Here is a 57671-nt window from a genome sequence, read left to right as displayed (position 1 = left end):
TGACCAGGTAGTCGCCGTAGACGCCGGTTCGCCCGGTGGAGGGGTCGCGGGTGAAGCACACGCCGGTGCCTGAGGTCTCCCCCATGTTGCCGAAGACCATGGTGCACACGTTGACCGCGGTGCCCAGGTCGTGGGGGATCTTCTCGCGGCGGCGGTAGATGTGGGCGCGCTCGGTGTTCCAGGAGCGGAAGACGGCCTCGGTGGCCATGTCGAGCTGGGCGCGCGGGTCCTGAGGGAAGTCGATGCCGGCCTGCTCGCGCACGATAGCCTTGTACTGCTCGACGAGCTCGGTGAGCGCGGCCACATCCAGCTCGTAGTCGAGCGTGACACCGCGCCCGGCCTTCTTGGCCTCCAGGGCATCGGAGAAGTGCTCCCCGTCAATGTCCAGGACGGTCTTGCCGAACATCTGGATGAGGCGGCGGTAGGAGTCCCAGGCGAAGCGCTCGTCGGAGCTGGCGGCGGCCAGGCCCTCGACGGAGACATCGTTGAGGCCGATGTTGAGGACGGTCTCCATCATGCCGGGCATGGAGAACTTGGCCCCGGAGCGTACTGAGACGAGCAGCGGGTCCTCGGCGGCGCCGAGCTCGCGGCCCAGCTCCTCCTCGACGCCGCGCAGGGCGGTGGTGACCTGGACGGCGAGCTCATCGGGGACTTCGCCGTCGGCCAGGTAGGCGCGACAGGCGTCGGTGGTGATGGTGAATCCGGGGGGAACGGGTAGGCCGAGGCGGGTCATCTCCGCCAGGTTGGCCCCCTTGCCGCCCAGGAGGTCCTTCTGGTCCTTGTCACCCTCGCTGAAGCGGTACACGTACTTGGGCATCGTTGCCTCTTTCTGATTCGGGTCGTTCTCGGGTCTGCCTCAGATCGTCCTGATGCAGGCGTGACGCGGCGACGCGTCGTTCACGATATGACTCTAGTGTGACTTCAGTCCTAGACCAAACACGCCGACTCCAGCGCGCCTCCTCCCGGCGCGCCCGCCGACGCCGCGGGGCTCGGCGGCATGGGCGGCCGACGTCGAGGGGAGGAGATTCAGGGAACGCCGAGCGCCGCGTCCCGGAGCGGGTCGGGGCGCGGGGCCACCCGGGCAAACGCAGCGCCACCATGCGCCCAGCCCGGCCCCACGTATCACAGGAGTTACGACAACTGCTCAAAACGGGTTCTTCGTGTCGTGGGGATGGGGTTGTGCGGGGCTTTCCTCGTCGGGGTCTCGGGGTACGTGGTCGTACGCGATCCCACCCGGTCGTACGTAAAACCGCGTGGTCGTACCCCCAGCGCACGCGGTCGTACGTAAAACCGCGCGGTCGTACCTTAGAGCCCCTCTAAGGTACGACCGCGCGCCGCCGGGTACGACCACGCGACGCCGAGTACGACCGCGCAGGACCCCGAGACGCCGAACCACCGGCACCCGCTCACCCCGACCACGCCCTCACACACGAAGAACCTCAAAACATAGCGGCGGATGCCCGCCACACTTCCGCGTGGCGGGCATCCGCCGCCGGTCCGATCGCGCAGGATCCGACGCGTGCGTCCGACGTCTATCCGGCGACTAGGGAACGACGACGAGGACGTCGCACTTCGACTTGCGGAGCACCTGGACGGAGACGGCTCCGAAGATGCGGCCGAACAGCGAATCGACGCCTTTGGAACCGACGATGACGAGGTCCGCCTCGGTCTCCAAGGTGACGAGGGTGACGGCATCGACCGCCGTGCCCTCGACGACGACGCCCTGGGCGAGGGCGACGCCGCGCTCAACGGCGGTATCACGCGCCTTCTCGACGACGGCGTAGGCCTGGTCCTCGGTGAGCCGAGCCTCGACGACCCGCACATCGGCGACGGGGGCGGACTCGTTGATGCGAGCCTTGTCCCGCGCCGAGACGGGGTCGAAGCCGGCGACGAGGAGAAGAGCGGCGTCGCACAGGCGAGCCATCTCGCAGGCGCGATCGATGACGTGGGTGTTCGCCTCGACATCGCCGACTCCGGCGACAATGGTGGTATAGGTCACGGATGACATCCTTTCGTGGGGCACCCGGTCAGGCCACGGCAGTCTCAGTGGCGGACACGGCGGCGGCGCGCACCCGCGGGTCCGCGTCCTTGACGGTGTCGATCCACTCGATGAGCAGACCGGCGATGATGAGGAAGACTGCGACGAAGAGCAGGGCGTTGACCGGGTGATCGCCGAGCAGGTGCTTGTAAATGGGACCGAAGGTGAGGGTCTGGATGAACTGGGGGATGACGATCATCATATTGATAACGCCCATGTAGACGCCTCGGCGCTCCTTGCGGATCATCTCAATGGCCATGATGTAGGGTACGCCCGTAATAGAAGCCCAGGCCACACCAATGCCGATCATGGGCAGGTAGAGGACCGCGGTGTGGCCGGGGCTGCCGATGCGGGTGAGCAGGACCAGGCAGACGGCGGCGAGGCACAGCGCCGCGGTGTGGACGTGCTTGGGGCCGATGCGGTTGGCCAGTCGCGCCAGGAAGAGGGCGACGACCGTGCAGGAGACGTAGTAGACGACCATGAGCCCGGTGGCGAAGCCGGAGGCGTTGTTGAAGGCCTCGGTCTCGGCGTACCCCGGGTCGGACAGGTTCACGCCGAAGTAGGTGACGGCGCACATGAGGCCCAGGTACTGCCAGAAGACGTTCATGGCGTACCACTGGAAGAGGTAGACCAGGGCCATCTTCTTCAGGCCGCGGGGCATCTCGACGATGGCGACGCCGATGTCCTTGACGAAGCCGAAGGGGCCCTCCTCCCGCTTCTTGCGCTCGAGCTCGACCAAGCCCTCCGGCGTGGGCGGCAGCTCCTTGGTGGAGAGCACCGAGATGAGCACCGAGCCGATGGAGCACACCGAGCCCACCATGAAGGCGCCGAAGACCCAGTAGGGGATGCCGGCGGCGGTGGCGCCCGCCAGGGTCTTCTCCAGAACGACGAGGGTCCCGGCGGCCAGGGCCGAGCCGGCGCCGATGAACAGGGACTGGGCGAGGAAGCCCTTGGCGAGCTGCTTGGAGGGCAGGCGGTCGCCGATGAAGGCCCGGTAGGGCTCCATGGCCGTGTTGTTCGAGGCGTCCAGCAGCCACAGGCACAGCACCGCCATCCACACGGCGGTGACGAAGGGCATGAGGAACAGGAACACGGAGCAGCCGACGGCCCCGATCAGGAAGAAGGGCTTACGGCGTCCCCACTTCTCGCTCCAGGTCCGGTCCGAGAGCGCCCCGATGAGCGGTTGGATGAGCAGGCCGGTGACGGGTCCGGCCAGATTGAGGATGGGGATCTCGTCAGCGGAAGCCCCGAGGAACTGGTAGATGGGCGACATGGCGTTCTGCTGCATGCCGAAGGAGTACTGGATGCCGAAGAATCCGACGTTCATCAGCAGGATCTGAGCAGTGCTCATCATGGGCTTGTGCGCGATGTCCGCCGCGCTATTCTGGGAAGTCTGTGCCATAGGTCATCCTTGTCCTGGGCCCTGTGGAACTCTGTCGACGCCGCCCGAGACGGACGCCGCGCTTCCTGCCCGAGAGAACGCTGTACGGGACGGCGGGGATCTCAGGAAGTCAAGCAGGTCAATGATCCACCCAACATGACTAACGTTTGACAGGTCTTTAGTCCCATTATCGGATCTCGCACGAGCCGAACCGGGTCATGACTCAGGCACGCAGGGCAATCATCCCACGATGCGCGCTGAGGTGCACCTCCAGAGCCAGCGCCTCACCGTCCGGGTCCCCGGTGGGCCCCGGTGACCTGAGGCCCGCCGGGAGACGCACGGTGCCGCCTCCCTCCTCGCCGAGCGCGACGGCGGCCACTCCGCCCTCGAACTCGCGCACCCAGGCGCCCGAGGTCCTCCGGGGCCGTCCCAGCGGGCGCCCCAGGTCGGCGTCGAGGGCGGGGAACCAGGGAGTGCGCGAGTAGTCGTCGTGACCGGTGGCCGTGTAGGCGCCCTCCCCTCCCCCGAAGACCCAGAAGGCCGCCAGCCCGTAGAGGCCGGGGGACGTGCGGGCACCGGACATGGAGCCGCCGCCCCCGCCGTCGGGCGTGCGCACGATGGACAGGCCCGGCCCTCGCAGCTCGTGAATCTGGGCCAGGGCCGTGGCCTCATCGAAGAGGTGATGGTCCCCCCAGCCCAGCCAGCACTCGTCGAAGCCCCCGCCCCAGGCCGAGTGGCGCTCCCAGCGGCCAGGTTCCCGGCGGGCCTCGGCCACGTTGGGGATGAGGATCTTGCCGACGCCGTTGAGACCGGCCCCGACCTGGTCCACGAAGATGTTCAACTCGGCTCGCAGGGCGGCGGTATCAGCGATGTCCTCCAACGGGAGGTTCAGGCCGTAGTAGTCGTCGAAGACGTCGTTGTCCGCCATGATGCCGTCGAAGGCGGTGTCCGCGGTGGCCTGGCAGACCTCCTCCACCCAGCGGCGGCGGTAGCCGGGGTCCCACACGCGGGCCTGGAAGTGGCCGGGATAGGTGCTCCACTCCACCAGGTCGCCGTTGTCGCGCTTGGCGAGCCATCCTCGGCGGCGGGCTTCACGGTAGGACAGCCCGGAGGCGCGCATGGAGTCCGGCTCGAAGTCGCGCGTGGAGGACAGGCACCGGTAGGCCAGGACCGTCATGTCCGGGCGCGCCTCCTTGAGGCGGGCAGCGGCCTCGGTCTCCCAGGGCTGGAGGATCGCGGCCCGGTAGTGGGCTATCGCGAAGTCCAGCTCCCCGGGCTCGAGCGGGTTGCCGTAACGGATCCAGGCGCCGACGCCGCCGGTGCTGCTCCTCATGCTCCTCCTTGGTCGGTACAGGGGCGGGCCTGCGCGCCGGCGCCGCCCTGGCGGTAGATCTTGTTGTAGGAGGCGTTGACCTTGACCAGGTCGTAGGCGGCCTCCACGCGGCCGCGGGCGTTGAGGCTCAGGCGCTCGTAGAGCTCGACGTCGCCGATGACCTCCTGGACCTTGTCCGCCATGACGGTGGGGTCACCGGGCTCGATGATGATGCCGCAGGGGTCCCAGGTCTGCCCGTCCTCGGTGACGATCAGGTCCTCAACGACGGAGCGCACCGCGCCGACATCGGTGCTCACCGTGGGGATGCCTGCCCCCATGGTCTCCAGGGAGACGACGGGCAGGCCCTCGTTGTAGCTGGGCAGGACGAACAGGTCGAACTCGGGCAGAAGCTCGCGTACCTTGACGGTGCCGCGGATGGTGATGACGCTCTCCAGCCCCTGCTCGACGATGCGGGTCAGGCACTGCTCGAAGTAGGAGGGCATGTGCTCGGTGGGCCCGCACACGTCCAGGTGGATGTTCAGGCCCCGGTCCACCATGAGGCGCACCGAGTCGATCATGTCCAGCAGCCCCTTGATGGGCACAACACGGGCGATGTAGACGAGCTTCCACAGGTGCTTGTCCGCGCCCTCCTTCTTGATCTCCTCGATGGCGGCCAGGCGGGCGGCGTAGGAGGCGTCGAACTCGGAGGTGACGATGCCGTTGGGGATGACGATGGCCCGCCCGGCGTCACCGCCGAGCTCGTTGGCCTCGGTGATGGCCCGCGGGTAGAGGTAGGTGGAGGAGTAGGCGTAGGGGTAGCACAGGCGCCCCATCTCCAGCCACCAGGCCATCCACATGCGCTCGCGCCCGGTGACGTCGAAGGTGCGGTAGTCGGTGAGCTTGATGTTGAGGTCCAGCCTGCGCTCCAGGAGGGTGTTAACCGTGTCGCGCACGTAGAGGTTGTGCTCGGTGAGCAGCACCCGGGTGCCGTGCTCACGGGCGGCGTTGACGCTCAGCAGCATGGCGTAGCCGGTGGTGTGGGCGTGGTAGACCGCGGCGCGCGGGACCGGCTCGGCCAGGACCGCGTAGGCCAGGGAGAAGAAATCACGCAGGCACCAGAAGATGTCGGTCATCGACATGCCCAGGTCCGGCATCATGTCGTGGTAGGCCTCCATGAACTCGCGCGTCCCCAGGATCGCCCAGACCGGGTATCGCCGTGAGGCGCTCAGGCCCTCGCTGATGATCTCCCACAGCGGCTCGGTGCGGCCCTCCTGAGCCAGGGCGAGCATGGCGCCCAGGATGCGGCGGGACAGCTCACGGCGCTGGCGGCGGTTCATGCGCAGGTCGCGGGGGCGGGCGCGCAGGAAGTCCTCCTGGTGCTCCTCCATGGACAGGTAGAGGACCCTCACCCAGGCGACGTTGTCCGGCATCCCGTAGAGGTCCTTGAGCGGTGAGTGGGAGTCCCAGGTGATGTGGATGATCCCGAAGGTGAGGTCGGGGTTGCCGGTGATAATGTCGTGAACCACCGCGGAGACGCCGCCCTTGAGGTAGGGGTAGGTGGACTCCATGACGATGGCGACGTCGACGTCGACGTAGACGCCGTCCTCGGGGACGCCGTCGGGCAGGGCGTCGTCGTCGGGCTCCGGCTCAGGCTCCTCGGGGACCTGGAAGAGCTCTGCCGCGCCGGCGGACGCAGCCTCGGCCTCGGAGTCGTCCTGGGCGGCCTGCTCAGACAGGGGCCGCGCGGCGGCGTCGGAGGCGGCCGAGGCCACGGACTCCCAGGCGATGGCGGTGGGGATGAGGGGCTCCGTGCGCTCCGGGGGGTTCAGTTCCATCGGGCCCGTCCCGGCTGGAGTCGTCGGCACGGACTGCGCCGAGGCGGGAGCCTGCGTCTGCGCAGGTCGCACCGCCTCCTGGAGGGGCGCCGAGACGGCGGGCGAGGGCGGGACGATCCCGTAGGTCGTCTGCACAGAGGCCGACGGCGCGGGGCGCGTTGGGAAGGCGGCCTCCGTGGTGCCGACAGCGTCGGCAGTGCCGGCGGCCGCAATGGTGTCCACAGTGTCCGCAGCGCCCTCGGTACCGGCGATGTCAGCGGTGTCGGCCGTCGGCGCCGTATGAGGCGCGGACGCCCTGGACTCGACCGATGATGCCGCCGAGGCGGCCGAGGACCTCACGGCCCCGAAGATCGGAGAGTCCAGAACGTCGGCCGTCTTGGAGGAGGAGGTGGCCGGCTCCGGGCTGCGGGGACGCGGCTGGACCACGCCGTAGCCGGCCGGGGCCGGGGCCTGGACGACACCGAAGATCGGCGCCGCCGGGACCTCGGGAGTGGAGACCGACTCGCTCACGGTCGGGGCGCTGCGAGCGGCCTCGCGTCTCGGCGGCTCGGAGGCGACGATGCCGTAGCCGTCGAGGCCGACCCTGACGGCGTGGCCGGTCTCCATGCCCCGGTCGCCGATGCCGGCGGCGTCGTCGGGGCTGGGCATCGGGGCGTAGCCGCCGGCCGGCGCCGAGTAGCGCAGCGGAAGGCTCTCCAGCCGGGCGCGGAAGGACGACGAGGAGCTCACCAGGACATGGCCTTTCCCCAGAAGAAGGAGTACTCGGGCGCGGCCCACCGCCTGCGGTAGAGCAGCAGGCCCAGCGCGCACAGCGCCAGGTCGACGCCGGCCAGCGGCAGGTAGGCACCGACGCCGGCCACCCGCAGCAGCAGGGCCGCGGCGACAGCCACGTGGACACCGGACAGGAGCAGGGCGGTGGTCGAGTCACCGATGTGATCGATCTCGTAGCACAGGAGCGTCAGCACCGTGAACAGGGTCGAGGAGAGGCACACCTCGAGGACCAGGGGCACCTGCTGCGGCGCCATGAGTGCCATGGAGCAGATGACGACGATGACGCCGGCGACCCCCACGACGCAGGCGCGGATGAGGCTGGCGTCCAGCAGCCGGCGCAGGGTGCGCCCACGGTCTCGCAGGCTGGCCATGCCCTCCTGCTTGAGAACCGTCTGGAACATGGCGATCTCGGTGTTGACCCGGGGGGCGGTGACCGCGAAGTAGTAGCAGTAGGCGACGACGGCGGGCTGGAGGCACAGGTAGACCAGCGCCACGTCGAAGTCGCGACCGGCGCCCAGGAAGAGGAAGAACTTGTCTGACCACAGCACTCCCCCCAGGATCGCACCTCGGAGCATGTCCTGCACGAGGATGCCGGTGGACACCGCCCGGAGCCGCAGGATCCTGCCCAGGGACCGCCCCATGGACAGCACCTGGCTGAGGGTGCCCAGCAGCGGGGGCAGATACCACCAGGTGGGCTCGGCGATGAGGGCGACGGCGTAGAAGAGCCACCCCACCGACCACAGGCGGCGTCGGCCCGAGACGTCGGCGACGATGAGCGACTGGACGAAGACGACGTGCAGGAGGAGCAGCGCGGTGTGCACGCCCATGACGTGAAGGTTCCAACCGGTCACGGTGGCCACGACGAGGATCTCCAGCGCCGTGGGAACGAGCGCCCACAGGAACAGGGCCGGCCAGATGGAGCAGTAGCGCTCCAGGACCGCCCGGGGGCCACGCCCGATCGAGTCGCCCAGGAGGCGGTAGACGGGAGTGCCGATGACCTGACTGAGCCAGGGCACCGCCACCGACACGCTCAGGACGATGACCGGCAGCCCCGTGCCGTCGACCTGGCTGGCGGCCATCTTCTGGGAGACGACGGGGAAGCTCAGCCCCAGCAGGATCGCCGGTGACATTCCCAGGAGCATGGCCGCGCCCCAGCTCCAGCGGGCCCCGGGGGCGATGCCACCGCGCTTGAGCGCCCGGGTGGGGGGCGCCGTGATGAGTCCCAGACCGATGAGAACGGTGACGACCAGGACACCGATCGTTGCGACCGGCGGCCAGGAGATCCAGGGCAGCGCCACCGTCACGACGCCGACGGCGCCCAGGGCCGCAGCAGAGTTGGCGGTCCGCAAGCGCGGAAAACGGTGCTGATGAAAATGTCGCGGTTCGTATCTGAGTTGTGTCATGGGAGTAGTGGCACCAATGATGCGAGAGCACGCATGGACGATCCGAGCCGGGCATTCAGTACGTGGTGAGGAGCGCAACGGCAGCCTGAATGAGGGCGGGCAGGTTGGACGTGAGACGAGTACGGGCAGAGACGGTTGGACAGCCCCGCACGACGCGGAGCGACGACACCGACCGACCAGGTCCCAGGGACGACTTTCGCCGGAGCGTCACCCCACTGTATCCGGCAGAGGGCGCGCATGAGATGGTCAGACCCAACTTTCAGGCTATTCTCTCAACCCACTCAGGTTTCGTTAAATATTCAGCCTGTCGGGTATGCCATGGTTGCAGGGCCTCGCCCTGTGAATATTCACGACAGCCGGCGACCACCCGCAAGGTTCTGGCTCCTGGTGAGATAGCCACCACCTGGAAGAATACGACTCCAGGGCCGTTGCGCACGCTCCACTCCCCTGTGATTGACACAGGGCCGGGACGCAGGCGGAGGCCCCGGGCGAGACCGACGACGATGGGCCACAACCCGGCTGGGTTGCGGCCCATCGTATGAAACCGACAAAGAGGCTCGGACCTCTCAGTGACCGGGCTCGGCGGCCGGCGACGCGCCGCCGTCGCGACCGATCGGCGTCGAGGGAATGCGCAGCGGACTGGAGGCCCCTCCCCCGCCGCCGGCCGCGGCCTCCTCGGCCTCGCGCAGCGCGGCGACCTCGGCCTCGCCCTGCTCCCAGGGCTCACCGCGGAAGATGAACTCGCCCAGGATGGACTCGCCCTCGGCGTCGACGATGACCTTCTGGCCCCGCTCGATCTCCCCGAAGAGGATCTTCTCGCTCAGAGCGTCCTCGATGTCGCGCTGGATGGCGCGGCGCAGCGGACGGGCGCCGAGCACCGGGTCGAAGCCGCGCTCGGCCAGGAGGTCCTTGGCGGCGTCGGTCAGCTCGATAGTCATCTGCTGCTCGGCCAGGCGCTTGTCGAGGCGCGCGACCATGAGGTCGACGATCTGGCGCACCTCCTCCTTGGTCAGCTGCGGGAAGACGATGAGGTCGTCGACGCGGTTGAGGAACTCGGGCCGGAACTGCTGCTTGAGCTCGCGGTTGACGTGCGACTTCATCTCCTCGTAGTCCATGGCGCCGGACTCGGTGGACTGGAAGCCGGTGGCCACCGACTTGCCGATGTCCTTGGAGCCGAGGTTGGTCGTCATGATGATGACGGTGTTCTTGAAGTCCACCACGCGACCCTGAGCGTCGGAGAGGTGCCCGTCCTCCAGGATCTGCAGCAGGGAGTTGAAGATGTCCGGGTGGGCCTTCTCGACCTCGTCGAACAGCACCACGGAGAAGGGTCGACGGCGCACCTTCTCGGTGAGCTGGCCGCCCTCGTCGTAGCCGACGTAGCCGGGAGGGGCACCGAAGAGCCGCGAGACCGTGTGCTTCTCGGCGAACTCGGACATGTCGAGCTGGATGAGGGCGTCCTCGTCGTCGAACAGGAACTCCGCCAGGGCCTTGGCCAGCTCGGTCTTCCCCACGCCGGTGGGGCCGGCGAAGATGAAGGAGCCGCCGGGGCGCTTGGGATCCTTCAGGCCGGCGCGAGTGCGGCGGATCGACTTCGACAGCGCCTCGATGGCCTTGTTCTGGCCGATGATGCGCTTGTGGAGCTCGGTCTCCATGTTGAGGAGCTTGGCGGACTCGGCCTCGGTCAGCTTGACCACCGGGATACCGGTGGACATGGCCAGGACCTCGGCGATGAGCGCCTCGTCGACCTCGGCGACCTGGTCGAGGTCACCGGACTTCCAGGCCTTCTCCTTGGCGGCGCGCTCGTCGGCCAGGCGGCGCTCGTCGTCGCGCAGGGAGGCGGCGCGCTCGAAGTCCTGGTCGTCGATCGCGGACTCCTTCTCCCGCTTGACCTCGGCGATCTTCTCGTCGATCTCGCGCAGCTCGGGCGGGGCCGTCATGCGGCGGATGCGCAGGCGGGCGCCGGCCTCGTCGACCAGGTCGATGGCCTTGTCCGGCAGGAAGCGGTCGTTGATGTAGCGGTCGGCGAGCTTGGCGGCGGCCTCGATGGCCTCATCGGTGATGACGATGCGGTGGAAGGCCTCGTAGCGGTCGCGCAGACCGGTGAGGATGCCGATGGTCTCCTCGATGCTGGGCTGGTCGACGGTCACCGGCTGGAAGCGGCGCTCCAGGGCGGCGTCCTTCTCGATCTTGCGGTACTCCTCCAGGGTGGTGGCCCCGATGGTCTGGAGCTCGCCGCGGGCCAGCATGGGCTTGAGGATGGAGGCGGCGTCGACAGCCCCCTCGGCGGCGCCGGCACCGACGAGTGTGTGGATCTCGTCGATGAACAGGACGATGTCGCCGCGGGTGCGCACCTCCTTGAGGACCTTCTTGAGACGCTCCTCGAAGTCGCCGCGGTAGCGCGAGCCGGCCACGAGCGAGCCCATGTCCAGGGAGTAGAGCTGCTTGTCACGCAGGGTCTCGGGGACGTCACCGTGAACGATGGCCTGGCTCAGGCCTTCGACAACGGCGGTCTTGCCCACGCCCGGCTCCCCGATGAGGACGGGGTTGTTCTTGGTGCGCCGGGAGAGGACCTGCATGACCCTCTCCATCTCCTTCTTGCGGCCGATGACCGGGTCCAGCTTGCCCTCGCGGGCGGCTGCGGTGAGGTTGCGGCCGAACTGGTCCAGGATGGCGCTGCCCGACGGCGTGCCCTCCTTGGAGGGGCCGCCGGCGTTGACCGTCTCCTTGCCCTCGTAGCCCGAGAGCATCTGCATGACGGTCTGGCGCACGCTGGACAGGTCCCCACCGAGGTTGGTGAGGACCTGGGCGGCGACCCCCTCGCCCTCGCGCAGCAGGCCGAGCAGCAGGTGCTCGGTACCGATGTAGTTGTGGCCGAGCTGGAGGGCCTCGCGCATGGAGAGCTCGAAGACCTTCTTGCCGCGCGGAGTGAAGGGGATGTGGCCGGTGGGGGCGGACTGGCCCTCACCGATGATCTCGATGACCTGGCTGCGCACGGCGTCCAGGGAGATGTCCATGGACTCCAGCGCCTTGGCGGCAACTCCCTCGCCCTCGTGAATGAGGCCGAGAAGGAGGTGCTCGGTGCCGATGTAGTTGTGGTTGAGGGCCCGCGCCTCGTCCTGCGCGAGCACGACGACGCGGCGGGCGCGGTCGGTAAAGCGTTCAAACATCAGTAGTTCCTCCTCGGCACGTGCTCGGTGCGGTACCGCTCGTCCGGTGGTGGCGAGGGATGTCGCAGCGGCGTGGAGAGACGACGCTGGGGGCACGTGCTGACAAGGCTAACCAGGGCGATGCCTTGGCCATGTCCCTGTTCGCGGTAGGCGTGAGTCAGGCTTGAGCCGGGTCGGCTCAAGATGAGGGGGCCACGCGCTCGCGCTCTCCGGCATAGCCTGGTGGATATAGCGACAGTGCCAGCGAGGCCAAGGGAGGAGAGCACTCATGGCAACGATCACCCGGACCGTCACCGGCCAGCTCAGCGAGGTGGTGCCCTTCCTCGAGGCCGGAGTACTGGACCGGTCCCGCTCGGCCTCCGCGGAGGCCGCCGTGGACCTGGCGACCTCCGCCGGAGGCGTAGCGGTCAGAGGCTTTGAGCGCTACAGCATGACGGGAAGCAACCGCGTGGGAATGACCGTCACCGTCATCCAGGACGGGCCCGACGTCCACATCGTCGGGATCACGCTGGGTGGCAGTCAGGCGGTGTTCCTCAAGCTCAACACCATCGGCGAGGAGGAGTTCCTGGCCACCCTCGACTCCACGATCTCCCAGTGGGAGGCCGAGCGCCCCGGCGGGTGAGGCAGCGACCGACACGGTTCCCCGCCCCGCCTCGCACCCTGCGACAAGAGGCCACTCCACGACCCTGAGCTCCTACTGGCTGAGGGTTAACCGCACTGCACGACGCCCTCACCGTCGCGGAGTGCGGCTAAGGGGCAGCCTGAAGCGCTTGACGGTCGTGCAGTACTCGACGACGCGGCCGCCCAGAATGATGTCGACCTCATCGAGGCAGTGGGTGGTCAGCAGGACGATGCCACCGCCACGACGACACAGACCCTGGAGGATCTCGACGACGATGGTCTTGCCTGCGCCGTCGGGCCCCAGGAGGGACAGAACGGTGCCGGTAGGAACCGTGAGATCCATGGTTCTCCAGGACGCGTTTGTTCCGGTAGGACTTGGGCGGGCCGCTGATCTGGACGGCGGGGAGCTGCGACATGCCCTCAGTGTGTGAACCGGATCGCGAGGCCGGTAGCAACCAGTTGGACCACAGGGACGTTCACCGTTCGGGGGACAGCCGATCTACGACGCAAGATGCGTGCGGAACCGGCGAAGCATCGAACGGTCCGACCGCCCACGTACCGGGGCTTGGACCTCACCACGCTGCGCCGCTCCCGCCGCCCTGAACCTCGGGCCGGCGCAGGCTCGTGCGCTGAGCCGTCGTCCGACACGCCTCCATGAGCACGTCAATGGCCAGCGGTCGGGGCCTCTCGGCGCGGGTGACCACCTCGACCCGCCGGTGCTCCCGGGCCAGTGGACGCACCTCAACCCCCTCGTGCCGGTAGGCGCTCAGCGCCATCCCGGGCAGCAGAGCCGCCCCCACTCCGGCGGCCACGAGCGCCTGCACGGCCACATAGTCGTCGGAGGCGTAGGCGGTCTCAGGCGTGAAGCCGTTGGCCCGCCCCACCGCGATGAGCTCCTCGCGGCAGCGCGCGCACCCGGTCACCCACCGGCACCGGGAACCGTCAGCGATACGCGTGATGCCGCCGGGGTGAGAGACAAGGTAGAGGACGTCGTCGAGCAGGCGCACCGTCTCAAGGCCCTCACCGGCGTCGTCGTCGATGTAGGAGAAGGACAGGGCCGCGTCCACCCGCCCGCGCCGCAGCGCGTCGAGGGCCTCGGGCGGCTCGGCGTCGACCAGCTCGACCTCCAGGCCCGGGTGCTTCCGGCCGACGACGTCGAGCACTCCGGGCACGAGGGAGGCCACCGCGGAGGGGAAGGCGGCCAGGCGCACCCGCCCCGCTTCGGCGCGGGCCATGGAGACCGCCTCGCGCTCGGTGCGATCCAGCAGGTCGAGCACCTCCTGGCCACGGGCCGCCAGCGCCCGTCCCTCCGCGGTGAGCCGCACCCCGCGGCCGGCCCGCGTCAGCAGCACCGCGCCGGTCGCACGCGACAGGGCGGCGAGCTGGTGGGAGACAGTGGACTGGCTGAAGCCCAGTGACTCGGCTGCGGCTGAGACGGTGCCGAGCCGGGAGAGCTCCACGAGGGCGCGCAGCTGCTGCACATCGATCACCCATCAAGTATGTCCTATATCGATGGATATACGTCAAAACATTCATTGGACCGATAGTCCAGTCGTCATCATCATGGAGTCATGGCCTCCACCGACACCCTGCCCCAGGCGCCCGCAGCCACCCGGACCGTCCTCGACTTCGACGCCGTCCTGCGCACTCACGAGGCCGTCTCACGCATCCTGCCTGAGACCCCCGCCTGGTCCTACCCGCTGCTCAACGCCGAGGCCGGGGTCGATGTCGTGGTCAAGCACGAGAACGTCCAGCCCACCGGTGCCTTCAAGGTCCGCGGCGGCGTGGCGCTTATGGCTGCGCTCGGCCCCGAGGAGCGGCGCCGCGGGGTCGTGACCGCCTCCACCGGCAACCACGCCCAGTCCCTGGCCTGGGCGGGTGCCCGCAGCGAGGTCCCCGTCACCGTCGTCGTGCCGGAAGGTGCTCCCGCCCGCAAGGTGGCCGCGGTGCGAGCCCTGGGCGCCCGCGTCGTCGTCGAGGGTGAGACGATGTGCGACTCACTCGCCCACGCCGAGGACCTCTCCCTGGTCGAGGGGATGCGCATGGTCTCCCCCGGCGACGAGCCGGCGATCGTGCTCGGGCACGCCACCGTCTACCTCGAGCTCTTCCGCCGCCATCGCGACCTGCGGACCGTCTACGCCCCGGTCGGCTCGGGCTCCGGTGCCGCCGGCGCCTGCCTCGTGCGCGACGTCCTGGCCCCCGAGTGCTGGGTCATCGGCGTCCAGTCCAGCGCCGCCCCGGCCGCGCACCGCGCCTGGAAGTCCGGCCAGCCGGCCACCGTCCACAGCCGCACCCGGGTGGCGGGCCTGGCCGTCGGGGCGAGCTTCGCCCTCACCCAGTCGGTGCTGGGGCGCGGCCTCAACGACTTCATCCTGGTCGACGACGATGACATTCAGCGCGCCGTCGGCCTCATGTCCACCCACGCCCACACCCTGGCCGAGGGCGCCGGTGCCGCGAGCCTGGCCGGGCTCCTGGTCGACCCCGCCCGCCGCGGCCCCTGCGCGATCGTGTGCACCGGCGGCAACGCCGACGACGACGAGCTCGCCGGCATCGGCCGCTCCGCCATCACCGACGAGGTGGCCCTGACCTGCTGAACCGGATCACTACCCGTCGGAAGGTTTGGGGAATACTCCCCGTTGAGCCGGAGCGGAGAACCGCGCGACACTCGGTTGAGGGCCGGGAAAGCGCAGTCGGGGGCGCTTCCCGGCCCTCACATCTGCTCCGGCCGCGTCGACCATCATCACCGGGTCATGCTGCCGCCAGGAGTGACCACCGCGCGGACATGAACGCGGTCTCAGCCTGAGCCCCAATTGGAAATCCGCAGAATTCCGAGGTTCTCTCGCACGAATCTCTTCCTCAACGGTTTTCATGTCCGCTGTGTGGACATTCTCATGCGCTGCGAGACGCCATCCTCGCTCTTGCCGCGCCCGGATGAGCGGCGAGGACCCGCCTGACCTCGTCGACGATCCTGCCCGAACGCACGTTGTTCGCCGTGAACCGGATGGAGGTGTACCCCAGCCGCGCCAGCTCCCGGTCACGGGAACGGTCATGGTCGAAGGCCCACATGTCTGAGTGGTACTCGTAGCCGTCGAGCTCGACGACGAGCCATCCTGCAACCAGAAGATCCACCTCACCGACACCACCGATCTCCACTCCGTCAACCACGTCGAGACCGGCACCCCGCAGCTGGACACGCGCCAACGTCTCCAGCGGGCTGCGCGCTCGGCTGCTCGTCCGTTGCAGGCGCCGGCGCCCCAGCACCCGGCGCGATCCACGCAAGTAGGCACCGACCTGCTCGTACGTGACCCGGCCCTGATGGAGGGCGGCATCAACCGCTACCAAGGCAGTCCATTCCTGGGCGCAGCACAGAAGATCAGCGAGACAACGTGCCAGGGGAACAACGGGGAAGGAGCTCAAGGACAAGGACGGAAGATCCCGAGTCTCATGCTGATGCTCACCCCATAACGGCGCCGCCTTGTGCCCCCGCGGTGTGAGGACATGAAGAGTCTTCGGCGACGATGGCAGCGGCAGCCGGTAGTACGCAGCCGCGTGCTCACACGTGATCAGTCCCCGATGAACGCGGGCGATCAGCACTCTCTTGTCGACGTCGGGCAGGGCCACCACACCATGCGGATATCGCCTGAGGCGGCCGGAGTCCACAAGCGCTTGAAGACGACGACGTTCCGAACGCTCCAGTTGAAGATCCACCTGACGGGCCGCACCATGCGTATCGCTGATACGGGTGAGCAATGCGCTGGTGTCCATGACCAACATGTTGGGCCGGTACGGAGAAGGGCACCAGAAGAGCGGAGACACCTGTGGATAACAACCGTTAGCCGCCGGCATTCTCAGCGAGGTCGGTGTCCACAGCGCGGACATGAACCGGTTCGGGCTGGATACTTGATCCGGAGAACCGCAGAATCATGCGGTTTCACAACTCAACCCGACGATGTCGGTGGCTTAATGTCCGCTCCATGGACACTCGTGCGGGGAATCAGCGCCCAGCAGGGCCCGCGTGCACGGCGGAACCGGTCGACGTGGGCCGGCTCCAGCGCAGGTAGGCCACCGTCGTGGCCAGCACCAGGATCCCGCCCACCCAGAAGTGGGGCATCCACAGAACCAGCCGCCACCAGCCGTAGCGCGAGAGCGGTTCCCCCGCCAGGAGCCTTGGGACCGCCGACGCCGAACCGGCCAGCCCATAGGCCATGAGCAGGATCCCCGACACCCAGCCGAAGGCCAGGCGCATCCAGCGCGGCACCCGGATGACGTCCGGGCGCAGCAGGGCGAAGCCGAAGACGACGAACCCCAGCTTCACCAGCCCGGAGACGAGGACGACCACGACGAACCAGGTGGGCCGCTCCTGGGCGAGCCGCAACCCCTCACCCTGAAGAACCGTATCGACCAGCCACGGGGAGCCCAGAGCCCAGGACACGCTGACGCCGCCGAAGAACGCCCACCACAGCATCATGGCGACAACCACCACCCTCGAGCGCCCCGTCATCTCAGCGCGTCCTCACATCGCATCGGCCACGGCATCGCCTCATCGACCTCTTCGGCTGCTCAGGTCTACTCGGCCTCGACCAGGATCGTCACCGGACCGTCGGCCTCCATATCGATCTTCATGTCGGCGCCGAAGCGTCCGGTCGCCACCTCCAGGCCGCGCCCGCGCAGGTCCTCGGCCACGGCCTCCACCAGGGGCTCGGCCACCTCGCCGGGGGCCGCCTTGTTCCAGGTGGGGCGCCGACCCTTGCGCGTATCGGCGTAGAGGGTGAACTGGGAGACGATGAGTACGGGAGCACCTGCGTCGGATACCGAGAGCTCGCCCTCCAGGAGCCGCAGGTCCGCGATCTTGCGGGCCACCGTAGCCACCTGTGTCGGGCCGTCGTCGTGTGTGGCGCCCACGAGGACCATGAGGCCGGGGCGGGTGATCCCCCCGACCACCTCGTCGTCGACGCGAACGGCCGCCCGGTTGACCCGTTGGATGACCGCGCGCATCAGCGACCAGCGCTCCAGTCGCGCGGCCCGCGGCCACCGCGTCCCGGTCGGCGCTGCGAGGCCCGTCCCGGGATACGGATCGAGGAGCGCACTCGCACCGGCGCCAGCGCCTGCAGGGCGGGGCGCACGTCCACCAGGTAGACGGCACTGGCCACCACGGTCAGCAGACCGATGAACGACACCCCCGTCGACGCGCCTGCGACGTAGACAGCCAGAACGGCCTCATACGCCAGGAAGCTCCCGACCACGGCCGCCAGTGCATTGACGACGAGCCAGAAGTTCCTGCTGCGCTTGTCCGCCGCGGCGTAGTACTGAGCCGGCCTCAGTGCCGAGTCGATGAGTGCCCAGACCCCGAGGACAGCAGCGAAGACCTGCGCCGCGCACCAGAGCATGGCGACAGCGAGGGAGAGGTAGTAAGCAATGAGAAGAAGGACGCTCACGCGCCCCAGGCTACCGGTCGGTGACGCCTGATCCCAGTGATGCGGCCACGCCCAGCGAGAACAGTTGACGTCTCACGCACCCGACAGCCGTTCCATCAGCCTCGGGCCGGTGGCGAGACGCCCTACCACCACGGGTGACACGAGCGCCCCCTGCCCGGACCGTCTCCGGGCAAGGCACCACGCCCACCATGTCAGCAACCGCTGGCACGGCTCCGGAACATCCGGAACCAGTCACACGGTCACGGACAGGTCAGAGCCGCAGGCCCTTGCGCAGCCCGGCGCCGGGGCGCTCGGCGGGGCTGGCCTGGGCGCGCCCCTCAGGTGAGACCAGTGGTTCCTGGGCGGCGTCGACCCGGCCGACGGCGACCGTCTCACCGGTGGCCTCATCGACCTCAGTGATCTCCACGGTCAGCTGCTCGCCCGCGGGCACGGCGCGGCGCAGCAGGGCCAGGGCGATGGGGCCGAGCTCGTGGTGGCGGGCCACGGAGGTCACGGTGCCCACGGTCCGCTCCCCCATGCGCACAACCGCCCCCGGCTGGGGCAGGTCGCCGCCGAGGCCGTCGAGCTGGAGCACCGCCAGGCGGCGCGGCGGCCGCCCCAGGTTGAGGGTGCGCGCGATCGTCTCCTGGCCCGGGTAGCAGCCCTTCGTCAGGTGCACGGCCGTGCGCAGCCAGTCCAGCTCGTGCGGGATCGCGCGGGCGTCGGCCTCGTGGGCGCGGCGGGGGCGGCCCGCCTCGATGCGCAGCGCCTCCCAGGCCAGGGCACCGGCCAGGCGCCGGTCCGAGCCGACGGCGAGGAAGGTTCTCACCACGGCTCCCACGCATCGGGCGGGAACCAGGATGAAGCCGGCCCGGTAGCCCTCACCGAGGTGAGGGCGCTCCAGCCCGACGTCGTAGCTCGTGCCGCCCTCCACAACACCCGGCCACGGGTCGCGCCACAGGCCGATGAGCGAGCCCTGCGCCTCGGCGTCGGTCCGCTCGGCGGTGTCTGTGGTGCCGGCAGTCCCGGCGGCGTCGGACTGTGCATCGGAGGTATCGGATGAGTCCACCGAGGTATCGCGCGCCGCCTGAGCCAGGACGTCGAGCCCCTCCCTGAGGGCGCCGAGCGCCTGGACGTCGGGCCGCTCGGTCACCTCGACGCGCAGCATGAAGCGCATGGAGTCCAGGAAGGCCGCCAGGTCTGCGCCACCACCGGCCTCCGTGACGAGCCAGAGCGTGCGACCGTCGTCGAGGGCAGCGAGTGCGTGGGTGATGTGCCCCTGGGCATCGAGGAGAAGCGTCTCCGCGCCACCGTCGCCGGGTTCCAGGGCGGTGAGGACCTGGCTGGACAAGGTAGTCAGCCAGCTCAGGCGGTCCGGCCCGGTGACGGTGACGACGTCGCGCGCCAGGGCGCAGGCGGCCCGGCCGTCGGCCAGGGCGGCCTGCTCGCGGCCGGGGTCGCCGAGGTGGGAGGGGACGGCCTCGTCGGGGTCGCCCGGAGCGGTGGCGACGGCGCCGGGTCGGTTCAGCAGCGGGGAGATGATCATGAGGCGGTCGGCTCGGCGTCGTCGGAGGCGGGCTCGGAGGACTCAGGAGCCCCGTCGGCCGGGTCGAGGCCGGAGCCGGGCTGGGCCGCGGGGTCATCTAAGTCGTCGACACGGCCGAGTCTTCCGGAGGCGTAGGTGGTCACCTCGCTCTGGCCGAAGGCGGCCATGTCCTGGGTCCACATGAGGTCGCCGCCCACGAGCCCGAACATGCGGGTCATCTCCTCCACGGCGACGGCGGTGCGGGCCCGGCCCACGGCCTGGGTGCCGACCTGGGCGCGCGGCCCCTGGATCCAGCCCTCCCAGACGCCGACGTGGCCGGCGGGGTCGGCCGAGACGAGCTCGAGCCGGGTGACGGGGGTGAGCGGGCCGCCGGTGCTCCCGGTGGCCTCGTCCTCGGAGGAGTCAGAGGCACCGGCGGCGTCTGCGCCGTCGGGCTGCTCCTGGCCGACGGGCCGCCAGTAGGTGGTCTCGGTGGACCAGACCTGGGCGGGAGCCAGGAGGGAGGCTCCCTGGAGGCCGGGCATCTCGAAGTCGAGGTTCTTGGAGCGGGTGGCGTCGACCGTCCAGATAGTGGTGGTCTGGCGCAGGTAGGGGCCGCCGTCGTGGTCGAAGGTCATCTCCTGGTAGACGGCCTGCTCGGGCACGGTCTCGCCGTAGGTGAGGATGCCGTAGCCGCGCCAGGTGCCGGCGAGCCAGGCCAGCGGGTAGAGCTCGGGGGCCAGGTCATCAGGAAGCGTGAATGCCATGGCCCCAGTCTCTCCTCAGTGGCGCGCTCGTGTCCAAATCTGCAGCAAAGGCCCCGATCGAACGCGCAACGTCACAAGGAAACCGCATGATTCCGCGGTTCTTTTGTGCGAGACGAGAGGCTTCGAACTCCTTTGCCGCAGATTTGGACACCCGAGCCCCTTGGTGCAGCTCCTTGGGGCAGTGCCGTACTGGGCGGCGACCGTCAGCCGGCGAGGAAACCGCCCATGAGGCGGGCGATCGCGTAGACCGGAACGCCGACCGACAGGATCGGCACGAGGGCGGAGGCCACCGCCGCCCGCCCGCCGGGCACCCACCGGTGGGTCCACAGGACGCGGTTGCCGGCAGCCATGAGAACCCCGGCCACGAAGCCGACAACGACGCAGGCCACGGCGCTTTGCAGGGCCGCCGTTGTACTGATGTGGGACAGGCCGAAGAAGCCGGCCGCGGCGAGCACGTAGCCGGCACCGCCGGCGAGCAGCGCCGGGACCGTGGCGGTGAGGGCCTCGAGCATCCGGGCGCGCACATTGAGAACAGTCAGGATGGCACCGACGAACAGCGCCAGGCAGGTGGGCACGACGACGGCCGGATCGGCCAGACCCGGTTCCAGGGCGCACCAGGCCGAGCCGGAGACCACCACGAGGCAGCCCGCGACCGTTGAGGACAGGTCCTCGACCAGGTTGTGCCGGCCGTCGTGCCGCAGCATCTGGCCGACGAAGGCCACCAGGATCGAGAAGGCCATGACCAGGCCGGCCACCCCCATGTCGTCAAGGAGGTAGACGCTGGCCGCGGCCGAGAGCCCACTGATCGTCATGACGATCGTGCCGCCCAGGTCATGCCGGGCGCGCACGAGCGCGGGCCAGCCCTGGGCGGCGGCCGGGACCAGGACGGCCACGAGGGTCAGCCTCACCCAGCCCGGCAGCACCGAGCCGACCGCCAGCAGCAGCGGAACGAGGCCCGCGAAGGCGAGACGGGTCCATGCCGGGTCCACCAGGCCCGGCTCCTTGGGACGGTTGGAGGCCCGGCGGGTGGCGTAGCCCAGGTCCTCGGCGATATCGAGGGTGTCCACGGAGTCGGCCGAGCGCGCCGACGCCGGTGAGCCGGCCGAAGAGGCCGATACGGCCGACCCCGCGGAGCCACCCGAGCCGATGACGCCGGCCCAGTCCGTCGCACCGCGCACATCAGCGGGCGCCGTCGGAACGGATGCAGCATGGGCGTCATCGCGGGATCTGCGGGAGGCTCCACGGGTGCGCGCGGCCGGCTGGGCTCGTCGGTGGTGGGTAGTCACAGCACGCATCGTCGCACACCCGGCCGGCGGGCGACCCCCACTCCGACGCCTCCCCATCCGGATTCCCACATCCGGTCAGTTCCCACCCGGGGGATTCCGCCCTGCGCCAGGTGTGGTTGACTTGTCCCCGACAGTATCGCCGCTGCTCAGCTCGTCTGCGCCGGTGAGCCCCGGCCGACAGCCTTGGAAGGAGCAGCCATGCGGATCATCATGTTCACTCGTGAGAACGACGCCACCAGCGTCCTGCCCGCAACCTCCTTCCTCGACTCCCAGGTGGAGTGTCTCCCCCCGATCCCCTCCTCCTACGCGGAGGTGGACAGCGCCGACGTCGTCATGATCGATGCGCGCGGGGACCTGACCCGAGCCCGCGCTCTGTGCCAGCTCTTCACCGGCCCCATGGACTGCCCGCCCATCATCCTCATCCTGGAGGAGGGCGGCGCCGCCGCGGTGCAGATCGACTGGGGCGCCGCCGACTTCGTCATGGCCGGAGCCAAGCCCGCCGAGCTCTCGGCCCGACTGCGGCTCCTGCGCGCTCACGTCCCGGTGGTGGCCGAGGCCGACGACGACCGCATCGAGGTCGGAGACCTTGTCATCGATGTCACCGCCTACACAGCCCGCCTGCGCGGGGCGATCCTGGACCTGACCTACAAGGAGTTCGAGCTGTTGAAGTTCCTGGCCGCCAACCAGGGGCGGGTACTGACCCGCGACGCCCTCCTGCACGAGGTGTGGGGCGAGGACTACATCGGCGGCTCGCGCACGGTCGACGTCCACATCCGGCGCCTGCGCGCCAAGCTCGGCACCGAGCACGACAACCTCATCGGCACGGTCCGCAACGTCGGCTACCGCCTGGACGCCCCTGAGGACGCCTGACGGCTCAGGGACCGTCCGACCGTTGGGCGGACACCAGGACGAGCGAAGACCCGTACCTGTAGACTCGTGCGCGGCGTCGGGCCGTGACGGGCCCCGGGCTCCAACTCAAGCCGCCGCGAGCGGCATTCGCGCCGACTGGCGCTCTCCGGTCCGACGTCCTCACCTCTCCTCACCCCTCAGCCGAAGCGGCCGGAGATGTAGTCCTCGGTGGCCTGCTGGCTGGGAGCGGAGAAGATCTTGTCGGTGGAGTCGTACTCGACGAGGTGTCCCGGCTTGCCGGTGGCCTCCAGGTTGAAGAAGCCGGTCTTGTCACTCACGCGCGAGGCCTGCTGCATGTTGTGGGTGACGATGACGATCGTGTAGTCCGTCTTGAGCTCGGAGATGAGGTCCTCGATGGCGAGCGTGGAGATGGGGTCCAGGGCGGAGCAGGGCTCGTCCATGAGCAGGACGGCGGGCTTGACCGCGATGGCGCGGGCGATGCACAGGCGCTGCTGCTGGCCGCCGGACAGCCCCAGCCCCGGCCGGTCGAGGCGGTCCTTGACCTCGTCCCACAGGTTGGCCCCGCGCAGGGAGGCCTCCACCAGGTCGTCGGCGTCGGACTTCTTGATGCGGCGGTTGTTGAGACGTACCCCGGCCAGGACGTTCTCAGCGATGGACATCGTGGGGAACGGGTTGGGCCGCTGGAAGACCATGCCGATGGCGCGGCGCACCTGGACGGCGTCGACGCCGGGGTCGTAGAGATTGACGCCGTCGACGATGACCTGGCCCTCGACACGGGCACCGGGGATGGTCTCGTGCATGCGGTTGAGGGTGCGCAGGAAGGTGGACTTCCCGCAGCCGGAGGGGCCGATGAGGGCGGTGACGGACTTGGGCTCGATGACGACGTTGACGTCCTTGACGGCCAGGAAGTCGCCGTAGTAGATGTTCTCGCCGATGACGTCGATGCGCTTGGACACGTCGGTTCCTTTACCTGAGGTGAACGGTGGAGGGCTCTGGGGCTCTGAGAGCACTGGGGCTCTGTCGGGGCTCAGCGCCGGCCGCCCTTGGGGCTGAAGTACTTCGAGATGAGGCGGGCCGCGAGGTTGAGCAGCATGACCAGGATGATGAGGGTCAGCGCCCCGGCCCAGGCGCGCTCCATGGCGGCGGCCTCACCGCGGGAGTACTGGTCGTAGACGAGCACCGGCAGGGTGGACATGGAGCCGTCGAGCGGGTTGGTGTTGGTGCGGATCGTCAGGCCCACGGTGATGAGCAGCGGGGCGGTCTCACCGATGACGCGGGCGATGGCGATCATGACGGAGGTGGTGATGCCGGCCACCGCGGTGCGCAGCACGACCTTGACGATGGTGAGCCACTTGGGCACGCCCAGCGCGTAGGAGGCCTCGCGCAGGTGGGAGGGGACGAGCTTGAGCATCTCCTCCACGCCGCGGATGACCACCGGCGTCATGAGGACGCTCAGGGCCACGGCGCCGATGACGCCGGCCTGGTAGCGGGGGCCGGCCGCGATGAGGAAGATCGAGTAGGCGAACAGCCCGGCCACGATCGAGGGGATGCCGGTCATGACGTCGACGAGGAAGGTGATGGCCCGGGCGATCCAGCCGCCGTTGTACTCCACGAGGAAGACGGCGGTGAACAGCCCCAGCGGCACGGAGATGAGGGTGGCGATCCCCGTGATCTGGAGGGTGCCGATGATGCCGTGGTAGAAGCCGCCGTTGGAGGCGTCGGCGCCGCGCATGTTCGTGGTCAGGAAGTCGTAGCCGAATCGGGCCGAGCCGCCGGACAGGACCATCCACACCAGGGAGACCAGGGGCACCATGACGATGGCGAAGGACAGGTAGATGAGGAGGGTCACCAGGGTGTTGCGGCCCCAGCGATCGCCCTCGCGCACCCAGGAGACGGTGGTGGCGCCCACCACCCACACCAGGGCGGTCAGGGTGACGACGGCGGCGATGCTCCATCCGGCCAGCAGGCCGATCCCGCCGACGACGACGAACGCGGCTCCCAGCGCCGCCCAGATGAACCAGTCGGGCAGGCGGTAGGAGGTCAGGGGCACGCCCTCGATGGTGGGCGGGTCGGCCAGCGGGTCGACGGGGGCGGCCGGGGCCTCGGCGGCCGCGAGCGCGGCCTTGAGGGACTTGGGCGCGGGGGCGCCGTCGGAGGCGTCAGCAGCGGGCCCGGGGCCGGAGGCCCCACCGTCGGAAGCGGCGTTGGCAGCAGAGTCGGGCGTGTTCGTGGGCGTCATGTCAGCTGGCTCCTGAGAACTCGGAGCGGCGCGCGATGATCCACCGCGCCAGGGAGTTGACCGCGAAGGTGATGATGAACAGGACCAGGCCGGTGGCGATGAGCACGTTGACGCTCAGCCCGTATGCCTCGCGGAACTGCGAGGCGATGTTGGCGGCGATGGTCTGGTGCTGGCCCGCCTGGAGGATGTTGAGGTTCAGTCCCATGCCGGGCGAGAGGATCATGAGGACCGCCATGGTCTCCCCCAGGGCTCGCCCGAGCCCCAGCATGGAGGCGGAGATGATGCCGGAGCGGCCGAAGGGCAGGACGGCCTGGCGGATCATCTCGTAGCGGGTGGCGCCCAGGGCCAGGGAGGCCTCCTCCTGGAGGGTGGGGGTCTGCAGGAAGATCTCGCGGATGGTGGCGGTGATGATCGGCAGGATCATGACGGCCAGGACCAGGGAGGCGGTGGTGATGTTCTTGGCAGGGGCCGTGTAGCCGGCGAACAACGGGATGAAGCCGAGGGTGTCGGTCAGCCAGGTGTTGATGGGGTCGAGCAGGGGCACGAGCCACAGGAAGCCCCACAGCCCGAAGACCACCGAGGGGATCGCGGCCAGGAGGTCCACCATGTAGCCCAGGGCCTGAGCCAGGCGGCGCGGGGCGAAGTGGGAGATGAACAGGGCCACCCCGATGCTCAGCGGCACCGCGGCGCCCAGGGCGATGGTCGAGGACAGGAGCGTGCCGAAGACGAGGGGGGCCACGTAGCCCCACAGGCCGCTCTCGCGCATGAAGGAGACCGACTCGAGGGTCTCGCGCGAGGCCGTCAGGGCGGGCAGGGCCTCCCGGATGAGGAAGGCGGCCACGAGGGCGAGCACCACCATGATGAGGGTGCCGGCCCCGAAGGACAGGCCGGTGAAGATCCGGTTGCCGGTCTGCCCGGGGGCCTTCCCGGGCTGAATGGTGGCGTTGTCAGCGCCGTCGGGCGCGGTTGCGGCGCCGGGCGGTGGGGCCGACGACGGTGCGGTGGTGCTGGCCACGGCTGACCCTCCTCGGGGTGTCTGGGGCGGCGGCTGGGCGGGCGGGTGCTGGCTGGGCATGTGCGGTTGGGTGCGGCGTCGTGATAGCTGGTCGTCCGGCTCAGGCGGCGATCTTGTCGATGGCGGCGTTGATCTTCTCGCGCATCTCGCGGGTGATGGGTGCGCAGCCGGTGGCCTTGGACGAGGTGTCCTGCCCCCTGGTGGATGCCGCGAAGCGCAGGTAGGCCTTGACGACGGCGGCGATCTCCGCGTCCTCGTAGCTCAAGCGGGCGGCCAGGTAGGAGACCAGGACGATGGGGTAGGCGCCGTCGGCGTCGTGGCTGGGCGTGTAGAGCAGGCGGGTCTCGTCGGCCTCGGCGCCCAGGGTGGCGGCGTTGAGGGCGGCGGCCGCGGCGTCGGCGGAGACGGGCACGTAGGCCCCGTGGCTTCCGACGGCGACGGTTCCCAGGGTGGCGGGTACCTTGGAGGCGTCGGCGTAGCCGATGGTGCCGGTGGCCGCGGAGACGGTCTGGATCATGCCGGCGGTGCCGTCACCGGACTGGCCGCCGCGCAGCGGCCAGGTCTCCTCGGACTCGTGGGTCCACACCTCGGGGGCGATGGTGGCCAGGTAGGTGGTCAGGGCCTTGGTGGTGCCGGAGTCGTCGGAGCGGCCGACGACGATGATCCGTTGATCCGGCAGCGCGGCGCCGGGGTTGAGGGCGGCCAGGGCGGGGTCGTTCCAGCGGGTGATGGCACCGGAGAGGACCTGGGCGAGGACCTCGCCGGTCATGTTGACGTGGGACTCCCCGGTGAGGCCGGGCAGGTTGTAGGCCACGGCGATCGGGGAGATGTAGAGGGGCAGCTCGATGACTCCGCCGACCTTGTTGATCTCCTCGGTGGTCATGGGGGTGTCGGTGCCGGCGAAGTCGACGGCGCCCTCGACGAGCTTGGTGCGTCCGGCCCCGGAGCCGCCGCCGGCGTAGTCGACGGTGGCGCGCAGGTTGGCGCCCATGAAGGCGTTCATCCAGGCGTCCTGCGCGTCGGACTGGGAGGTGGCGCCCGCGCCACGGATCCGTCCCTCCAGGTCGCTGGAGGCGTTGGGGTCGGGGGCGCCGGCGTCGCGCCCGCAGGCGGCCAGCGATGTCAGGGCGGCCGCGCTCAGGGCGCCCAGGGCGCCGCGACGGGTCAGGAGCACAGGCTCTCCTCGATGAGTCGGGATGTTCGGTCGGTGATCAACCAGCGGTGACGATATGCGGGCTGGATGAAGGTTCCGGGTGACGTCGGTAAACGAACGGTAAACATCCCTGTGAGGACCGCCACCGGCCGGCACAGCAGGCTGGCCTGCGCCCCCGGTCAGCGCCCCTCGGACAGGACGGGGCGCTGCTTCTCGATGGCGACGGCGCGGATCTTGCCGCGGGGGCGGCGGGCCATGTGGACCACGAGGATCTCCCCGGTCTTGAGCCAGGGGTCCCGGTCGGGCACGGAGCGCAGGAGCCTGCCGGGTGCGTACTGGGAGACGACGTCCATGATGGAGGGCAGGACGGGCCGGTGGGTGCACAGCGCCGTCGGCTCCTCGCGCACCCCCAGGACCTTCTTGACCACGGAGCGCACGCCCTTGGGGCTCTCGGCGTGGGCCATCTCGGTGAGGGCGCCGGCCGTCTCCAGGGTCAGGCCCGCGGCCCTGGCGTAGGGGGCGACCGTGTCCACGCAGCGCTTCCAGGGGCTGGTGATGACGCGTCCCACCCCGTAGGCGGCCAGGATCGGCACGAGGGCGCGGGCCCGGGTCTCACCCTGGTCGTGGGTCAGGGGGCGGGTGGCCTCGTCGGTCTCCTTGTCCCGCTCCTTGGGGCGGTTCCACACGGAGCGCTTGACGGCACGGCCGTGGCGCACGAGGACCAGGGTCCAGGTGTCGAGCTTGCCGTCCTCCCACAGGTCGACGAGCTCGCCGAGCAGGTCGCGGTCGTAGGAGTAGGTGAGGCGCTTGCGGGCCTGGCCCACGCGCAGCCACTCGACGGCGTCGATCTCCTTGGCCGAGGCGGGTGTGACGGCGGCGCGGGCTGCAACGGCGGCCGATGAGCCGGGTGCGACGCGGGCGGACCAGTAGTGGACCTCCTTGCGGGCGCCGTCGGCGATCTTGTAGCGCACGCGGCTGAGGGGCTGGCCGAGGATCACCTGCACGCCGGTCTCCTCAGCGACCTCGCGCACGGCGCAGGTACGCACGGACTCGCAGGAGTCGACCTTGCCCTTGGGGATGGACCAGTCGTCGTAGCGGGGGCGGTGGACCAGGAGCACCTCGAGGTGCTTGCCTTTCTCGCGCCACACGAGGGCGCCCGCGGCCTTCACGGTCTCGCGCGATTTGTTCTTCTTGCTGGAGGGGCTCATGGCACGGCCGTCTCAGTGGCGGCCCTTGACGCGCGAGCGCGCCCGGACCATGAGGCTGTCCTGGATGTCCTCGAGGCGGTTGCCATCGGCGTCGACGAGGTGGCGTTCCCAGGAGCCGTCGGGCCGAAGGTGCCAGGAGGAGACCTCGTCGGAGGCGCAGTGGGTGACCAGCCACTCGAGGTCCTCGACCATGGCCGGGTCGGTGATGCGCACGAGGGCCTCGACGCGGCGGTCGAGGTTGCGGTGCATGAGGTCGGCCGATCCGATGAACAGCTTGGTCTGCCCGCCGCCGGCGAAGGCGTAGATGCGCGAGTGCTCCAGGAAGCGCCCGAGGATCGAGCGCACGCGGATATTCTCGCTGAGGCCCTCGACGCCGGCGCGCAGGCCGCAGATGCCGCGTACGACGATGTCGACCGGCACTCCGGCGCGCGAGGCGCGGTACAGGGCGTCGATGACGGTCTCGTCGACGATGGAGTTGACCTTGATGCGGATCCAGGCGGGCAGGCCGGCCTTACGGTTGGTGATCTCCTGTTCGATGTGCTCGACCAACCCGTCGCGCAGGCCCCGGGGGGCTACGAGGAGCCGGCGGAAGCGGGCGCGCGGAGCGTAGCCGGAGAGCTGGTTGAACAGGGTGGTCAGGTCCTGGGCGACGTCGCGGTCGCAGGTCAGAAGCCCTAGGTCCTCGTAACCGCGGGCGGTCTTGGGGTGGTAGTTGCCGGTGCCCACGTGGCAGTAGCGGCGCAGGCCGTCGGACTCCTGGCGCACCACGAGCAGCAGCTTGCAGTGCGTCTTGAGGCCCACCATGCCGTAGACGACGTGGACGCCGGCGCGCTCGAGCTTGCGGGCCCAGGAGATGTTGGCCTCCTCGTCGAAGCGGGCCTTGATCTCCACGATGGCGACGACCTGCTTGCCGGCCTCGGCGGCCTCGATGAGGGCGTCCACGATCGGGGAGTCGCCGGAGGTGCGGTAGAGGGTCTGCTTGATGGCCAGGACCTTGGGATCGGCGGCGGCCTGGGCAACGAACTCCTGGACGGAGGTGGAGAAGGAGTCGTAGGGGTGGTGCAGGAGGACGTCGTGCTCGCGCATGGCGGCGAAGACGTCCGGCGCGGAGGAGGACTCGTAGGCGGCCAGGCCCGCGGCCGTCACCGGCACGAAGCGCGGGTACTTCAGGTCGGGGATGTCCAGGTCGTGGAGCTGGTTGAGGCAGGTCAGGTCCAGGGGGGCGGGGAGCTCGAAGACGTCGTCGCCTTTGAGGCCCAGGGCGCGCACCAGGTAGCGACGGGTGAAGGAGGAGATGGTGTCCTCCACCTCCAGGCGCACGCAGTCGCCGAAGCGGCGCCGCTCGAGCTCCTTCTCCATGGCCTTGAGGAGGTTCTCGGCGTCGTCCTCCTCAACCTCGAGGTCCTCGTTGCGGGTGACCCGGAAGAGGTGGTGCTCCAGGATGTCCATGCCCGGGAAGAGGTGGTCGAGGTGCTGGCCGATGACGACCTCCAGGGGGATGACGGCACAGCCGGCAGCCTTGTCCGCGGCGTCGAGCTCTCGGCCGGGGACCTGGACCAGGCGCGGTAGAGAGTCGGGCACCTTGATGCGCGCGAAGTGCTCCTTGCCGCTGCGCGGGTTGCGCAGGATGACGGCGAGGTTGAGAGACAGTCCCGAGATGTAGGGGAAGGGGTGGGAGGGGTCGACCGCCAGCGGGGTCAGGACCGGGTAGATCTGGTGGCGGAAGTAGCGGGTCAGGCGCTCCTGCTGATCGGTGTTGAGCTCCTCCCAGCCCAGGATGTCCACGTTGCGCTCGGTCAAGGCTGGGCGGATGTCCTCCTGGAAGAGGGCGGCCTGGCGGGCGGTGAGCTCCTTGGCACGGCTGGTGACCTGGGCCAGGACCTGGTTGGCGTCCAGGCCGGAGGCGCGCACAGGGGTGATGCCGGCCTTGATGCGGCGCATGAGCCCGGCGACGCGCACCATGTAGAACTCGTCGAGGTTGGAGGAGAAGATCGCCAGGAACCAGGCGCGCTCCAGCAGGGGCAGGGTGCGGTCCTCAGCCTGTTCCAGGACCCGCTCGTTGAAATCCAGCCAGGTGAGCTCCCGGTCGATGAAGCGGTTCCTGAAGGACTTCAGGGGCGGCAGGAGGTCCTCGGGGGCCACCTGGGCGGTGTCGGCGGAGGTGGCCGAGGCCACGGCGTCAGCAGCACCGGCCGAGCTGAATGAGGAGGCTGAGGAGGAGGCGCTGGCCGGGCTCACGGCGTGGCCCGAGCTGGCGGCGCTGCCGGGAACGAAGGTGCCCCGCTCTCCCGGCGTCGCGGTCGACGGCGTCGCCAGTGCCTCGGCCGCTGAGGGGGCCGACTGCGAGCTGGCGGAGGTGATGGAGGAGGGCGCGATGGCGGGTGTCGCGGTGCCGATGGGGCCGGGGGCCGGGGCAGCCTCACCGTCGACGATCTCGTCGAAGTCCTCGTCCTCGTACTGGGGGCCGGAGTCGTCGGCGAAGTCGCGCGGGTCGGCGACCTCGATGATGTGCTCCTCCTCGGCGGACTCCTCGGAGTCTTCGGAGTCGGCTGGGTCGTCGGGCTCCTCTGGGTGTCCGGCGGCCTTGTGTCCCTCGGGGCTCTCCTCGTCCGTGGGCGACCCATCGGGAGAGGCCGGGACACCATCGGGCTCACCCTGGGTCTCAGTCTCGGCGACCTCGGCGGAGACCGCTGGCTCGCCAGGCCCCGCGGCCTCGGGCGACACCGCCGACTGGGCCGCCTCGGCCGCCTCGACGTCGTCGGACACCTGCTCGGGCTCCTGGGGGGTCGAGTGACGCATCCACCCGCCCAGGAAGCGAGAGAGCGGCGTGGGGGCGGAATGGGGCGCGTCGTTGGTCATGGCCACATGGTCCCACGTCCGGGCGACCTTGTGGGGCGGTGATCCGCTCCAGTTCGGCGAATGCGCAAGGTGCCGCTGCTGCCGCACGATCCTTGGGACGCACTGGCTGAACCTTGGCCCCACTGCACGAGCTCCCACCTCGCGTGCAGTACACCTCCCCGTCCCCCATTGCGATCCACCCTTCGTGCAGTAGCCATTCGGGCAGCCACATGACTCTCCTGCGCAGGAGTCGCGAATGACGCAGGGGCTGCGCGGCGCACCGAGCATGATCTCGCCAATGGTTCCGGTCGTGTCCAAATCGGTCACAAAGGAGCCTGCGACCCGATCAAGCCACTGGAAGAACCGCGGAATCATGCGGCTTTGTTCCGTCGACGCACGCTTGCCTCGGGCCTTTGTCACCGATTTGGACATCCCGCGCTCGGATAGCCCTCACACAAGGCCCTCTCAGTCGAGGAGGCCTGCGGCGGCGCGGCGGGCGGAGTCGGTGAGCTCGTCGGCGGTGGCCAGGAGGGCGGAGTCGCGGCGGGTGACGTGGTCGGCGAGCTCGTCGGCGTCGTCCTCGATCCACACGGGGTCGGAGCCGGCGGCCAGGGCGCGTAGGAAGTCTGCGGTGGCGGTCAGCAGCGGGGCGATCTCGGTGACGGAGTCCTCGACGCCGCCGGCCAGGACGACATCGAGACGCTCGCGCAGCTCGGTGGGCGCGGGCACGGCGCGCGCCTCGCCGAGGGCGGCCTCGAGGCGGGCGGTGGCGGCATCGTCGGCCTCGGTGAGGTCGACGACGGTGGCGTAGCGGCGGGCGACGAGCTCGGGGTCACGGCGGATCCACTCGCGTACGAGGAACAGTCGCCACAGGGTTCCGGGAAGGGTGGTGGCCGGGGAGTCGGCCCACAGCTCAGCGATGTCGTCGACGCCGTTGGTGGCGACCGCGGCAACGACACCGGAACGGGTGATGGGGTCGTCCTCGGTATCGGCACCGGGGAAGCCGCCGATGAGGGCCTGGGCGGCACGGTGGGCGAGCTCGGAGGCGACGGCGGTATCGGCGCCGCCCTCGATCTGCTCGGCAGCCTCGGGGTCGAGCCGGGCGGGGCGGTGGAACTGGCGGGCCATGGGAACTCCTCACGCGGTGCGGGCGCGTCGGCGACGACGCGCAGGCTCATTGTCTCGCGAGAGGAGATGCCCTCCCCCACCAGTTCACTTCCGGCCGACGGAGGAGGGGCGGCCGGTGCTGGCGCTATCGTCGGATGCGGCGTCAGCGTCCGGGGAAGGCTCACGGTGGCCGGCAGCGTGGCGAGTTCGACACGGCGGTCGGTTGTCCGGTTATGCTGACCCCTGCCGACGGCGTCTGGACTCCGCTTCCGGCCGTCGGCGCGCCCCCTTAGCTCAGTTGGTCAGAGCTGCGGACTTTTAATCCGAAGGTCGTGGGTTCGAGCCCCACAGGGGGTACCGCACCGGCCTCGGCCCCACCAGGGACCGGAGCCTTCTTCCTGTCCGGGATGCAGGCAGCAGCGCCCTCCCGCCACCCTGCCGGCACATGGTTTCGGGTTGCGTGATGGCTGCTGGAATCAGGTGAACTCAGGTGGCACCGATCCACGTGGATGGACGCTCCAGCCATCGGGGAAGGGATGAAGGCATTCATGTCGAGCCGGATTCGATCGGCGCCAGCCCAGGTAGCCGGAAGTGCCTTCAGATCATTCCGCAAAAAAATCTAACCCAGAACCCAAAAACATGAAACACCCAAAAACACTGGAACCCACCGGCATTTCATTCACTGACTGCGGGTGGTTGTTCCATCACCAAAGAGATTTGGTGTCGTGCGGTATACCGTCCCGTCAGAACCACGAGTCGTCGTCCCGCCAAAGATACTCTCCGTGGTGCGGTACACCGTCCCGTCAGAACCACGAGTCGTCGTCCCGCCAAGAATGCTATCCGTCGTTCGATACACCACCCCACCTGAAGCAGAACCAGGAACACGAGACGATACCTCATCGCTACTTTTCCTCACATGTAGACTGCGACCACCTCCTCCGAGACCAACAGATTCTTGACCATCGTCAGTCACCGTAAAAACCGAAACCAAGATCGACACAACCCACACACCTAACAGAATGACAACTCGCTGATAACTCCATACGCTTGGCATAAAAATGGAGATGATTGCCACCACAACAGAAACGATCGCGGCGTACACCAAGACGAAAAAGAATGCCTGAAGAGGAATAAACAACCCGAGCCAGAACCCTACCCGCTTACCCCTCACCCCAGAGGACTGGGCAATATGAGAACCGACCACCCAGCCAACAAGGGCACCAACAATCCCCAACACGAAAGCACAGCCCGCAATCGCACCATCCGACACAGAGGACTCTCCGGTGGAAAAATCCATCCCACCAAACCCTATAGTCAAGATGCCAGTATACAGAAACATTTGGCACCCAAATATTGCATATCCGATTTCATTGTTGGGCTTTGAACTCATCTTTGAATCCTCCCCTGCAAAGCTCTGACAGTCATCCGTGCAGAACCATCGATTTTAAAATCTCCAGCCCCACCAACCCTAGATCGAAATAGGGTATACTTTATATTATATCACCTGCGACAAGAAGGGGGCGACAGTCAGCCACCTCAACTTTCCGCATTTTATGAATATCGTGGAATCCTTCAAAGAGTAAGGACACTCGCATGGAATAACCTAGAGGCTATCGTCACTTTTATCCACAAGCAAGCAGTTCACTCCACACTCTCACTCGTTCACCGTCGATGGACGCTCAATCATTTACCTTCACGCCTCACAGGCATTAGATTCTCCTATTAACACCACCAGCGACCCACCTTAATCGCCTCGAGCACACGACCAAGGCGGCAGCCGAAAAGCGCTCAACGCGAGAGCTCGGCGTCGGACACGACCCAGTTGCGTCCGACCTTGCGGCCGGACAGGCGGCCTGAGGCAATGCGGTCGCGCACCGCCTGCGGAGTGATCCCGAGACGGATGGCAGCCTCGGACACACCCACGAACTCGACGTCGTCGATCTTCAGACCCTCGCGGCGGTCCCACATCCTGGTGGGGATCACCTCGATCCCCACCAGGTCCCCGACCTGCGCGGCGAGGGCGGCGGCCGTGGACACAGCCTGAGCCAATGTGTGGGCGGGCAACGTGATGACTGCATTGATGGCCCCAGGGCATGCAGGCGCGTCCCCGACGGCGGGGTGGTAGTCGGCCAGAGCCTCCATGAGGTTGTCGATATCGTCGCTCTCAATGGCGGGCTTGTGCACGTGAATCGTGAGCGTTGCGTTATAGTCCATAGGATCCCTTCCAGCACTTTGCTTACGCCAAGATTGTCTCGCTTCAACTTGGCTCATCACAAGAGGTCAGGCGGGACTCCCCTGGCTTCCCTTGGCGCCCGCGACCGCGGGCTCCACGGCCACGGGCGCCGCCGCTGCGGCCACTCCGGCCGGAGGGCTGCCCAGAGCCCTGCTCACCACTTCAGCCGCGCCGCTTCGCACTGCACCCACCGTTCCCACCGCGTATTCCCCCGCCGCAGCCGGCGCGACCTGCACGACCGGACCAATCACGCCCTGCTTCACCGAAACCGCATCCCAGTCGCCCGATAGAGGCCCGCTTGGGGTGGGAGCCCTGGGTCGAGGGCCTGGACGAGGCCGCGGTGGCGGACCTGGTCAGGAGCGTGCCGTGAGCTGGTCAGGGCTGGTAGGCGATGTGGCTGGTGTCGGCTATGGCGATGTAGAGGCTGTCAGTTTTCTGGGAGACGCGCAGGGTGCCGATGGCGATGACGTGGTGGCCGGCGAGGTCACCGATGCTGGCGTCGAGGTTGTCCTGGACGCTGAGCGCCTGGTCGTTGCGGATCATGATGGCGGCGGTGTCCTTGGGTCTGGTGCCGGGCTGGGGCACCATGTGCAGGAAGATGCTCTTGGTGGGGGCGTTTTCGGCGTAGTTGGTGACCTTGCCGTAGAAACACGCGCGCAGGCCCTTGTGAGCGGACGTGAGGGTGTTGGCGAGCCGCACGAGCTGGTTGACGAAGCCGGGGCGCTGGCCGGGCAGCTCGATGAGGGCGTGAGGGTCGAGGCGGCCGTCCAGGGCCCGGGTGAGCAGGGAGGCCAGCGTTGCGGTAGATCGTGTGGGGGCGTTTCGTCTGCTGTCGGGTCCAGGTTGGGCGGTGGCCATGGGGCGGCCGGCGGCCTGGGTACGGCTGGTGGGCGTCGCCATGCCCGTGCTGGTTCCTGGCCCGGTGGTGATGAGAAGCAGCGTGGGTCCCTCGTGGCGGGTGCGGGTGGTGGTGGAGCCGTCGCGGTGGCCTTTGACGGCGCGCTCGGCGGCGTCGCCCTCGTCGCAGCCGGTGATGTGCTTCCTGGACCAGAAGTGGGGGCGCACGTGCTTGGACTTCAGCGCTCTGGGGCCGGCGGGAGCCCGGCAGAGTCTGCCGTGGGTGTCCTGGCCGGGGCAGGTCAGGTCCTGGGGCGGGTCGGGAAGGTCCGCGTACTGGCTGATGCTGAGCAGTCGTCCCTGACTGAGTGCGTAGCGCATGGTGGCGCTCATTTCTTGGAGCACGGCGGGCCTTCCGCCGTTGCTTCCTTGGGGCACGACGGGCGGTCCGTCGTTGCCCTGGTGGGGCCGGTAGGTGGTTTCTGCTGGTCCTGGTGGCCGGGTGGCGGTGGTACGTCGTCTGGCCGGGGTGGGAGGGCGCCCGGGCTGGTGCCCTCCTACCCGTCCCGAATTATCCCTGTGACCTACGACAAGAATTCCTGCGGCGAGATGCGAGGTGGTCGTGATGGTGTTTTCTCCTGAGTTCTGCTGGCGTGCGCCAGCTCTGGAACCGTGGTGGTGCTGGCTGCTCGGACCCTCGGCTCTCCGTGCGGTTTCCGGGATAGAGGTACTGCGGTGTGCTGCGACTATGTGCCGATGGCCGGCGCCGCCCTCTGCTACTCCGAAGGTCGTGGGTTCGAGCCCCACAGGGGTACCACACCGGCCTCGGCCCCGGTATGGGCCGAGACCTTCTTCATGGCTGGACGCCACTCAGCCGGCGCTCATTCTCCACCGCTGCAGATCGGAGCGAAGTCATCCACCTTACGGCAGAACAGCGTGGTCATGATGGAGAGCTCTTCAGCGGTCCAGCTGACCTAACCACGGAGCTTGCGGCTGATAACAGATCGCGTGACACCGAACTGGTCAGCCAGGTCCTTACACGTCATTCGATGCTCGAAGAGCAGCTGGTTCAGCTGAGCTGTTTGTTTATCATGGGAGTCACCCGGTTGCACCGGGGTGACTCCCCACCATTATGGCGGAGCAGTGCCCACCGACCGACGAGTCGCATCAAGGATGCCCGCCAAGGGCGGCTCGGTACCTCAGGTGGGACTGCCCGCGAGATCCGTGGACCACGGTGAGCATAGGAAGTGGGGCGCCTAGAGCAGGCCAAAAGCAGCTTCCCACTGCCCTACCGGTACATGCTTCCAGGCTGCGTGATGGTTGCTGGAATTAGGTGAGGTCAGATGGCACCGATCCACGTGAGGTGGACACCCTGGCCAGCACCAAGAAAGACGCTACTCGTGTTGAGCAGAGCTCAATCGTCACCAGCCCAGGTAGCCGGATGTGAGCACAGGTCACGCAGCCACAACGACATATCCGGCTCTCACGACCACACCTTACGGATCGCAAGCTACTCCGGAGGTTCAAAAACCGAAGAGTGAGGCAAGAACTCGAGGACGCAAAGACGCAGCCCGCAGCCGACTCCTACCCTCAATCTCTTCCGCTGACGATGACGCCACTATTCTCCGATTCTGCCATTTGAAGGCTCAGACGGTACTGTTCCGCCTCCGGCTCCTCAGTGAACTCCAGGAGGTTTCCAGCCACCTCCGAGAGGACGTCGCGAACCTCAGCAGGCGACGCATGGAAGAACTCACGACGAGTGTTGACACGATTAACCCGCTTGTCCGCGAACCTTCGATGCAGATCAGCCTCTACTGTGACGGCATCGTCAGAGAAGAACAGTGCATGGACGTCGAAACCGAACGGTACAGAGGCATCTCCAAGTTCTCGAACACGATCCATCGGATCAAGCCGACGCGTCATGCCGATCTTAACCATTCGATCACCGAACGCCCCAATGTTGGAGATGACATACACATATCCTGCACGGATATTAGCGGCACGGAAATCAACCTTCTCAATCTCCTTATCAAGCCCTTCAAGCTGGGACCTGATCTCATCAGCCTCATCCGTTCGCCCCTGATCCACGAGAGACTGGAGCACGTGCTGGTAGTGCTCACGCTCCTTGTCGAGCTTCGCTCGGCGCTGGGCAAGTTCCTGCTGCGCTTTACGCTCTTCACGCAGTCTCGCCTTCTCCTCCCGCTCCGCCTCTTTTTCGGCCTTTTTAGCGTTTTGATACCTGAGCGACAGGTCGAGTTCTTCGAGGCGGAGCGCATGGTACCTGCCATCTATCCTCAGGTTGATGAGCGAACCAAGACGCTCCACCTGGTCACGGGTGCGCTCAAGTCGTTTGCGAGCCGCCTCACCATTGCCGGCCTTGACAGTGAGAACACAGTTCTCAACTTCAGCATTATAGGCAAGCAACATCATCTTCGACATGTCAGCAACGAACTTACGCCCTTGCGATGCCGAGTTATTGAATGTGAAGCCCTCTCTGGCTCTGATCGCCACCTTATTCCTAATCATCTCCTTGATCTGAGAACGCACCTCCGAGAGGCGACCACTAAGCTCTAGAGAAGACTCGGCAGGATGCACATAATTTGTCAGCCCGTTGTCGACCATAACAACAGTATCCGAAAGGTGCATGTCGAGTTGTGCGAGCTCTCGCTTGCGGTTATCGATTTTATCGGAAACTGCACGCGCATCACGCTCAAGAACGCGAAGACTCTCCTCCGCCGAAGCGGCCCGCTGGGAGAACTCCAATTTCTGCCGCTCCAGAGAGGCCTGCAATTCGACCTGATCACGCCTCATTTGCGCAGAAACTTCCTGCATAGTAACCAGATCCCCACCTCCGACCCGATCAAGTAGCGCCCGAAGCTCTCCAATTGACGCGAGTGCGGCATCATACTGCTGCGCCCCCGCACTCAACTGCTGTTCGAGAGTTTGGATCTTCCTTTTTTTCTCACCAAACATCATGAGACCTCTTTGTCGACAGGTAAAGTAAGGCAGAATGAATGTTACAACTTCACCCTGCCAGCAACGTCAACACAGAGATCACAATTAAGCAACCTTAGTCGAAAAACCTCTGAGTAAGTTTTTTTATTTTTCACTTGCGGCATCGTCAAGCACGCGGCCAACATAGCGGCCGAACTTCTCGGTGATGCTGCCGTGGTCGTCATCGGACCACTCACTCCAGGTGCGGCGGAAGCCCGCGGTGCGGTAATAGTTCAGGCTGTTCCTGGCGTGCCCGATACCGTCGAACCCGTCGATACTGGTCTCGGGGACGTCCCGCGTCCCAGTCACCCAGTTCAACCAGAGCCGGTCCTTGACGTCTCCAGGAAAGGCCGACGACCCCTCCTCCTCGGGCGCGTCACCACCACCGAAGAGCAGGAAGCCCCCACTCGCCATGCGCTCGGCGTAAGAGGGGAAGAACCACTGGCTGATGAACTCCGAGCCGCCGGAGTAGCCCACGAGCCAGACCCGCTCCGTGTTGGCGCCGCACTCGATCGCCACGTAGTCGAGAGCCTCCTCCAGGTAGCGGATCTTCGCGTCCTGGTCGTCGACCCACCAGACGCCCTCGTCACCGGGGGATCGCACCGAGACGACGTCGTACCCTCGGGCACCCGCCGCCTCGACGACTCCCCCGGCGCCGGCCAGACCACCGGGAGACCTCTCGCTCCGGCTCTCGCCACCCTGGTCGTGGAAGGGCTGCCCGTCGCCGTCGAGGTAGACGACCAGTCCGACCGGCACGTCCCCGGCCGCGTAGAAGATGCAGTCGGAGGTCTCATCGTCGGTATCGGTGTAGGAGAAGGCGGCCGGAACCGACAAGTCTCCTGACGCCGGACGCAGGCTCGGAGCGGTACCTGCCCCACGCGAGCGCAGGTGCGACGGCGGGTTGGAATGCGCGGCCGCCTGCTGCGGTCCCCGAGGGGCGCAGCCGGCCAGGACGAGGCCTGCCATCGTCCCAGTCAGGGCGCGCCGCGAAAGGTGTGCTGCCATGATCTCCACCCACCTTCCCGGTCATCGTCAGCCACTCGACCGTAGCACCGGCATCCCGCTTCCGCGCGGCCTACCGACCGCCTTCGGAGTGATCCCGAGCCGGATCATGTCCTCAGAAGTACCCACGAGCTCGACGGCGCCGACCTCCGACCCCTGAGCCGACTGCGATTCCTCGCGGGAGTCTAGGCCGCCGTTCCGCCGCCCCGGTTGGCTCCGCGGCCGCGTCCGCCACGCCCGCCTCGTCCGGAACCGCTGTTGTGCTCACTGCGGCCTCCGCGTCCGCCACGACCGCTGTGTCCGCCGCGACTGGATCGGCCGGCTGCCTGCCCCGTCCTACCGCGCCGCTTGGCAACACGCCCACGACCGCCACCGCTGCGACCACCGTGCCCCGCCTGACCGCGACCCGCCTCGCCATGACCATGACCCGGCCGCCCGGTGGAGGCTCGCCCGCTGGGGCTACCGCCCTTGATGGCCACGCCCTCGGGCATGTCCTCCAGCGCTACGGGATCGGCGACCTGCCCCACGAGGACGGCCACGGCGTCGTCGTCGGGCCGGATACGCTCGACGTCCGCGCGGATTCGGGACTTCTTGAGCAGGACCTGGACGTCGTGCTTCTGCTCGGGCAGAACGAGGGTGATGACGCTTCCAGCAGCCCCGGCGCGGGCGGTGCGCCCGGAGCGGTGCAGGTAGGCCTTGTGCTCGGCGGGCGGGTCGACGTGGACAACGAGCTCGACGCCGGAGACATCGATCCCCCGGGCAGCGATGTCGGTGGCGACCATGACGTGGACCTGCCCGGTGGAGAAGGCCTTCATGGCGCGTTCGCGCGCGTTCTGGCTCATATTGCCTTGGAGCTCGACGGCGGGGATGCCGGCCTGGACGAGCTTGCGGGCCAGGCGCCGAGCGAGGTGCTTGGTGCGGGTGAACAGGATGCGCTGCCCCTCCCCGGAGGCCAGGCGCCGCACGACGCCGTCCTTGGCGGTCTTGTCGGCCACCATCCACACGCGGTGGGTCATGGCGTCCACGGGCGAGGTCAAGGGATCCACGGAGTGCTGGAGCGGTTTGTGGAGGAACTCCGCCACCAACGCGTCCACGCCGTTGTCGAGGGTGGCGGAGAACAGCATGCGCTGGCCGCGCTGCGGGGTGGCGCGCAGGATACGACGGACATTGGGCAGGAAGCCGAGGTCGGCCATGTGGTCGGCCTCGTCCAGGACGGTGATCTCAACCTCGTCGAGGCTGACGAGCCCCTGGCCCATGAGGTCCAGGAGCCGTCCGGGGCACGCGACGACGACGTCGACCCCCGCCTTGAGGGCCTTCTCCTGCGGCTTGGCGGAGACCCCACCGAAGATGGTGGTCACGTCCATGTCGACGACGCGGGCCAGGGGCTCGATGACCTCGGCGATCTGGAGGGCGAGCTCGCGGGTGGGGGCCAGGACCAGGCCGATGGGGTGACCGGGGCGGGCCTTGTCCTGCTGCGCCAGGCGCTGGACCAGCGGGAGGCTGAAGGCCAGGGTCTTGCCCGAACCGGTGCGGCCGCGGCCGAGCACGTCGCGACCGGCAAGCGTGTCGGGCAGGGTGGCGGCCTGGATGGGGAAGGGCGCAGTGAAGCCGCGCGAGTCGAGGTCGGCGGCCAGGTCGGAGTCCACGCCGAGGGAGGCGAAGGTGGCCTCCCCGGCGGACGGGGCCTTCCCGGAGGCGAAACGGTAAGAGGCGGAGGTGCGGTGTGCGGCCACGGGGGTCCTGTCGGTTGGGACCGCGGGCACGCCGACGCGGATCGCTGGCAGCGTGCGCGTCGGTGCGTGAGGTGCCGGCGTTACGCGGCTCGACGGCGCAGGGCGCCAGGTAAGTCGACGCGCGCCGGGACCGGGGCACCAGCCAGGCCGGGCGGCGCCCGGACCAGAGGTCCATCCTGCCCGAGATCCCGCCACATCCCAAGGACGCCGCTCACATGCCTCGGCGGCCGGTCAGAGAACTCCCAGGGCGAGCGCGAGGAGGCTGACCGTCGCCATGGCGACCACGGACAGGATCGTCTCCATCAGCGACCAGGTCTTGAAGGTCTGTCCCACGGTCATCCCGAAGTACTCCTTGACCAGCCAGAAGCCGGCGTCGTTGACGTGGGAGAGGAAGACCGATCCGGCGCCGATCGCCAGGACGAGAAGAGCGACCTCGGTCTGCGGCATGTGAGCGGCCAGCGGCGCCATGATGCCGGCTGCGGTGATGGTGGCGACGGTCGCCGATCCGGTGGCCAGCCGCACGGCGACGGCGACGAGCCACCCGGCCAGGAGAGCGGGCACGGCCGCCTGCTGGATCCAGGCGGCGATGATGTCAGCGATCCCGGAGTCCACGAGGGTCTGCTTGAACCCTCCCCCGGCCCCGACAATGAGCAGGATCCCGGCGATGGGTCCGAGCGAGACCCCGACCCGTCCACTGACGTCGTCGGCCCCGAGTCCCAGGCGGGTTCCGAAGAGGTACATGGCCACCAGGACCGTGATCAGCAGGGCCACAATCGGCTTACCCACGAACAGGGCAGTGTGGACCGCCGGGTTCCCACTGTCCTCAGGGGCGAGGGTCTCGACGACGGTGCGCAGAAGCATGAGTCCCACGGGCAGCAGGACCACCATGATTGAGGTCGCGAAGGCGGGACGCGGCCCCTCGTGCTCCTCGTCCGAGGCCCCCAGCGGTTCGGGCGCCTCGATGGGAACCCACCTGGCCATGAAGCGCGCGGCAATGGGGCCCGAGATGACAACCGTGGGCACAGCAACCAGCAGCCCCAGCCCGAGGGTGAGTCCCAGGTCGGCCTTGACGGCATTGATGGCGATGAGCGGCCCGGGGTGCGGCGGCACGAGGCCGTGGAGCGCGGACAGGCCGGCCAGGGCGGGCACACCCAGCAGAACGAGCGGCTGATGGGCCCGCCGGGCAACGATCATGACCACGGGGATGAGCAGGACGATGCCGACCTCGAAGAACAGCGGGATGCCGACGACGAAGGCGATCAGCGCCATCGCCCAGGGCAGGCGGGGGCCGGGCGTGCGGGCCAGAACGGTGTCGACGATCTGGTCGGCGCCGCCGGAGTCGATGAGGAGACGGCCGATGATCGCTCCGAAGGCGATGAGGGTGCCCACGTCACCGATCGTGGAACCCATCCCCTTGGTGAAGGCGGCGAAGGTGTCTGCCAGAGGGATACCTGCCACGACTGCCAGCACCGCCGAACCGAGCGTCAGTGCAAGGAAGGGGTGCATCTTGCGCCAGACGATGAGCACGATGATCGTGGCGATGCCGAGCAGGGCGGCCGAAACGAGCTGCGCGTGACTGTCCGTGTGGCTCACGGCGTCGGCGGCCGGCAACGCGATCGAGCGAGTCGGAGGAAGAGTGAACGTCATTGTTGTCTCCGTTGTCATTAGAAGGTGAGGTGGAGTGAGGGCGAGGCGCATGCCTGCCGGTCTCGGCGCGGTGGGGCGGCTGTGCGTCGCGTTCCTCGGTCAGTTGATGTGGTCGCCTACGACGGTCAGCGACCATCTGCGAGGGCCGACGCTCAGCCAGCGTCGGACGATGCCTGTTCGAGTGCGGCGAGGATCGCCTCGAAGGTCTCCTCCGGCGTCGCCCGCGAGACCACGGTGACGCCGTCCTCGTCGTCGGACAGGGGCTCGAGGGTGGCGAACTGGGAGGGCAGCAGGCTCGGGGGCATGAAGTGCCCCTCGCGGTGGGCCATGCGCTCCTGGAGCTCATCGGGCTGAGCGAGCAGGTGGATGAAGAAGACCCGGCCCTGCGCACCGGAGAGCAGGTCGCGATAGGAGCGCTTGAGCGCGGAGCAGGTGACGATCGTCTTGACGTCCTCGGTAGCACGCTCGCTCATCCAGTCGCGCATGGAATTCAGCCAGGGCCAGCGGTCCTCGTCGGTCAGCGCGACGCCGCGGCTCATCTTGTCGATATTGGCCCCGGGGTGGAAGTCGTCGGCCTCGGCGACGGGCCAGCCCAGTGCGTTGTGAAGGTTGAGTGCGGCCGTGGTCTTGCCGCAGCCGGAGACCCCCATGAGGACGAGGTGCTCGACGGATCGGCTCATGTCTCTGCTCCTTGGTGACGCCGTTGTCGCTAACTAATACGATTAATATACCTTTTACGTAGTACTTTTGAAAGGGTCGGATAGCATCTCCGGCAGACATCTTGCACCGCCCTCGGAAAGCCCGCCTATGCCCCCCACTGACCGACGTCGCGACGTCCTCGACTCCCTCGGACGCGCCATCGTGGCCGGGGAGATGGCGCCGGGGCAGAGCCTGACGCTGGAGGCGATCCAGTCCCAGTACGGCGTCTCCCGGACGCTGGCGCGCGACTGCGTCCATACCCTGGAATCGGTGGGCGTCGTCGCCTCGCGACGTCGAGTAGGCATTGTGGTTCAGCCGCGCGAGCACTGGTCGGCTCTGGCACCCCAGCTCGTGCGTTGGCAGCTCCAGGCCGATCCGCACGGTCCTAAGCTCGGAGCTCTGACCGAACTGCGCGCAGCCATCGAGCCGGTCGCCGCCGCGGCGGCGGCCCGGCGGGCCACCGAGGGCCAGCGCTCCAGGTTGCTGGCACTGGCGGCTGCTATCCGTGCCAAGGGCGCCGCCGGCGATGTCGCCTCCTACCTCGACGACGACATCGCCTTCCACAGCCTCATCCTGGCGGCCAGCCACAACGACACCTTCACGGCGCTGACCGACGTCGTCGCAGAGGTGCTCTCCGGACGGGCCAGGCTGACCGGCCAGGTGCAGGTCCCTCAGCCCGAAGCGCTCGAGCTGCACGGACGAGTCGCCAACGCGATTGCATCCGGCGACGCCACAGCGGCCGAGTCCTCCATGCGAGATCTTGTCGCCGAGGTGCGCGGTGCCTTGCTCGAGCGCGGCCTACGCGGCTTCCTCGAGGTTTGACGCATCCCTTCTCTTCTCAGCGGCGCCGCGGGCGCGGCGGGCGGCCGTCCACGCTGGCCAGGGCCACGGCCACCGACACCAGCACGAGCCCAGTGACCTCCCAGACGCCTGGCAACTGGCCCAGCACCGCCACTCCCACCAGCATCGACGTCGCCGGCATGAGCGAGGACAGGAGCGCGAAGGTATCCGTCCCGAGCCGTTTGAGCACCACTTGATCGAGCCCGTAGGGCACCGCGGTCGACAGCAGCCCGACTCCCAGCGCCATCGCCGTCGACCTTACCGACATCAGGGCATCGGCAGCCGTGCCGACGGCGAAGGGACCATAGACGAGCGCGCCGAACACCATGCCCACGGCGAGCGAGTCGATCCCGGCCCCGGCCGAGGCCACACGACGCCCCAGAAGGATGTAGCCGGCCCAGGCCGCACCGGCCGCCAGCGCAAGCACGACCCCCGTCCTCTGGCCCGGCTCACCCAGGTCAACGCCGAGCCCGGAGATGGACACGACTCCCAGGAGCGCCAGCACCGCGGCGCAGCGCGGCCGCCACCCGCGCCCCGTGATGGCGGCGACGGCGACCGGCCCGAGGAACTCCAGGGAGACGACCGTCCCCAGCGGTAGCAGTGAGATCGCCGCATAGAAGATGACGTTCATGGTGGCCGTGGCCGTCCCGAAGGTCGCGGCCAGCACCAGCACCTTGCGCGTCCAGCTCCGGCGCCAGGGACGTCGGAGAGCCATGAGCACGGTGGCGCCCACCACCAGGCGCCACCAGGCCACCGTCGTCGAGGGCATGAGCGAGAACAGGGAGACGGCCAGGCCCGCACCGAGGTACTGGGAGAGGGCGGAAACGACGAAGATCGGCGGCGCCGGGACCCTTCCCACCACCGCACTGCCCGCGCCACTCACGCCTGTGCTGTTGCTCAGGTCGCGGGACGGGCGGGAATCACCGTTCATCACTCCCGTATTGTCACCCGCCCTGCTGCGGCTCCCTCACGCGCCGCCCCTCCGCGGTTCTGCCGCGGCGCACCCGGCGCGGACGGCGGCCGGCCCGGCTACCTGCCCAGACGGCGTTCCCGGCTGGCAAAGTCACGCAGCGCCCGAAGGAAGTCCACGCGTCGGAAGGCCGGCCAGTTGACCTCGCAGAAGTAGTACTCGGAATGCACCGACTGCCACAGCAGGAACCCGGAGAGCCGCTGCTCACCCGAGGTGCGGATGACCAGGTCGGGGTCGGGCTGGCCCTTGGTGTAAAGGTGGTCGGTGATGTCCTCCTCGCTGAGCGAGGCGGCTACCTCCTCCAGGCTCGCCCCGGCGGCGGCCCGCTCGCGCAGGAGCTCGCGCACGGCGTCGGCGATCTCCTGGCGCCCCCCGTAGCCGACGGCGATGTTCACCTGCATGCGCCGATCCTCGCCGGCAACCTTCCCGGCGCCCTCGCCCGCCTCGGCGGCCTCGGGCCTGGACTTCGCGACGGCGGCGCGCAGACGCTCGGCCAGTGGCTCGGGCAGGAGGTCGACGGCGCCCACGAGCCGCAGGCTCCAGCGGCCGGTCTCGGCGAGCTCGTCAACGGCGTGGGCGATGATGTCCAGCAGCGGCGAGAGCTCGGCAGGGTCGCGGGAGAGGTTGTCGGTGCTCAGCAACCACAGGGTGACGACCTCCACCCCCGTCTGCTCAGCCCATCCGAGGAACTCCTCGATCTTGTCCGCGCCGCGCTTGTGCCCCTGGGCGGCCCCGAACCCCATGGACTTGGCCCAGCGTCGGTTGCCGTCGAGGATGACACCCACGTGGTGGGGCACCGTGGCCGGGTCGATGCGCGCAGCCAGCCGGCGCTCATAGATGTCGTAGAGGAGGTTGTTGCCTGCCATGCCGTTTCCTCGGGGTTCCTCGGTGGGCTTGTGGGGACGGGGACCCGACGGCGCGGGGCCACCTCCAACGGTATCGCGCAGCGTCCCTCCCGCGCTGAGCCAGACGGCTAACAGCCGGGTCAGATCCAGCCGTCAGGTTCACCCAGGGTTACCAGGGCACAACAGGGGTATGTCGGGACGTTCGACCGCATCGGCCTACGCAGCGGCGGCCGAGGATCCGGCCGGAGAAGGGAACCGTGGCGCCCGCGTCACATCCCCGCCCATACGGCTACCACCACAACCTACGCTCACGTAACCTACGGACTCGTAAGGTCCAGAACGCCCCCACGTCGACCCGCGCCACACAGAAGGACGCCCATGTCATCGACATCGTCACCGACGCCGCCGACACCGGCTCCGCGCCGCACCGCGTCCGCATCCGCCAAGGAGGTCATCGCCGCCGTCAAGCCGAGGCTGCGAGGCTGGATCCACGCCGGCACGGCGCCACTGGCCCTAGCCGCCTGCATCGTGCTGACCGTCCTGGCACCGGGGACGGGTCTGACGTGGGCCTGCGCCATCTACCTGACCTGCTCGCTGCTGCTGTTCGCCAACTCCGGCGTCTACCACATCGGTACCGGGCACTGGTCTGCGAAGGTGGCGGCCACGCTGCGGCGGATCGACCACGCGAACATCTACCTGCTCATCGCCGGCACCTACACCCCTCTGTCGGCGGCACTTCTGCCGACGCGCACAGCCACCCTGGTGCTGGGCATCGTGTGGGTCGGCGCCGCGATCGGCACGGCCACGAACCTGTTGTGGATGAGTGCGCCGCGCTGGTTCACCACCGCGCTCTACATCATCCTGGGCTGGGTGGCGGTCTGGTTCCTGCCACAGTTCTGGCGAACCGGCGGCCCGGCGATCGTATGGCTGTTGGTGGCAGGCGGCGTGATCTACACACTGGGCGCAGTCGTCTACGCCCGCAAGACGCCCGACCCCTCACCGCGCTGGTTCGGCTTCCACGAGATCTTCCACGTATGCACCGTGGCCGCATGGGTCTGCCAGTGCGTGGCCTGCTTCCTGGCGGTGCTGCAGTAGGCGGACCGTCAGGTCGCGGCGCACCGCCACGCCATCGGGTCGATTATTTTTCCTACCGGCTTTCCTGATAGTTGCGCTCGACGTCGATTGGGCAGGTCAGCGCCGTTTCATCCACCTCACGTCGCGATCACAGACCCTCAACATTTCAACACCTCTCGCCAACTATTCAGTGTTCCTCCAGACAGCGGCGTAGACTCGCCCTCCAAACCCGGTTGGCCCCATGAGGAGCCGCCGGGTGTCGTCGTCGCAAGGTGGCCCAGCCGGCTGCCGAGCGACCAGCACCAGTCATCCAAGGAGGACCCATGTCCGAGCAGTCACAGGGCACCTGGCTCACACAGGAGGCCTACGACCGCCTGTCCGCCGAGCTCGAGCACCGCAAGACGACCGAGCGCAAGGAGATCGCCCAGCGCGTTGAAGCGGCCCGCCAGGAGGGTGACCTGCGGGAGAACGCCGGCTATCACGCGGCCCGCGAGGAGGCGGGGCTCAATGAGGCGCGCATCATCCAGCTCGAGGAGACCCTGGAGAACGCCCAGATCGGCGAGGCGGCCGACGACGGCTCGATCTCGGCCGGCACGATCGTCACCGCGAAGGTGGCCGGCAAGGAGCAGGTCTTCGCCCTGGGCGGCCAGGAGATCACCGAGGACGTGCCCGACGGAGTCAAGGTCTTCTCCCCCGACGCCCCACTGGGTCAGGCCCTTATGGGGCACCGCGCCGGCGACACCGTCGCCTACGAGGCCCCCACCGGCCGGGAGATCCAGGCCCAGATCGTCAAGGTCGAGCGGGTCTGAATCTCTTTCCGTCGAGCCGGGCATTTCTCGCGCAGCCCCACCGAATTTCCGTTGGGCACCGCGAGAAATGCCCGGCTCAGATCCTAAGGTGCCCAAGAAAACAACCAACCCCTGAGATGGTGAGATGGCGCGAGGAGAGTCCCATGGGTTATGCAATGTATTTCTACAGGTTCAGCGATGGACGCAGCATCGGGGGCGACAAACAGGGGCTGTGGAACTTTCTTGAGCGCCGAGGGCTAAGCCTTCAGCGCAGCACACACTCCAGCGACACCACGCACCTGACGAACGCCGACGGGTCGGTACTATTGTTCGACGATGGCTACCCACGAGATCTCATCCTCTCCGACCCCTCCATTCACGACTCGGAGCTGAGCGCCTTCATTGCACACGCCCACCTCAGCGATGACGAGTGCGAACTGCTCTACGACCTGTGCGTCTCGACGAACTTCCTCCTCGTTCACGTGGATGCGCCCCTGCTATTCGTCGTCCCGGACGGGAATCACCGGATCGACCAACTGCCGCAAGAGGTGAGGGATGACGCAGACCAAGGTGAGATTGAGATTGTTGTGGCCCACAGCTGGCAGGAGATGCAAGCCGCATTAATGTACGCATAGACGCGTATTCCGTAGAAACGAGGACCCCAACCACGGACGAGACGTATCCACCCATGGGCTTCTCTCTTTATCTGTACAAGATCGACGGAGACCGGCTCGTCGAGCCCGATCACGACGGCCTGAAGGCGTTCTGCAGCAGGACATCGTCGCCGTCAACAGCGGAGAGGAGCTTCAGGCGCTACTCACCGGCAGGTTCCAGAGCTTCCTCGACTGGCGCGAGCGAGCCTTCACCCAGCTGGGACTGAGCAGTTCCGGGCCGGAGCCCTCACCGAGCGCCTGACTGACACCCGCCACACCTCCGCCCCAGCCGCTCCTCGCGGTCAGTGAAGCGCGGGCGGGAATGGGGGCCGGGCGCAGTACCGTGTCCTCATGTTCAACGTCCTTCGTCACTCGCTCAGCAGATCGGCGCCGGCCGGCCACGAGACGCCGGTCCTGCCCGCCCCCGGAGACCACCCGGTGCTGGGGACGCCCCTGGACGGACCGTGGCCAGAGGGTAGCCGGGTCATCTATCTGGCCGCCGGCTGCTTCTGGGGCGTGGAGCGGATCCTGTGGCGCCAGGACGGCGTCGTCTCGACGTCGGTCGGCTACATGGGCGGTCAGACGCCCAATCCCACATACCAGGAAGTGTGCACCGGGGCGACCGGTCACGCTGAGACGGTGCGCGTCGTCTACGATCCAGCCGTCTGCGGTGAGGGTGGGGAGACCCTGCTGCGGGCCTTCTGGGAGAACCACGACTCCACGCACCTGAACCGTCACGGCAACGACGTCGGCACCCAGTACCGCTCGGCGGTGTGGACAACGACGCCCGCCCAACGCGAAGCGGCCGTGCGGATCCGCGAGGCCTTCCAGGGCGAGCTGACCCGCCTGGGCCTGGGCAGCTGCGTGACCACCATTGAGGACGCGGAGGACGCGCCGGCTCAGTTCGGCGGCCCCTACTACCTGGCTGAGGACTACCACCAGGCCTACCTGCACAAGAACCCGAACGGCTACTGCAACCACGGCCCCAACGGGGTGACCTGCCCGGTCGGCATCACGGACCTGCCCGCCCAGACCGACGTCCTGGCGCCCGAAGACGCGCCGTCCTGACGAGGCTGCCGCAGCCAGGCCCCAGGGACACCGGCTCAGTGCGTCTCCGGTGGGGAGAGGCATCCACATCGGGCTGGGTGAGACTGCGCCGAACCAGATCACGCAGTCACGGATGGAGCGCCTCAGGCTGCTCGCTTTACCTGGCCATGTCGCTTCCGGCACCCATCTATGCCGTTCCAGACTTTGAACCGTAAACCACCAGGGTTCTCACACGTTGTCTTGAGACGCTGTCTCCCAGCTGCCGACTAATACTCCCAGCCTTGAGTGCCTGCGGCAGCCTGACTTGTTTCCCTGCGCACTACAGGAGGCTCAACCCCGATGAGCAGCCGGCAGACGAGCACCCAGTCCCCGAACCAGACGCCGGAGGGGACGGAGCCGCAGACCCACTGGTCCGAGGACGCGGACTTCCAGTGGCGTGCCGCGACCGAGCTGCTCATCGCCCTGGGGGTACCGCGCTCCACGGCCCGCCTCACCAGCGACCTGCGCGCCTCTGTCGCGCACCTGGAAGAGGTCGACGCCCGCTTGCCCCGCGACGGCAAGCCCCTTCCTGAGGCCGACCGTCTCACCCGCAACAACGCCGTCGACGACGTCGCCCGGACCATCCTGCCGCTGGCGTACGCCACTCTGGAGCGGATCCGGGCCGAGGAGCTGCGCACCGAGGTTGTCGGCGTCGACTATGACGCCCTGTGCGACGCCGTCGAGCAGCTCGAGGCCACCTACCGCGCCGGCTGGTGGCGCGCGGCCGAGCGGGAGGGCGCCGACTTCTTCCTGCGCGAGGTCGAGGCTCTCGACCGCCTCAACGTGCCCCCGGTGCGGGCCACCTGGCGCGACGCCGGCAGGATCGTCAGCGTCCTGCGCAAGATGCCCGACTCGACGCTACGTCGCGTGGCCCGCACGAGCAGCCCCATGGCGCTGCGCTTCATGGTGCTGTTCAGTCTCCAGGCCGGCTACCGTGACGGCCTGTTCGACAAGACCATCTCGATCCCCCGCCTCATCCACACCCGCACCAGCGAGTACCGCAACATGTACCGGACCAGCTCAGCCGCCTAGCGCGCAAACCATTCGCTCACTCACCAACAAAAACTTCAGAGATGACCCAGACCCCACTGGGTCATCTGTGAAGACTTGGTCGAAGTGCGGGAGGCCGGCCGTCAGTCCTCGTCGGGTCGACCGGCCAGCTCGAGCTTGCGGTAGCGGCTGACGGCCGCGCCGACGTCGACCATGCGGGGGCGCACGAGGAAGGCTGGGCGCTCATCGGTCAGAGCGTCCAGGCCCTCGTCGTCGAGCAGGGCCTCCAGGTCGTCCAAGCACTCGCGCAGCGGGGAGACCCCGTCGAAGCGCTGCTCCAGCAGGGCGCGCAGGGCGTAGGCGACGGCCTCGGCCTGCCCGGGATCGGTGACGCCGCCGACGTCGGAGATGTCGACGTCCTCCCGGTCCAGGACGAGAGTGGAGGTGCCGTGGGCGCGGGTGCGCACGGGGCCCCGGCGGGTGCGCGGCGGGGCAGGTTCAGGGACGCGTTGCCTGGGAGTGGCGAAGTCCTCCAGCTCGGTGAGCGGCCGAGGCTGGTCGGCCACGATCCGGTGGGCCTGCTCGGTGGCGTCGCGCAGGTGGTAGGCGTCCATGAGCAGAACCCGGTCGGCCACGTCCAGGTAGTCCCCGGAGCCGCCCATGACCATGACCGTGGAGACGCCCCGCTGGCGGAACAGTGCAGTGATGCGGTCCACCAGTGGCGTGATGGGCTCGCGGTCGGCAGCCACCAGCTCGCGCATGCGCGAGTCGCGGATGAGCAGGTTCGTGGCGGAGGTGTCCTCATCCAGCAGCAGCACGGTGGAGCCGGCCTCGACGGCCTCAATGATGGAGGCGGCCTGGGAGGTGGATCCCGAGGCGTTGCGGGTGGTGAAGGAGGCGGTGTCGCGTCCGGCCGGCAGGTGGGAGATGAAGGGAGTGAGGTCGACGCCGGTCACGGCGCGCCCGTCGGCGGCCCGCACCTTGACGGCGTCGGGGACCGTGGCCACGAGCTCGCGCCCGTCCCCGGGCATGTGGGGGTAGACACCCCGCTCGATGGCGCTCAGTAGCGTGGACTTGCCGTGGTAGCCGCCTCCGACGATGACGTTGACACCTGCGCCGACGACGGTGCCGCGCACCGTCCCGGCGTGCGGGAGCTCCACCGTGGCGGCCATGGAGTCGGGGGCCTCAAGGGCGACGCCGCCGGTCAGGGGCTCGTCGCTCACCCCGGAGCGGCGCGGTAGGACGGAGCCGTCGGCGAGGAAGGACACCCAGCCATTGACGGCCACCGCCGCGGTCAGGGCCCGATGGTCCTCGAGGGTGGCGATATGGCGCACAAGCCGGTCGCCCCGCTCGCCCGTGAGATCCATGGCCTCCTCCAGCTCACGCACGAGGTCGCGCCCCACGATCCGGGAGGCCTCGTGGCCCTGGATGGAGCGACCCTGGGCGGGCAGGGCCAGGCGGGCACGGATCTCCAGGACCCAGCCGGGCCTCTCTCCGGTCTCATCCGGGCGCACGATGATGCTGGAGCGCTGAAGAATCTCCTGTCCCGGGGAGGCGATCGACAGCGCCGTGCCGCGGAATCCGGCGTGCAGCTCGCGGGTGAGGAAGTCGCCCACGGCCAGGCGCCGGTCGACGTCGGCCAGCAGGTCGGCCTCGTCGAGCAACTCCAGGCCGTGCAGGTCCGTGGGCACGTCCACGTGGATGCGCGTGGGCGGGGCGTAGGGGTCGGACTGGACGCGGTCGATGTGGAGAAACCAGCCGGCTGGGGCCCGGTAGCGTCCGACGATCGCCTTGTAGGCGGCGTACGAGCGCCCATCCAGGGCGTGGAGGTGGCCGACGAGGTCGGCCAGGAGGCCATCGCGGGGCTCGTCGTCGTAGACGCGGCGCGAGCGACCTCGCTCGCCATCCCGGTGGCTGCGGTCGCCGCCGCGGCCGCGGTAGCCACGGTCACCGCCACCCGAGCCACCCCGGTAACCGCGGTCGCCGCGTCCGCCTCTGTCATCCCGGTGGGAACCGCCCCGCTCGCTGCGTTCAGTCATGGTGGAACCCTACCCATCCACCTGGCCGCACCCTCGCAGCAGCAACACAAACGATGTCGCCGTCGGCGGCACCCATGGGTGCCGCCGACGGCGACATGAGGGAGCGAGCCCTCCGGCTCAGCCGGATTCGAGCCTCAGCGCAGGGAGGCCAGGGCGTCGGAGTGGGCGACGACGTCGCGCACCATGGCCGGAACCTCCGGGTCGTGGAAGGAGGCCGGCGAGAACGCGCCCTCGGCGAAGTCGGTGTTGAGCGACAGGAACACGTTGGAGGCCACGACAGTGGCGCCCATGCCCTGGAGGATCTGCTGGAGGTGGCTGACGGCGCGGATACCGACGCTGTAGGAGTAGCCGACCACACCCACGCCCTTGTTGGCCACGGCGCCGGGCTGGAGGAAGTCGATGGCGTTCTTCAGCGCGCCGGGGATGGAGAAGTTGTACTCGGGGGTGACGAAGATCAGCGCGTCGAAGGACTTCAGGGCCGCGTCGAAGGCGGCGCCGGCCGGGTCGCTGGGGACGGCCATGCGCGGGGGGATCTCCTCGGAGAACAGGGGCAGGTTGAAGGAGGCGATGTCGACGAGCTCGGCGTCGACGCCCTCGATCTCGTTGGCCTGGTCGACCACCCACTGGGCGATGGCGCCACCCACACGGTTGGGGCGGACGGAACCGACGACGACGGCGAGACGGGTCATAATATTTCTCCTGGTCAAGATAGGCCGGGTCGGGCCGGCGTCAGGCGGAGGCCGCCCTGCGCAACCGCGGTGCGCCCGACCGCGACAAATGATTCGTCAATAACCCTATGGGGGTTCTGACAGAAACAGCGACCCCCTATTGCATGACACCTGCCACAACGAGTCCCCAACATCCTCACCTCCTCGGTCAGGACGCCGAGGCCGCGGAATTGTCACGGCTCAGCGGGCCAGGAAGAAGCGGAAGGCCGGGTCGGCGGTCTCCTCGTTGTAGGAGTAGCCGAGACGGTCCATGTGCTCGGTCAGCTCGACGTCGTCGGGACCGGCCGCGAAGGCGCACAGGATGCGGCCGTAGTCGGCGCCGTCGGTGCGGTAGTGGAACAAAGTGATGTTCCAACGGGTGCCCAGCACCTCCAGGAAGTGGGCCAGCGCCCCGGGCGACTCGGGGAAGAGGAAGGAGAAGAGGCGCTCGGGCACGCCCGGGGTGGCACGCCCGCCGATCATGGAGCGCACGTGGACCTTGGCGAGCTCGTCGTCGGTGAGGTCGACGACGTCGTAGCCGGCCTCCTCCAGGTCCGCCACGATCTCGGCGCGCTCCTGACGCCGGGCGATGCGCACGCCCACGAAGATGCGGGCGGGGTCGGTCTCGGTGCGGGCCGCGGAGAGGCGGTAGTTGAACTCGGTGACCGAGCGGGCTCCCAGGACCGAGGCGAAGCGCAGGAAGGAGCCCTGCTCCTCGGGGATGGTGACCCCGAGGATGGCCTCACGCTGCTCACCGATCTCGCTGCGCTCGGAGATGTAGCGCAGCTGGTAGAAGTTGAGGTTGGCGCCGGACAGGACGAAGGCGAGGCGCTCGCCGGCCAGGTGGTGCTCGGCGACGTAGCGCTTGAGGCCCGCCAGGGCCAGGGCCCCGGAGGGCTCGGAGATGGCGCGCACGTCGTCGAAGACGTCTCGCACGGCGGCGGAGGTCTCGTCGGAGGAGACGGTGACGACGTCGTCGAGCAGGGCCCGGCACATGCGGAAGGTCTCCTCACCGATGCGGCGCACGGCCACTCCTTCGGCGAACAGGCCCACATGGTGCAGGGTGATGGGCTCGCCGCCCAGGAGGGCGGCCTTGAGGCAGGCCGACTCCTCGTGCTCGACGCCGATGACCTTGATGCCGGGCATGAGCTGCTTGATGAGGACGGCGACGCCGGCCGCCAGGCCCCCTCCGCCCACGGGCACGAAGACGCGGTCGAGGTGGGCGTCCTGCTGGATGAGCTCCAGGCCGATGGTGCCCTGACCGGCGATGACGCGGGGGTCGTCGAAGGGGGCGATGTAGGAGTGGCCCTCGACCTCGGCCAGGCGGGTGGCCTCGGCCTTGGCGGCGTCGAAGTTGTCCCCGTGGAGGCGGACCTCGCCGCCCAGGGCGCGAACGGCGTCGACCTTGATCTGGGGGGTGACGGTGGGCATGACGATGATGGCGCTCATCCCCAGCAGGGCGGCGGAGCGGGCCACGCCCTGGGCGTGGTTGCCGGCCGAGGCGGTGACGACTCCGCGCTCGCGCTCGGCCGGGCTCAGGGAGCGCATGGCGTTGTAGGCGCCGCGGATCTTGAAGGAGTGGACCGACTGGAGGTCCTCGCGCTTGACCTCGACGGTGTTGCCCAGGCGGGCCGACAGGGTCGGCATCTCCTGCAGGGGCGTGTGCTCGGCCGCCTCGTAGACGGGGGCCTTGAGGATCTCCCGCAGGTAGCGGGCGCTGTCCCAGGCCGGGGTTCCGTTGCTGTTGACGCTGTCGAGCTCATTCACGAGTGACAGCGTAACGGGCGCACGACCGTCAACTTCAAGCCGGCGGCGGCGCACCTGCCGTACGCGAGGCAGAACGCGCAGCTGTCAGCTCATCGACGAATCGGGCGATGGGCGGGGCCGCGTCCGACGCCGATATCGCGGCGATCGGCGGATGCGGAGGAAGCCCCGGGATGCAGTGGACCTGAACGTCCGGCCCCTCCTTGTCCACGGCCGACTGCGCGATCAGCGCGCACCCCAGGCCGGCCGCCACCATCTCACGGATACTGGCCGGGCTGTGCGTCTCAAACTCCACCCGCGGCACAGCATCGATCGCACTGAATGCTGTGTTCAGCAAACGTCGCAGTCCGCTGTCCGAGGACAGGCACACGAACGGTTCGTCCACCACATCGGCCAATGAGCCCACCCGCCGAGCAGTCGATAGCGGGGTGATGAGGACCAGCCGTTCGTCCGCGATCTCGGTACGACGAGATCCTTCCTGCTCCCACTGCTCCCCTACAGGACCGACGACGACGTCGACCCGTCCTCGATGGAGCTCTTCGAGCAGGTCGGCGATGAGACCGGTGCGCAGCGACACCGTGACTCCCGGATACCTCAGCCGGAACCGACCGATCGTACTCACGAGGTCGAACCCGCCCAGGAGCGACGTCGCAGCCACTCTGACGTGCCCGACGGACACGGACCGGAAGGCGCGCATGGCCCGCTCCCCCTCATCAAGACTCGCCAGGGCTCGACGCACGTATGGCAGGAAGGACTCCCCGGCGGCGCTGAGGGACACCGGTCGAGCGCGGTGCAGCAGCGTCACTCCCAGCTCCAGCTCCAACCGCTTGATGTGGGCGGAGACGACCGGCTGAGCCAGGTGGAGGTCGGCAGCCGCCCTGGTGAACCCACCGCACCGCACGATCGCCTCGAATGACCGCAGATATCGCAGTTCCACCTCACCATATTAAATCGATATGGGATGCATGTGAACTCAGTCTTGGACGTATAGAAGTCGAGATACCTACCGTTCAGGTATGACATTCATCGAATCCGCAGACACCACGATCCACCATCTGGGCGCCCTGGAAACCTCCGCCCTGGGGCTCGGCTGCATGGGCCTGTCCCAGGGGTACGGTCCAGCCGACGACGGGGAGTCCCTGTCCGCCATCCATGCAGCCCTCGACTCCGGCATCACGATGCTCGACACCGCCATGAGCTACGGGCAGGGCCACAATGAGGAGATCGTCGGCCGAGCCGTCTCCACCAGCGGCATCGCACGCGACAGTCTTCAGATCGCCACGAAGCTCGGCATCGTCCGGCGCGAGGGCGGGGTCCAGCTGGATGCTCATCCCAGCCGCATCGCCTCCTACTGCGACGCATCGTTGCGCCGGCTGGGACTGGAGACCATCGACCTGTACTACCTGCACCGCGTGGACCCGCAGGTTCCGATCGAGGAGTCCATCGCAGCCATGGCTGACCTGGTCGCTCAAGGCAAGGTCCGTCATCTCGGGGTGTCAGAGGTGACGCCCGAGGAGCTCAGGCGCGCCCACGCCGTTCACCCCATCGCAGCAGTGCAGATGGAGTGGTCGCTCATGTGGCGCGAGCCGGAGCTCAGTATCGTGCCCGCCGCCCGGGACCTCGGAGTCGGCCTGGTGCCGTACAGCCCTCTGGGCCGCGGGCTGCTCAGCGGGCGAATCGATGCCGGCACCGTCGCCGACAGCCCCTTCCGGGCGAACGACCCCAGGTTCAACGGCGATCATCTCAGTGCCAACCTGAGTCAGGTTGCGGCGCTCACTCACCTCGCAAGGTCCTGGGACATGACAACGGCCCAGGTCGCCCTCGCGTGGCTGCTGTCCCAGGGCGACGACGTCGTTCCCATCCCCGGAACGCGTAGAGCGGACCGGGTGAGGGAGAACGCCTCAGCCATGTCCTGCCGGCTCACAGCGGAGGAGCTGGAGATGCTGAGCTCGGCCGTTCCAGCCGGCGCGTGGAAAGGAGACCGCAGGTCCTTCGCCGTCCCCGTCACGGCTCGGTCGACACCTCACCGGGGCGAGAGACAAGCGAGAGATACGGACGCACGGTGACTACTCGCGCATCGTCCCTCGACCCGAGACGGCGCTGAGTGGCGACGCGTCCGCACGCGGTGCTCTCCCCGCGGTGTGTCCACGAAGCGAGCACGCCCTTGGTTCACCGGAGCCAGCGGGAATAATTCGGACGGACCGCAAGGTTGGTACGCACACCCTACGGAAAGGAGCCGCCATGTCGCTCCAGCTCTTCGAGCTCGTCCCCGCCACTCCGTCACGTGAGGCCGCCCAGGCCCTCATCGCCCAGGTCTCTCAGGCCGTTGAGGCCGCCGGCGCCTCCGTCCTGGAGTCGCAGGTCACCGCCAGCCACGAACGCATCTTCACCATCGTCGAGCTCGCCTCCGACGACGTCGACGGCCTGACCGCCGCTGTCCGGGGCGCCGCCTCCGACGCCGAGGTCACCGGTCCCGACGAGGTCCGCCTCGTGGGTGCCGAGCTGGAGGACGTGCGCGCCCTGGCCCGCAAGGCCGACTACCTCGTGGAGTGGGACATCCCCGAGGAGGTCTCCATGGAGACCTACCTGGCGCGCAAGAAGGCAAACTCCCCCAAGTACGCCCAGGTGCCGGAGGTGAGCTTCCTGCGCACCTACGTGCGTGAGGACACGGTCAAGTGCCTGTGCTTCTACGACGCCCCCGACGAGGACGCCGTGGTGCGCGCCCGCGAGGCCGTCTCCACCCCGATCGACCGCCTCCACGCCCTGGAGGGCTGAGACCCCGGTCCACCGATGAGGCGGGCGCCGACCCATAGCGCGGTC

50 protein-coding genes and 1 tRNA gene (1 of these 51 only partly in view) are annotated in these 57671 nt (G+C 68.4%); 13 read left to right on the top strand and 38 right to left on the bottom strand.

All coding sequences use genetic code 11. The annotated features are described in order from the left end of the window. The 7 genes from ppdK to HMPREF9056_RS12480 all read right to left on the bottom strand — a co-directional run. A protein-coding gene (gene ppdK, locus HMPREF9056_RS12510; protein ID WP_009747120.1) for a pyruvate, phosphate dikinase crosses the window boundary here: on the bottom strand, window positions 1-817 show its 5' portion. It extends 1889 nt beyond the left edge of the window; the window shows 817 of its 2706 coding nt (coding positions 1-817); its start codon is at window positions 815-817; its stop codon lies off the left edge, out of view. A gap of 726 nt (window positions 818-1543) precedes the next feature. Further along, entirely contained in the window at window positions 1544-1999 is a 456-nt protein-coding gene (locus HMPREF9056_RS12505; RefSeq protein WP_003785347.1) for a universal stress protein, read from the bottom strand. 28 nt (window positions 2000-2027) lie between these two features. Continuing rightward, the gene (locus tag HMPREF9056_RS12500) at window positions 2028-3440 is read right to left on the bottom strand and encodes an MFS transporter (protein WP_003785356.1); all 1413 of its coding nucleotides are present in this window, start codon (window positions 3438-3440) and stop codon (window positions 2028-2030) included. A gap of 202 nt (window positions 3441-3642) precedes the next feature. Beyond that, complete coding sequence (locus tag HMPREF9056_RS12495; RefSeq protein WP_009747118.1) at window positions 3643-4752, bottom strand: putative glycoside hydrolase; 1110 nt, start codon at window positions 4750-4752, stop codon at window positions 3643-3645. After that, entirely contained in the window at window positions 4749-7295 is a 2547-nt protein-coding gene (gene pelF, locus HMPREF9056_RS12490; RefSeq protein WP_009747117.1) for a GT4 family glycosyltransferase PelF, read from the bottom strand. Before pelF ends, HMPREF9056_RS12495 begins: the two co-directional genes overlap by 4 nt. Then, window positions 7292-8686, bottom strand: a complete 1395-nt coding sequence (locus HMPREF9056_RS12485) for a hypothetical protein (protein ID WP_009747116.1) — start codon at window positions 8684-8686, stop codon at window positions 7292-7294. Before HMPREF9056_RS12485 ends, pelF begins: the two co-directional genes overlap by 4 nt. 620 nt (window positions 8687-9306) lie before the next feature. Beyond that, window positions 9307-11907: an ATP-dependent Clp protease ATP-binding subunit gene (locus HMPREF9056_RS12480; protein ID WP_009747114.1), complete on the bottom strand. Its 2601-nt coding sequence runs from the start codon at window positions 11905-11907 to the stop codon at window positions 9307-9309. A gap of 268 nt (window positions 11908-12175) precedes the next feature. Between HMPREF9056_RS12480 and HMPREF9056_RS12475 the strand changes: the two genes are divergently transcribed. Beyond that, window positions 12176-12529, top strand: coding sequence for a DUF6054 family protein (locus HMPREF9056_RS12475; protein WP_009747113.1), 354 nt, complete (start codon window positions 12176-12178; stop codon window positions 12527-12529). A 108-nt stretch (window positions 12530-12637) separates the two neighbouring features. Here the strand turns inward: HMPREF9056_RS12475 and HMPREF9056_RS14815 are convergent, their stop codons facing one another. After that, window positions 12638-12871 (bottom strand): ATP-binding cassette domain-containing protein, encoded by a 234-nt coding sequence (locus HMPREF9056_RS14815; protein WP_009747112.1) that lies wholly within the window; start codon window positions 12869-12871, stop codon window positions 12638-12640. A gap of 229 nt (window positions 12872-13100) precedes the next feature. Next, entirely contained in the window at window positions 13101-14018 is a 918-nt protein-coding gene (locus tag HMPREF9056_RS12465; protein ID WP_009747111.1) for a LysR family transcriptional regulator, read from the bottom strand. A gap of 81 nt (window positions 14019-14099) precedes the next feature. On the opposite strand from HMPREF9056_RS12465, the gene HMPREF9056_RS12460 reads away from it, so the two are divergent. Continuing rightward, window positions 14100-15122, top strand: a complete 1023-nt coding sequence (locus HMPREF9056_RS12460) for a threonine/serine dehydratase (RefSeq protein ID WP_009747110.1) — start codon at window positions 14100-14102, stop codon at window positions 15120-15122. 295 nt (window positions 15123-15417) lie between these two features. Here the strand turns inward: HMPREF9056_RS12460 and HMPREF9056_RS14810 are convergent, their stop codons facing one another. From HMPREF9056_RS14810 to HMPREF9056_RS12425, 7 genes are all read right to left on the bottom strand, one after another. Next, complete coding sequence (locus HMPREF9056_RS14810) at window positions 15418-15870, bottom strand: endonuclease domain-containing protein (protein ID WP_253270045.1); 453 nt, start codon at window positions 15868-15870, stop codon at window positions 15418-15420. Window positions 15871-16522: 652 nt separating this feature from the next. Next, window positions 16523-17029, bottom strand: coding sequence for a DUF3995 domain-containing protein (locus HMPREF9056_RS12450; RefSeq protein ID WP_009747108.1), 507 nt, complete (start codon window positions 17027-17029; stop codon window positions 16523-16525). Window positions 17030-17094: 65 nt separating this feature from the next. Continuing rightward, on the bottom strand, window positions 17095-17523 hold the full coding sequence (gene dtd / locus HMPREF9056_RS12445; RefSeq protein WP_009747107.1) for a D-aminoacyl-tRNA deacylase: 429 nt from the start codon (window positions 17521-17523) through the stop codon (window positions 17095-17097). Next, window positions 17523-17963 carry a DUF2516 family protein gene (locus HMPREF9056_RS12440; RefSeq protein WP_009747106.1) on the bottom strand — a complete coding sequence of 147 codons (441 nt, stop codon included), beginning with the start codon at window positions 17961-17963 and terminating at the stop codon, window positions 17523-17525. Before HMPREF9056_RS12440 ends, dtd begins: the two co-directional genes overlap by 1 nt. A 250-nt stretch (window positions 17964-18213) precedes the next feature. Then, window positions 18214-19488, bottom strand: a complete 1275-nt coding sequence (locus HMPREF9056_RS12435) for a folate-binding protein YgfZ (protein ID WP_009747104.1) — start codon at window positions 19486-19488, stop codon at window positions 18214-18216. Then, complete coding sequence (locus HMPREF9056_RS12430; RefSeq protein WP_009747103.1) at window positions 19485-20234, bottom strand: FABP family protein; 750 nt, start codon at window positions 20232-20234, stop codon at window positions 19485-19487. The genes HMPREF9056_RS12435 and HMPREF9056_RS12430 overlap by 4 nt, the downstream gene beginning before the upstream one ends. 203 nt (window positions 20235-20437) lie before the next feature. After that, entirely contained in the window at window positions 20438-21529 is a 1092-nt protein-coding gene (locus HMPREF9056_RS12425) for a hypothetical protein (protein WP_034514549.1), read from the bottom strand. Between the two features lie 189 nt (window positions 21530-21718). Here HMPREF9056_RS12425 and HMPREF9056_RS12420 point away from each other — a divergent pair, with 189 nt between their 5' ends. Further along, a complete protein-coding gene (locus tag HMPREF9056_RS12420; protein WP_009747101.1) occupies window positions 21719-22390 on the top strand; it encodes a response regulator transcription factor in 672 nt (223 codons plus the stop codon). Between the two features lie 176 nt (window positions 22391-22566). On the opposite strand, the gene pstB is transcribed toward HMPREF9056_RS12420, so the two are convergent. From pstB to HMPREF9056_RS12385, 7 genes are all read right to left on the bottom strand, one after another. Next, window positions 22567-23346, bottom strand: coding sequence for a phosphate ABC transporter ATP-binding protein PstB (gene pstB / locus HMPREF9056_RS12415; protein ID WP_009747100.1), 780 nt, complete (start codon window positions 23344-23346; stop codon window positions 22567-22569). Between the two features lie 71 nt (window positions 23347-23417). After that, window positions 23418-24629: a phosphate ABC transporter permease PstA gene (gene pstA, locus HMPREF9056_RS12410; RefSeq protein ID WP_009747099.1), complete on the bottom strand. Its 1212-nt coding sequence runs from the start codon at window positions 24627-24629 to the stop codon at window positions 23418-23420. 1 nt (window position 24630) lies between these two features. After that, on the bottom strand, window positions 24631-25644 hold the full coding sequence (gene pstC, locus HMPREF9056_RS12405) for a phosphate ABC transporter permease subunit PstC (protein WP_009747098.1): 1014 nt from the start codon (window positions 25642-25644) through the stop codon (window positions 24631-24633). A gap of 100 nt (window positions 25645-25744) precedes the next feature. Then, window positions 25745-26818: a phosphate ABC transporter substrate-binding protein PstS gene (gene pstS, locus HMPREF9056_RS12400; RefSeq protein WP_009747097.1), complete on the bottom strand. Its 1074-nt coding sequence runs from the start codon at window positions 26816-26818 to the stop codon at window positions 25745-25747. Window positions 26819-26976: 158 nt separating this feature from the next. Continuing rightward, the gene (locus HMPREF9056_RS12395) at window positions 26977-28005 is read right to left on the bottom strand and encodes an NUDIX hydrolase (protein ID WP_009747095.1); all 1029 of its coding nucleotides are present in this window, start codon (window positions 28003-28005) and stop codon (window positions 26977-26979) included. Window positions 28006-28017: 12 nt separating this feature from the next. After that, window positions 28018-30864 carry an RNA degradosome polyphosphate kinase gene (locus tag HMPREF9056_RS12390; RefSeq protein WP_009747094.1) on the bottom strand — a complete coding sequence of 949 codons (2847 nt, stop codon included), beginning with the start codon at window positions 30862-30864 and terminating at the stop codon, window positions 28018-28020. 444 nt (window positions 30865-31308) lie between these two features. After that, on the bottom strand, window positions 31309-31971 hold the full coding sequence (locus HMPREF9056_RS12385; RefSeq protein WP_009747093.1) for a hypothetical protein: 663 nt from the start codon (window positions 31969-31971) through the stop codon (window positions 31309-31311). Between the two features lie 262 nt (window positions 31972-32233). Here HMPREF9056_RS12385 and HMPREF9056_RS12380 point away from each other — a divergent pair. Further along, window positions 32234-32307 (top strand) — tRNA-Lys (locus tag HMPREF9056_RS12380). Window positions 32308-32629: 322 nt separating this feature from the next. Here the strand turns inward: HMPREF9056_RS12380 and HMPREF9056_RS14255 are convergent. The 6 genes from HMPREF9056_RS14255 to HMPREF9056_RS12355 all read right to left on the bottom strand — a co-directional run bounded on the left by HMPREF9056_RS14255 (window position 32630) and on the right by HMPREF9056_RS12355 (window position 39019). Beyond that, entirely contained in the window at window positions 32630-33340 is a 711-nt protein-coding gene (locus HMPREF9056_RS14255; protein WP_157185087.1) for a hypothetical protein, read from the bottom strand. A 398-nt stretch (window positions 33341-33738) separates the two neighbouring features. Continuing rightward, on the bottom strand, window positions 33739-34164 hold the full coding sequence (locus tag HMPREF9056_RS12375; protein WP_009747089.1) for a helix-turn-helix domain-containing protein: 426 nt from the start codon (window positions 34162-34164) through the stop codon (window positions 33739-33741). Between the two features lie 394 nt (window positions 34165-34558). After that, window positions 34559-35401 carry a hypothetical protein gene (locus tag HMPREF9056_RS12370; RefSeq protein WP_157185086.1) on the bottom strand — a complete coding sequence of 281 codons (843 nt, stop codon included), beginning with the start codon at window positions 35399-35401 and terminating at the stop codon, window positions 34559-34561. Between the two features lie 593 nt (window positions 35402-35994). Continuing rightward, window positions 35995-36132, bottom strand: a complete 138-nt coding sequence (locus HMPREF9056_RS15025; RefSeq protein ID WP_108832319.1) for an HTH domain-containing protein — start codon at window positions 36130-36132, stop codon at window positions 35995-35997. Between the two features lie 478 nt (window positions 36133-36610). Then, entirely contained in the window at window positions 36611-37996 is a 1386-nt protein-coding gene (locus tag HMPREF9056_RS12360) for a DUF4041 domain-containing protein (RefSeq protein ID WP_253270044.1), read from the bottom strand. Window positions 37997-38119: 123 nt separating this feature from the next. After that, the gene (locus HMPREF9056_RS12355) at window positions 38120-39019 is read right to left on the bottom strand and encodes a hypothetical protein (protein ID WP_034514586.1); all 900 of its coding nucleotides are present in this window, start codon (window positions 39017-39019) and stop codon (window positions 38120-38122) included. On the opposite strand from HMPREF9056_RS12355, the gene HMPREF9056_RS14245 reads away from it, so the two are divergent. After that, window positions 39018-39176 carry a hypothetical protein gene (locus tag HMPREF9056_RS14245; RefSeq protein WP_009747081.1) on the top strand — a complete coding sequence of 53 codons (159 nt, stop codon included), beginning with the start codon at window positions 39018-39020 and terminating at the stop codon, window positions 39174-39176. The two genes, HMPREF9056_RS12355 and HMPREF9056_RS14245, sit on opposite strands and share 2 nt — an antisense overlap. Window positions 39177-39201: 25 nt before the next feature. On the opposite strand, the gene HMPREF9056_RS12350 is transcribed toward HMPREF9056_RS14245, so the two are convergent. The 3 genes from HMPREF9056_RS12350 to HMPREF9056_RS12340 all read right to left on the bottom strand — a co-directional run bounded on the left by HMPREF9056_RS12350 (window position 39202) and on the right by HMPREF9056_RS12340 (window position 43076). Then, window positions 39202-40749 carry a DEAD/DEAH box helicase gene (locus tag HMPREF9056_RS12350; protein ID WP_034514547.1) on the bottom strand — a complete coding sequence of 516 codons (1548 nt, stop codon included), beginning with the start codon at window positions 40747-40749 and terminating at the stop codon, window positions 39202-39204. A gap of 231 nt (window positions 40750-40980) precedes the next feature. Then, a complete protein-coding gene (locus HMPREF9056_RS12345; protein ID WP_034514546.1) occupies window positions 40981-42396 on the bottom strand; it encodes a GntP family permease in 1416 nt (471 codons plus the stop codon). Window positions 42397-42548: 152 nt separating this feature from the next. Further along, window positions 42549-43076 carry a gluconokinase gene (locus tag HMPREF9056_RS12340; protein WP_009747078.1) on the bottom strand — a complete coding sequence of 176 codons (528 nt, stop codon included), beginning with the start codon at window positions 43074-43076 and terminating at the stop codon, window positions 42549-42551. 127 nt (window positions 43077-43203) lie between these two features. On the opposite strand from HMPREF9056_RS12340, the gene HMPREF9056_RS12335 reads away from it, so the two are divergent. After that, on the top strand, window positions 43204-43917 hold the full coding sequence (locus tag HMPREF9056_RS12335) for a FadR/GntR family transcriptional regulator (RefSeq protein WP_009747077.1): 714 nt from the start codon (window positions 43204-43206) through the stop codon (window positions 43915-43917). 16 nt (window positions 43918-43933) lie between these two features. On the opposite strand, the gene HMPREF9056_RS12330 is transcribed toward HMPREF9056_RS12335, so the two are convergent. Both HMPREF9056_RS12330 and HMPREF9056_RS12325 read right to left on the bottom strand, forming a co-directional pair. Continuing rightward, window positions 43934-44866, bottom strand: a complete 933-nt coding sequence (locus HMPREF9056_RS12330) for a DMT family transporter (protein WP_009747076.1) — start codon at window positions 44864-44866, stop codon at window positions 43934-43936. Window positions 44867-44964: 98 nt separating this feature from the next. Continuing rightward, window positions 44965-45771, bottom strand: a complete 807-nt coding sequence (locus HMPREF9056_RS12325) for an isoprenyl transferase (protein WP_009747075.1) — start codon at window positions 45769-45771, stop codon at window positions 44965-44967. Between the two features lie 357 nt (window positions 45772-46128). On the opposite strand from HMPREF9056_RS12325, the gene HMPREF9056_RS12320 reads away from it, so the two are divergent. The 5 genes from HMPREF9056_RS12320 (at window position 46129) to HMPREF9056_RS12300 (ending at window position 50383) form a co-directional block, all read left to right on the top strand. Further along, complete coding sequence (locus tag HMPREF9056_RS12320) at window positions 46129-46845, top strand: hemolysin III family protein (protein ID WP_034514545.1); 717 nt, start codon at window positions 46129-46131, stop codon at window positions 46843-46845. A 302-nt stretch (window positions 46846-47147) separates the two neighbouring features. Then, window positions 47148-47633, top strand: a complete 486-nt coding sequence (locus tag HMPREF9056_RS12315) for a transcription elongation factor GreA (protein WP_009747072.1) — start codon at window positions 47148-47150, stop codon at window positions 47631-47633. Between the two features lie 143 nt (window positions 47634-47776). Continuing rightward, window positions 47777-48247: a hypothetical protein gene (locus tag HMPREF9056_RS12310; protein ID WP_034514544.1), complete on the top strand. Its 471-nt coding sequence runs from the start codon at window positions 47777-47779 to the stop codon at window positions 48245-48247. A 369-nt stretch (window positions 48248-48616) separates the two neighbouring features. After that, window positions 48617-49333 (top strand): peptide-methionine (S)-S-oxide reductase MsrA, encoded by a 717-nt coding sequence (gene msrA, locus HMPREF9056_RS12305; RefSeq protein WP_009747069.1) that lies wholly within the window; start codon window positions 48617-48619, stop codon window positions 49331-49333. 318 nt (window positions 49334-49651) lie between these two features. Continuing rightward, complete coding sequence (locus HMPREF9056_RS12300) at window positions 49652-50383, top strand: hypothetical protein (protein WP_009747068.1); 732 nt, start codon at window positions 49652-49654, stop codon at window positions 50381-50383. Between the two features lie 101 nt (window positions 50384-50484). Here HMPREF9056_RS12300 and HMPREF9056_RS12295 read toward each other — a convergent pair whose 3' ends face one another. The 4 genes from HMPREF9056_RS12295 to HMPREF9056_RS12280 form a co-directional block, all read right to left on the bottom strand. After that, a complete protein-coding gene (locus tag HMPREF9056_RS12295; protein WP_009747067.1) occupies window positions 50485-52380 on the bottom strand; it encodes an ABC-ATPase domain-containing protein in 1896 nt (631 codons plus the stop codon). A gap of 134 nt (window positions 52381-52514) precedes the next feature. Next, window positions 52515-53069 (bottom strand): NADPH-dependent FMN reductase, encoded by a 555-nt coding sequence (locus HMPREF9056_RS12290; RefSeq protein ID WP_009747066.1) that lies wholly within the window; start codon window positions 53067-53069, stop codon window positions 52515-52517. A 219-nt stretch (window positions 53070-53288) separates the two neighbouring features. Beyond that, window positions 53289-54854: a threonine ammonia-lyase, biosynthetic gene (gene ilvA / locus HMPREF9056_RS12285; protein WP_172635271.1), complete on the bottom strand. Its 1566-nt coding sequence runs from the start codon at window positions 54852-54854 to the stop codon at window positions 53289-53291. A 34-nt stretch (window positions 54855-54888) separates the two neighbouring features. Next, on the bottom strand, window positions 54889-55788 hold the full coding sequence (locus HMPREF9056_RS12280) for a LysR family transcriptional regulator (RefSeq protein ID WP_009747064.1): 900 nt from the start codon (window positions 55786-55788) through the stop codon (window positions 54889-54891). Between the two features lie 79 nt (window positions 55789-55867). Between HMPREF9056_RS12280 and HMPREF9056_RS12275 the strand changes: the two genes are divergently transcribed. Next, on the top strand, window positions 55868-56917 hold the full coding sequence (locus HMPREF9056_RS12275; RefSeq protein WP_009747063.1) for an aldo/keto reductase: 1050 nt from the start codon (window positions 55868-55870) through the stop codon (window positions 56915-56917). A 175-nt stretch (window positions 56918-57092) separates the two neighbouring features. Beyond that, window positions 57093-57626 (top strand): DUF4242 domain-containing protein, encoded by a 534-nt coding sequence (locus tag HMPREF9056_RS12270; protein WP_009747062.1) that lies wholly within the window; start codon window positions 57093-57095, stop codon window positions 57624-57626. Window positions 57627-57671 lie beyond the last annotated feature (45 nt).

Source organism: Actinomyces sp. oral taxon 170 str. F0386 (assembly GCF_000195595.1).
Classification (GTDB): domain Bacteria; phylum Actinomycetota; class Actinomycetes; order Actinomycetales; family Actinomycetaceae; genus Actinomyces.
The sequence above is the reverse complement of the archived record's forward strand: the minus strand, read 5'-3'. Positions and strand labels throughout refer to the sequence as shown.

Coding starts and splice junctions, on each gene's coding strand:
- HMPREF9056_RS12500 (WP_003785356.1), bottom strand. CDS start 3,440: ATGGCACAGACTTCCCAGAATAGCGCGGCGGACATCGCGCACAAGCCC.
- HMPREF9056_RS12495 (WP_009747118.1), bottom strand. CDS start 4,752: ATGAGGAGCAGCACCGGCGGCGTCGGCGCCTGGATCCGTTACGGCAAC.
- HMPREF9056_RS12480 (WP_009747114.1), bottom strand. CDS start 11,907: ATGTTTGAACGCTTTACCGACCGCGCCCGCCGCGTCGTCGTGCTCGCG.
- HMPREF9056_RS12475 (WP_009747113.1), top strand. CDS start 12,176: ATGGCAACGATCACCCGGACCGTCACCGGCCAGCTCAGCGAGGTGGTG.
- HMPREF9056_RS14815 (WP_009747112.1), bottom strand. CDS start 12,871: ATGGATCTCACGGTTCCTACCGGCACCGTTCTGTCCCTCCTGGGGCCC.
- HMPREF9056_RS12460 (WP_009747110.1), top strand. CDS start 14,100: ATGGCCTCCACCGACACCCTGCCCCAGGCGCCCGCAGCCACCCGGACC.
- HMPREF9056_RS12450 (WP_009747108.1), bottom strand. CDS start 17,029: ATGACGGGGCGCTCGAGGGTGGTGGTTGTCGCCATGATGCTGTGGTGG.
- dtd (WP_009747107.1), bottom strand. CDS start 17,523: ATGCGCGCGGTCATCCAACGGGTCAACCGGGCGGCCGTTCGCGTCGAC.
- HMPREF9056_RS12435 (WP_009747104.1), bottom strand. CDS start 19,488: ATGATCATCTCCCCGCTGCTGAACCGACCCGGCGCCGTCGCCACCGCT.
- HMPREF9056_RS12430 (WP_009747103.1), bottom strand. CDS start 20,234: ATGGCATTCACGCTTCCTGATGACCTGGCCCCCGAGCTCTACCCGCTG.
- HMPREF9056_RS12425 (WP_034514549.1), bottom strand. CDS start 21,529: ATGCGTGCTGTGACTACCCACCACCGACGAGCCCAGCCGGCCGCGCGC.
- HMPREF9056_RS12420 (WP_009747101.1), top strand. CDS start 21,719: ATGCGGATCATCATGTTCACTCGTGAGAACGACGCCACCAGCGTCCTG.
- pstA (WP_009747099.1), bottom strand. CDS start 24,629: ATGACGCCCACGAACACGCCCGACTCTGCTGCCAACGCCGCTTCCGAC.
- HMPREF9056_RS12395 (WP_009747095.1), bottom strand. CDS start 28,005: ATGAGCCCCTCCAGCAAGAAGAACAAATCGCGCGAGACCGTGAAGGCC.
- HMPREF9056_RS12390 (WP_009747094.1), bottom strand. CDS start 30,864: ATGACCAACGACGCGCCCCATTCCGCCCCCACGCCGCTCTCTCGCTTC.
- HMPREF9056_RS12385 (WP_009747093.1), bottom strand. CDS start 31,971: ATGGCCCGCCAGTTCCACCGCCCCGCCCGGCTCGACCCCGAGGCTGCC.
- HMPREF9056_RS14255 (WP_157185087.1), bottom strand. CDS start 33,340: ATGAGTTCAAAGCCCAACAATGAAATCGGATATGCAATATTTGGGTGC.
- HMPREF9056_RS12375 (WP_009747089.1), bottom strand. CDS start 34,164: ATGGACTATAACGCAACGCTCACGATTCACGTGCACAAGCCCGCCATT.
- HMPREF9056_RS12370 (WP_157185086.1), bottom strand. CDS start 35,401: ATGCGCTACGCACTCAGTCAGGGACGACTGCTCAGCATCAGCCAGTAC.
- HMPREF9056_RS12360 (WP_253270044.1), bottom strand. CDS start 37,996: ATGATGTTTGGTGAGAAAAAAAGGAAGATCCAAACTCTCGAACAGCAG.
- HMPREF9056_RS14245 (WP_009747081.1), top strand. CDS start 39,018: ATGATCTCCACCCACCTTCCCGGTCATCGTCAGCCACTCGACCGTAGC.
- HMPREF9056_RS12355 (WP_034514586.1), bottom strand. CDS start 39,019: ATGGCAGCACACCTTTCGCGGCGCGCCCTGACTGGGACGATGGCAGGC.
- HMPREF9056_RS12345 (WP_034514546.1), bottom strand. CDS start 42,396: ATGACGTTCACTCTTCCTCCGACTCGCTCGATCGCGTTGCCGGCCGCC.
- HMPREF9056_RS12340 (WP_009747078.1), bottom strand. CDS start 43,076: ATGAGCCGATCCGTCGAGCACCTCGTCCTCATGGGGGTCTCCGGCTGC.
- HMPREF9056_RS12335 (WP_009747077.1), top strand. CDS start 43,204: ATGCCCCCCACTGACCGACGTCGCGACGTCCTCGACTCCCTCGGACGC.
- HMPREF9056_RS12330 (WP_009747076.1), bottom strand. CDS start 44,866: ATGAACGGTGATTCCCGCCCGTCCCGCGACCTGAGCAACAGCACAGGC.
- HMPREF9056_RS12325 (WP_009747075.1), bottom strand. CDS start 45,771: ATGGCAGGCAACAACCTCCTCTACGACATCTATGAGCGCCGGCTGGCT.
- HMPREF9056_RS12320 (WP_034514545.1), top strand. CDS start 46,129: ATGTCATCGACATCGTCACCGACGCCGCCGACACCGGCTCCGCGCCGC.
- HMPREF9056_RS12315 (WP_009747072.1), top strand. CDS start 47,148: ATGTCCGAGCAGTCACAGGGCACCTGGCTCACACAGGAGGCCTACGAC.
- HMPREF9056_RS12310 (WP_034514544.1), top strand. CDS start 47,777: ATGGGTTATGCAATGTATTTCTACAGGTTCAGCGATGGACGCAGCATC.
- msrA (WP_009747069.1), top strand. CDS start 48,617: ATGTTCAACGTCCTTCGTCACTCGCTCAGCAGATCGGCGCCGGCCGGC.
- HMPREF9056_RS12300 (WP_009747068.1), top strand. CDS start 49,652: ATGAGCAGCCGGCAGACGAGCACCCAGTCCCCGAACCAGACGCCGGAG.
- HMPREF9056_RS12295 (WP_009747067.1), bottom strand. CDS start 52,380: ATGACTGAACGCAGCGAGCGGGGCGGTTCCCACCGGGATGACAGAGGC.
- HMPREF9056_RS12290 (WP_009747066.1), bottom strand. CDS start 53,069: ATGACCCGTCTCGCCGTCGTCGTCGGTTCCGTCCGCCCCAACCGTGTG.
- HMPREF9056_RS12275 (WP_009747063.1), top strand. CDS start 55,868: ATGACATTCATCGAATCCGCAGACACCACGATCCACCATCTGGGCGCC.
- HMPREF9056_RS12270 (WP_009747062.1), top strand. CDS start 57,093: ATGTCGCTCCAGCTCTTCGAGCTCGTCCCCGCCACTCCGTCACGTGAG.